The 57,671-nt window shown below is 63.7% G+C and carries 47 protein-coding genes, 2 tRNA genes and 1 riboswitch (2 of these 50 only partly in view); of the genes, 33 read left to right on the forward strand and 16 right to left on the reverse strand.

All coding sequences use genetic code 11. The annotated features are described in order from the left end of the window. A protein-coding gene (locus IB236_RS13410) for a caspase family protein (RefSeq protein ID WP_192421160.1) crosses the window boundary here: on the reverse strand, positions 1–1,086 show its 5' portion. 486 nt of this gene lie to the left of the window's left edge; the window shows 1,086 of its 1,572 coding nt (coding positions 1–1,086); the start codon lies at positions 1,084–1,086; the stop codon falls past the left edge of the window. 118 nt (positions 1,087–1,204) lie between these two features. On the opposite strand from IB236_RS13410, the gene aroC reads away from it, so the two are divergent. Together aroC and IB236_RS13420 are read left to right on the forward strand one after the other, a co-directional pair. Further along, the gene (gene aroC, locus IB236_RS13415; RefSeq protein ID WP_192421161.1) at positions 1,205–2,302 is read left to right on the forward strand and encodes a chorismate synthase; all 1,098 of its coding nucleotides are present in this window, start codon (positions 1,205–1,207) and stop codon (positions 2,300–2,302) included. Between the two features lie 36 nt (positions 2,303–2,338). Further along, entirely contained in the window at positions 2,339–4,144 is a 1,806-nt protein-coding gene (locus IB236_RS13420) for a bifunctional UDP-sugar hydrolase/5'-nucleotidase (protein ID WP_192421162.1), read from the forward strand. 47 nt (positions 4,145–4,191) lie between these two features. Here IB236_RS13420 and IB236_RS13425 read toward each other — a convergent pair whose 3' ends face one another. The 4 genes from IB236_RS13425 to IB236_RS13440 all read right to left on the reverse strand — a co-directional run bounded on the left by IB236_RS13425 (position 4,192) and on the right by IB236_RS13440 (position 8,202). Continuing rightward, positions 4,192–5,094 (reverse strand): DMT family transporter, encoded by a 903-nt coding sequence (locus IB236_RS13425; RefSeq protein WP_192421163.1) that lies wholly within the window; start codon positions 5,092–5,094, stop codon positions 4,192–4,194. 271 nt (positions 5,095–5,365) lie between these two features. Beyond that, positions 5,366–5,815 (reverse strand): transcriptional regulator NrdR, encoded by a 450-nt coding sequence (nrdR, locus tag IB236_RS13430; protein ID WP_015013541.1) that lies wholly within the window; start codon positions 5,813–5,815, stop codon positions 5,366–5,368. 23 nt (positions 5,816–5,838) lie between these two features. Next, positions 5,839–7,083 carry a serine hydroxymethyltransferase gene (gene glyA, locus IB236_RS13435; protein ID WP_056067170.1) on the reverse strand — a complete coding sequence of 415 codons (1,245 nt, stop codon included), beginning with the start codon at positions 7,081–7,083 and terminating at the stop codon, positions 5,839–5,841. Between the two features lie 35 nt (positions 7,084–7,118). Next, positions 7,119–7,272: riboswitch (ZMP/ZTP riboswitch) on the reverse strand. Between the two features lie 84 nt (positions 7,273–7,356). After that, on the reverse strand, positions 7,357–8,202 hold the full coding sequence (locus tag IB236_RS13440) for a lytic transglycosylase domain-containing protein (protein WP_056743637.1): 846 nt from the start codon (positions 8,200–8,202) through the stop codon (positions 7,357–7,359). 951 nt (positions 8,203–9,153) lie between these two features. Here IB236_RS13440 and IB236_RS13445 point away from each other — a divergent pair. Further along, positions 9,154–11,925: a DUF349 domain-containing protein gene (locus tag IB236_RS13445; RefSeq protein WP_192421164.1), complete on the forward strand. Its 2,772-nt coding sequence runs from the start codon at positions 9,154–9,156 to the stop codon at positions 11,923–11,925. A gap of 150 nt (positions 11,926–12,075) precedes the next feature. On the opposite strand, the gene IB236_RS13450 is transcribed toward IB236_RS13445, so the two are convergent. Next, a tRNA-Leu gene (locus IB236_RS13450) sits at positions 12,076–12,160 on the reverse strand. 186 nt (positions 12,161–12,346) lie between these two features. After that, a tRNA-Leu gene (locus IB236_RS13455) sits at positions 12,347–12,431 on the reverse strand. A gap of 19 nt (positions 12,432–12,450) precedes the next feature. Between IB236_RS13455 and rnr the strand changes: the two genes are divergently transcribed. After that, positions 12,451–14,784 carry a ribonuclease R gene (gene rnr, locus IB236_RS13460; RefSeq protein ID WP_146872327.1) on the forward strand — a complete coding sequence of 778 codons (2,334 nt, stop codon included), beginning with the start codon at positions 12,451–12,453 and terminating at the stop codon, positions 14,782–14,784. 93 nt (positions 14,785–14,877) lie between these two features. On the opposite strand, the gene IB236_RS13465 is transcribed toward rnr, so the two are convergent. Beyond that, positions 14,878–15,888 (reverse strand): alpha/beta fold hydrolase, encoded by a 1,011-nt coding sequence (locus tag IB236_RS13465; protein ID WP_192421165.1) that lies wholly within the window; start codon positions 15,886–15,888, stop codon positions 14,878–14,880. Between the two features lie 122 nt (positions 15,889–16,010). Here IB236_RS13465 and IB236_RS13470 point away from each other — a divergent pair, with 122 nt between their 5' ends. Beyond that, positions 16,011–16,751: an AraC family transcriptional regulator gene (locus tag IB236_RS13470; RefSeq protein WP_192421166.1), complete on the forward strand. Its 741-nt coding sequence runs from the start codon at positions 16,011–16,013 to the stop codon at positions 16,749–16,751. 3 nt (positions 16,752–16,754) lie between these two features. Here IB236_RS13470 and IB236_RS13475 read toward each other — a convergent pair whose 3' ends face one another. The 3 genes from IB236_RS13475 to IB236_RS13485 form a co-directional block, all read right to left on the reverse strand. Then, complete coding sequence (locus tag IB236_RS13475) at positions 16,755–18,284, reverse strand: NAD(P)H-hydrate dehydratase (protein ID WP_192421167.1); 1,530 nt, start codon at positions 18,282–18,284, stop codon at positions 16,755–16,757. Positions 18,285–18,384: 100 nt separating this feature from the next. Then, positions 18,385–19,617, reverse strand: coding sequence for an FAD-dependent oxidoreductase (locus tag IB236_RS13480; protein WP_056743629.1), 1,233 nt, complete (start codon positions 19,615–19,617; stop codon positions 18,385–18,387). Between the two features lie 52 nt (positions 19,618–19,669). Beyond that, on the reverse strand, positions 19,670–21,025 hold the full coding sequence (locus tag IB236_RS13485) for an amidase (RefSeq protein ID WP_192421168.1): 1,356 nt from the start codon (positions 21,023–21,025) through the stop codon (positions 19,670–19,672). 187 nt (positions 21,026–21,212) lie between these two features. On the opposite strand from IB236_RS13485, the gene rpsB reads away from it, so the two are divergent. The 20 genes from rpsB to IB236_RS13585 all read left to right on the forward strand — a co-directional run bounded on the left by rpsB (position 21,213) and on the right by IB236_RS13585 (position 42,128). Then, positions 21,213–21,965 carry a 30S ribosomal protein S2 gene (gene rpsB / locus IB236_RS13490; RefSeq protein WP_192421169.1) on the forward strand — a complete coding sequence of 251 codons (753 nt, stop codon included), beginning with the start codon at positions 21,213–21,215 and terminating at the stop codon, positions 21,963–21,965. A 106-nt stretch (positions 21,966–22,071) separates the two neighbouring features. Next, positions 22,072–22,998 (forward strand): translation elongation factor Ts, encoded by a 927-nt coding sequence (gene tsf, locus IB236_RS13495; RefSeq protein WP_192421170.1) that lies wholly within the window; start codon positions 22,072–22,074, stop codon positions 22,996–22,998. Positions 22,999–23,054: 56 nt separating this feature from the next. Then, positions 23,055–23,777: a UMP kinase gene (gene pyrH / locus IB236_RS13500; RefSeq protein WP_008906712.1), complete on the forward strand. Its 723-nt coding sequence runs from the start codon at positions 23,055–23,057 to the stop codon at positions 23,775–23,777. Between the two features lie 49 nt (positions 23,778–23,826). Beyond that, positions 23,827–24,387: a ribosome recycling factor gene (gene frr, locus IB236_RS13505; RefSeq protein WP_056067192.1), complete on the forward strand. Its 561-nt coding sequence runs from the start codon at positions 23,827–23,829 to the stop codon at positions 24,385–24,387. 23 nt (positions 24,388–24,410) lie between these two features. After that, positions 24,411–25,142 carry a polyprenyl diphosphate synthase gene (uppS, locus tag IB236_RS13510; RefSeq protein WP_056067194.1) on the forward strand — a complete coding sequence of 244 codons (732 nt, stop codon included), beginning with the start codon at positions 24,411–24,413 and terminating at the stop codon, positions 25,140–25,142. Between the two features lie 27 nt (positions 25,143–25,169). Next, complete coding sequence (locus tag IB236_RS13515) at positions 25,170–26,024, forward strand: phosphatidate cytidylyltransferase (protein WP_192421171.1); 855 nt, start codon at positions 25,170–25,172, stop codon at positions 26,022–26,024. Beyond that, positions 26,024–27,202 carry a 1-deoxy-D-xylulose-5-phosphate reductoisomerase gene (gene ispC / locus IB236_RS13520; protein WP_192421316.1) on the forward strand — a complete coding sequence of 393 codons (1,179 nt, stop codon included), beginning with the start codon at positions 26,024–26,026 and terminating at the stop codon, positions 27,200–27,202. Before IB236_RS13515 ends, ispC begins: the two co-directional genes overlap by 1 nt. 29 nt (positions 27,203–27,231) lie before the next feature. Next, positions 27,232–28,596, forward strand: coding sequence for an RIP metalloprotease RseP (gene rseP / locus IB236_RS13525; RefSeq protein WP_192421172.1), 1,365 nt, complete (start codon positions 27,232–27,234; stop codon positions 28,594–28,596). A gap of 45 nt (positions 28,597–28,641) precedes the next feature. Next, positions 28,642–30,939, forward strand: a complete 2,298-nt coding sequence (bamA, locus tag IB236_RS13530; protein ID WP_056067201.1) for an outer membrane protein assembly factor BamA — start codon at positions 28,642–28,644, stop codon at positions 30,937–30,939. Continuing rightward, positions 30,939–31,460: an OmpH family outer membrane protein gene (locus IB236_RS13535; protein ID WP_056067203.1), complete on the forward strand. Its 522-nt coding sequence runs from the start codon at positions 30,939–30,941 to the stop codon at positions 31,458–31,460. The genes bamA and IB236_RS13535 overlap by 1 nt, the downstream gene beginning before the upstream one ends. Before the next feature lie 24 nt (positions 31,461–31,484). After that, complete coding sequence (gene lpxD / locus IB236_RS13540) at positions 31,485–32,468, forward strand: UDP-3-O-(3-hydroxymyristoyl)glucosamine N-acyltransferase (protein ID WP_116749499.1); 984 nt, start codon at positions 31,485–31,487, stop codon at positions 32,466–32,468. A gap of 16 nt (positions 32,469–32,484) precedes the next feature. Continuing rightward, positions 32,485–32,925 carry a 3-hydroxyacyl-ACP dehydratase FabZ gene (gene fabZ / locus IB236_RS13545; protein WP_056067207.1) on the forward strand — a complete coding sequence of 147 codons (441 nt, stop codon included), beginning with the start codon at positions 32,485–32,487 and terminating at the stop codon, positions 32,923–32,925. 21 nt (positions 32,926–32,946) lie between these two features. After that, positions 32,947–33,735 carry an acyl-ACP--UDP-N-acetylglucosamine O-acyltransferase gene (gene lpxA / locus IB236_RS13550; RefSeq protein WP_192421173.1) on the forward strand — a complete coding sequence of 263 codons (789 nt, stop codon included), beginning with the start codon at positions 32,947–32,949 and terminating at the stop codon, positions 33,733–33,735. Between the two features lie 10 nt (positions 33,736–33,745). Then, complete coding sequence (lpxB, locus tag IB236_RS13555; RefSeq protein ID WP_192421174.1) at positions 33,746–34,909, forward strand: lipid-A-disaccharide synthase; 1,164 nt, start codon at positions 33,746–33,748, stop codon at positions 34,907–34,909. Next, on the forward strand, positions 34,875–35,507 hold the full coding sequence (gene rnhB, locus IB236_RS13560) for a ribonuclease HII (RefSeq protein WP_108498900.1): 633 nt from the start codon (positions 34,875–34,877) through the stop codon (positions 35,505–35,507). The genes lpxB and rnhB overlap by 35 nt, the downstream gene beginning before the upstream one ends. A gap of 20 nt (positions 35,508–35,527) precedes the next feature. Further along, complete coding sequence (locus IB236_RS13565; RefSeq protein WP_192421175.1) at positions 35,528–36,301, forward strand: RNA methyltransferase; 774 nt, start codon at positions 35,528–35,530, stop codon at positions 36,299–36,301. 265 nt (positions 36,302–36,566) lie between these two features. Next, positions 36,567–37,730 (forward strand): glutamine-hydrolyzing carbamoyl-phosphate synthase small subunit, encoded by a 1,164-nt coding sequence (gene carA / locus IB236_RS13570; RefSeq protein WP_192421176.1) that lies wholly within the window; start codon positions 36,567–36,569, stop codon positions 37,728–37,730. Next, positions 37,730–40,975, forward strand: a complete 3,246-nt coding sequence (carB, locus tag IB236_RS13575) for a carbamoyl-phosphate synthase large subunit (protein WP_116749504.1) — start codon at positions 37,730–37,732, stop codon at positions 40,973–40,975. Before carA ends, carB begins: the two co-directional genes overlap by 1 nt. Positions 40,976–41,176: 201 nt before the next feature. Further along, positions 41,177–41,653, forward strand: coding sequence for a transcription elongation factor GreA (gene greA / locus IB236_RS13580; protein ID WP_056067220.1), 477 nt, complete (start codon positions 41,177–41,179; stop codon positions 41,651–41,653). 28 nt (positions 41,654–41,681) lie between these two features. Beyond that, a complete protein-coding gene (locus IB236_RS13585) occupies positions 41,682–42,128 on the forward strand; it encodes a DUF4149 domain-containing protein (RefSeq protein WP_056743714.1) in 447 nt (148 codons plus the stop codon). A gap of 81 nt (positions 42,129–42,209) precedes the next feature. On the opposite strand, the gene IB236_RS13590 is transcribed toward IB236_RS13585, so the two are convergent. Both IB236_RS13590 and IB236_RS13595 read right to left on the reverse strand, forming a co-directional pair. Next, positions 42,210–42,941, reverse strand: a complete 732-nt coding sequence (locus tag IB236_RS13590) for a glycosyltransferase (protein WP_370539920.1) — start codon at positions 42,939–42,941, stop codon at positions 42,210–42,212. A gap of 44 nt (positions 42,942–42,985) precedes the next feature. Further along, positions 42,986–43,459, reverse strand: a complete 474-nt coding sequence (locus IB236_RS13595; RefSeq protein WP_056067223.1) for a YhbY family RNA-binding protein — start codon at positions 43,457–43,459, stop codon at positions 42,986–42,988. Positions 43,460–43,564: 105 nt separating this feature from the next. Here IB236_RS13595 and IB236_RS13600 point away from each other — a divergent pair, with 105 nt between their 5' ends. The 4 genes from IB236_RS13600 to glmM all read left to right on the forward strand — a co-directional run bounded on the left by IB236_RS13600 (position 43,565) and on the right by glmM (position 48,700). After that, positions 43,565–44,230: an RlmE family RNA methyltransferase gene (locus tag IB236_RS13600; RefSeq protein ID WP_056067225.1), complete on the forward strand. Its 666-nt coding sequence runs from the start codon at positions 43,565–43,567 to the stop codon at positions 44,228–44,230. Positions 44,231–44,401: 171 nt separating this feature from the next. Then, complete coding sequence (gene ftsH / locus IB236_RS13605) at positions 44,402–46,321, forward strand: ATP-dependent zinc metalloprotease FtsH (protein WP_056067227.1); 1,920 nt, start codon at positions 44,402–44,404, stop codon at positions 46,319–46,321. Between the two features lie 123 nt (positions 46,322–46,444). Then, positions 46,445–47,275: a dihydropteroate synthase gene (gene folP / locus IB236_RS13610; RefSeq protein ID WP_192421178.1), complete on the forward strand. Its 831-nt coding sequence runs from the start codon at positions 46,445–46,447 to the stop codon at positions 47,273–47,275. 90 nt (positions 47,276–47,365) lie between these two features. Next, complete coding sequence (gene glmM, locus IB236_RS13615; protein WP_192421179.1) at positions 47,366–48,700, forward strand: phosphoglucosamine mutase; 1,335 nt, start codon at positions 47,366–47,368, stop codon at positions 48,698–48,700. Positions 48,701–48,762: 62 nt separating this feature from the next. Here glmM and IB236_RS13620 read toward each other — a convergent pair whose 3' ends face one another. The 3 genes from IB236_RS13620 to IB236_RS13630 all read right to left on the reverse strand — a co-directional run bounded on the left by IB236_RS13620 (position 48,763) and on the right by IB236_RS13630 (position 54,333). Beyond that, a complete protein-coding gene (locus IB236_RS13620; protein ID WP_192421180.1) occupies positions 48,763–50,994 on the reverse strand; it encodes an EAL domain-containing protein in 2,232 nt (743 codons plus the stop codon). A gap of 189 nt (positions 50,995–51,183) precedes the next feature. Beyond that, positions 51,184–54,135, reverse strand: coding sequence for an EAL domain-containing protein (locus tag IB236_RS13625; protein ID WP_192421181.1), 2,952 nt, complete (start codon positions 54,133–54,135; stop codon positions 51,184–51,186). A 15-nt stretch (positions 54,136–54,150) separates the two neighbouring features. Continuing rightward, complete coding sequence (locus IB236_RS13630) at positions 54,151–54,333, reverse strand: hypothetical protein (protein WP_143227256.1); 183 nt, start codon at positions 54,331–54,333, stop codon at positions 54,151–54,153. Here IB236_RS13630 and IB236_RS13635 point away from each other — a divergent pair. From IB236_RS13635 to ppk1, 4 genes are all read left to right on the forward strand, one after another. Then, positions 54,332–55,171, forward strand: coding sequence for a GNAT family N-acetyltransferase (locus IB236_RS13635; RefSeq protein ID WP_225581146.1), 840 nt, complete (start codon positions 54,332–54,334; stop codon positions 55,169–55,171). The genes IB236_RS13630 and IB236_RS13635 overlap by 2 nt on opposite strands. Positions 55,172–55,174: 3 nt before the next feature. Next, positions 55,175–56,044 carry a UDP-2,3-diacylglucosamine diphosphatase gene (locus IB236_RS13640; protein ID WP_192421182.1) on the forward strand — a complete coding sequence of 290 codons (870 nt, stop codon included), beginning with the start codon at positions 55,175–55,177 and terminating at the stop codon, positions 56,042–56,044. Beyond that, complete coding sequence (locus IB236_RS13645) at positions 56,041–57,132, forward strand: glycosyltransferase family 1 protein (RefSeq protein ID WP_192421183.1); 1,092 nt, start codon at positions 56,041–56,043, stop codon at positions 57,130–57,132. Before IB236_RS13640 ends, IB236_RS13645 begins: the two co-directional genes overlap by 4 nt. Positions 57,133–57,306: 174 nt before the next feature. Further along, a protein-coding gene (ppk1, locus tag IB236_RS13650) for a polyphosphate kinase 1 (RefSeq protein WP_192421318.1) crosses the window boundary here: on the forward strand, positions 57,307–57,671 show its start. The gene runs 1,696 nt beyond the window's last position; the window shows 365 of its 2,061 coding nt (coding positions 1–365); the start codon lies at positions 57,307–57,309; its stop codon lies beyond the right edge, outside the window.

Raw genomic sequence — 57,671 nt, forward strand, 5'->3', positions numbered from 1 at the left:
CAGGTTGGTGAGATAGTCCCGGTAAACGTACTCGATCTCGTCGCCGACCTGCACATCTCGCTGCACAGAGTGGCGCCCCTGTACGGGAGTTGCCGTGACCAAAGGCTGGGATATCTGGTTGAGCCGGCTCTGAGCGGCTTCACTGATCGCGCCAGAGGGGTAGGCATGCAAAAATGCGTAGAAATCGTCCGGGTTGTGTGACTGCTTGATGCGGTCCCACTCCACTTTTTCGCGGAGAAATATCTGGTCGCGCTCTTCTGGCCGGGGCTTGGGCGGGGGCGCGACGGCAACCACCGAGCCTGCGCCCCGACCATCATTGAAGACAAAGTCTTCCTCCAGACTTGTGCTCTCCCATGGAATCTGGTTGCCACGGCTCTTTTGCCGTACCTGCAGGCGCACGCGTTTGAACACATCCTCGATGCGGGAGATGGGCTTGGCCATTTCCTGTAGCAGGTAACCTGTGTACAGGCCGTTCTCGCCTTCTCCATCGTCCGCGACATTGCCTGGCGCGGTGGCGTAGGCGAGAAACGTCCCTGGCACAGCATCGAGCTGCGCCAGCCCCTTGACGGACGCCGTACCTTCGAAGGGGTTGTTGCGGCAGGCATCGAGTACCAGGATATTGACGCGGTTGCCCGCCTGCTTGAAAGCGTTGATCACAGATTCCACATCGACCGCCTGTGCCACGACTTCAGTTTGGCTTCTAGGACGTGCGTCGACAGGCACCATGTAGTTGCGCCAGTCAATCTGGACTCCGTGCCCCGCGTAATACAGCATGCCCACGCCGCTCCTGCCGTGAAGCCGCTTGCGCGCATCTTCAATGGCCTCCGTCATCTGGCTGCGAGATCCATCGCGCAACTCAAGCACCTGGAAACCCAGCTTGCGCAGTTGTTCCGACATGGCCTTTGCATCATTGGCGGGATTCGACAGGGCTGCAGAACCAGAATAGGCCGAATTGCCTATCACCAAAGCAATGCGCACGTCCAGAGGTGCGTTGGCCTGCGCGGAGGCCGCCAGCGCCGTCAAGGCTAGCGACGCGCGTGCCAGAAGCCGTTTTGCGTACTGCGACGCTGCGAAGACTTGGATCAATGGTGGCCTCCCATCTTGCTCTCCGGTTCACTATATCGTTGGCTGGAGCATTCGCCAATTGGGAAAAGGGCTTGGCACTTCCGTCCTTGGTGCTGCGTGTCTGGAATAATCCCGCCCCATGAGCGGCAACACCATCGGTACCCTATTCGCAGTCACCAACTTTGGTGAATCCCACGGCCCGGCCATTGGCTGCGTGATTGACGGCTGCCCGCCCGGCATGCCGCTCACCGAGGCTGACATCCAGGCCGACTTGGACCGGCGCCGCCCTGGCACCAGCCGCCACGTCACGCAGCGCAACGAGCCCGACGCGGTGGAGATCCTCTCTGGCGTGTACGAGGGCAAGACCACCGGCACCCCCATCGCCCTGCTGATCCGCAACACCGACCAGCGCAGCAAGGACTACAGCAACATCGCCGAGAGCTTCCGCCCCGGCCATGCCGACTACACCTACTGGCACAAGTACGGCATCCGCGACCCGCGTGGTGGCGGCCGCTCGTCGGCCCGCCTGACGGCGCCCACGGTGGCCGCAGGCGCCGTGGCCAAGAAGTGGTTGGCACAGCAGTACGGTGCCCAGTTCCGCGCCTGCATGACGCAGCTGGGCGAGCTGCCCATCCCTTTCGAGAGTTGGGATTACGTACGCGCCAACCCCTTCTTTGCCCCCGTGGCCGACGTGCAGCAGTACGAGGACTACATGGACGCCCTGCGCAAGGCGGGTGACTCGTGCGGCGCCCGCATCCGTGTGCAGGCCACGGGCGTGCCGGTGGGCCTGGGCGAGCCGCTGTATGACAAGCTTGACGCCGACATCGCCCACGCCATGATGGGCCTGAACGCGGTGAAGGGCGTGGAGATTGGCGCGGGCTTTGCCAGCGTGGCCCACCGGGGCACCATGCACGGCGATTCGATGACGCCGCAGGGCTTTCGCACTAACAACGCCGGTGGCGTGCTGGGCGGCATCAGCACGGGGCAAGACCTGGAGGTGAGCATTGCGATCAAGCCCACCAGCTCCATCATCAGCCCGCGCGAGTCCATCGATATCCACGGCAAGAGCACCGAGGTGATCACCAAGGGCCGCCACGACCCCTGCGTGGGCATTCGCGCCGCGCCGATTGCCGAGGCGCTGCTGGCGCTGGTGGTGATGGAGCACGCGCTGCGCCACCGTGCCCAGTGCGGCGATGTGGTGCCGCCTGTGCCGCCGATCCAGGCCTCGTTTCTGTAAAACCAACTCCCACCGTCCCTGGGGCGGTGCCTCTGTATGAGCAACCGCTTGTTCCGGGCCTTTTACCGCAGGGCGCTGGCCGCCTTGGCGGTGCCGCTGTGGCTGGCTGGCTGTAGCGGCATTGCGTCCACCGCCCCTGCGGCGGGTAGCGCGCCGGCCCACATCGACATCACCCTCATCGGCTTCAACGACCTGCACGGCAACCTGGAGCCGCCCCACATGGCGCATCGGGTGCAGGGGCCCACAGGCCCGGTGCTGGCGCCTGCCGGGGGCATGGCGTATTTCGCCAGCGCCATGGCCGCCCTCAAGGCCCAGTCGCCGCACCATGCGGTGGTGTCGGCGGGTGACATGGTGGGTGCCTCGCCGCTGGTGTCGTCGCTGTTCCTGGACGAGCCCACCATTGAAGCCGTCAACCGCATGCAGATCGACTTCAACGCGGTCGGCAACCACGAGTTCGACCGGGGCTGGCGCGAGCTGCTGCGGCTGCAGAACGGTGGCTGCGAGAAGTTCACCTCGCGCGAGCCTTGCCGCATCAGCAAACCTTTTGAGGGCGCCCAATTTGGCCTGCTGGCGGCCAACACGGTGCGTGAAGACGGGCGCACCCTGCTGCCCGCCACGGGGATCAAGCGGTTTACCGAAGGCGGTGTCACCGTCACCATGGGGTTCATTGGCCTCACGCTGCAGGCCACACCGACCATGGTCAGCCCGTCCGGGGTCGCTGGGCTGCGTTTTGAGGACGAGGCGGCCACGGCCAACGCGCTGATCCCTCAGCTCAAGGCCCAAGGCGCCGATGTGATTGTGGTAGCCATCCATGAAGGCGGGGGCACCACGGCGGGCGTGCAGGAGACCAGCTGCGCAGGTCTGTCGGGCGACATCGTGCCCATCCTGGAGCGCCTGGACCCGGCCGTGGATGTGGTGGTCTCGGGCCACACGCACCAGGCCTATGTGTGCGACTACAGCCGCGTGAACCCGGCCAAGCCCTTTTTGCTGACCAGCGCAGGCCAGTACGGCACGCTGCTCACCGACATCCAGCTGCGCGTGGATACGCAGACCCGCCGTGTGGTGAGCAAGACGGCACGCAATGTGGTGGTGCAGGGCGAGGCCTTCACGGGCGCCCAGGGGCCGGTGCCGCTGACCACGGCCGTGCCGACGTTCCCTGCAGATCCCGGCGTGCAAAAGATCATCGACACCTACCGCGCTGCCGCCATTCCGCTGGCCCAGCGTCCAGTGGGGCAGGCCCAAGGGGCCATGCGCCGCCAGCCCAACGCGGCGCTGGAGAGCGTGCTGGGTAATCTGGTGGCGGACGCCCAGCTGCTGGCCACACGAGCGCCTGCGGATGGTGGTGCGCAGCTGTCCTTCATGAACCCGGGCGGCCTGCGCGCTGACCTGGTGCCGGATGAGCAAGGGCTGGTGCGTTACGGCCAGCTGTATGCGGTGCAGCCTTTTGGTAACCAGCTGGTGATCAAGACCTTCACGGGTGCGCAGATCCGCGCGGTGCTGGAGCAGCAGTTCGCCAGCGGTGGCAACACCGTGCAGCGGCCCCGGGTGCTGTCGGTGTCCAGCGGGTTCAGTTACCGCTACGACCTGAGCCAGCCCGCCGGGGCGCGCATCAGCCACATGGTGCTGAATGGTGCGCCGGTGACAGACCTGCAGTCCGTGCGTGTGGTGATGAGCAGCTTTCTGGACAGCGGTGGTGACAACTTCACGGTGCTGACGCAAGGCCAGGACCGGCGCGTGGGTGAGCTGGACCTGGATGCGCTGGAGGCGTACTTCCGGCTGCAGAGCCCGGTGGCACCACCCGCTACCCACCGCATCACCCGCGTTGCGCCTGCCGCGCGCTGAGGAGCACCAAAGGCGTTGGGTGCTTGCTGGGTGGGGGACTCCGCCGCTTAGTCGTCTGTGCGGCGCAGCGCGCCCAGCCATTGCAGCGGGTTGAAGCCGGTGACCAGCCCGGTCGCCACCAGCACCAGCGCACCGCCCCAGAGCATGCCCGGCCCCAGTGCCTCGCCCAGAAAGATATGGCCCCAGGCCACGCCGAACAGCGGGATCATGAAGGCCGAACTCATGGCGGCCACGGGCGAGACATGTTTGAGGACCCGCAGGTTGAGCCAGTAGGCGAGCCCCGAGGTCACGATGCCCATCACGGCCACGGCGGCCAGCGCCTCGGGAGTGAAACGTGCGGTGGGCAATGTCCAGGCCGCCCCGGGCAGCAGCAGCACCAGGGCAGCGGCGTGGATGCCGGCCGCGATCGACAGCGGTGACATGCGGGTGGTCGCCCGCTTCATCCAGGTGAGAGACAGGCCGTAGCACGCCGCAGCGGTCACGCACGCGCCTGCCGCAAGCAGTACCGCCGAGGTGGGCGCCACAGGCCCCAGCTGCACGATCAGCGCGACCCCTGCAAAGCCGCAGAGGCAGCCCGCCCATTTGCGCGTGCTCAGCGTGTCTTCCTTCATCCAGGCGGCGGCGATCACGCCAAACGGCACAGCCATGGTGTTGAGCAGAGAGCTGTAGCCCGCTGGCAGGTGCAGGGCCGCCCAGGCGTACAGCAGAAAAGGCGCTGCCACCGTCAGCGCACCCAGCCCCAGCAGCTCCCGCCAGTGGCGCCAGGGCCAGGGCTCACCCGCCCAGCGCATGATGCCGATCAGCGTGAGAGTGGCCAGCCCAATGCGCAGCGCGGCCATCACATTCGGACCCAGTACCGGGCTGGCGATGCGGATGAACAAAAAGGAAGCGCCCCACAGGGCGGACAGCAGCACCAGCTGCAGGAAGTGGCGGGTTTTCACCGCGCGCATTGTCAGGCACCTGCGCAGTGCTTGCCGGAGTGTTGGATGGCAGTTTTGATGCAAAAACTGCTTGAAGCGTTAGTCCATCATGCTGCGATAGCTATCAAATTAGTAGCAATTGCAGAGTAGCTTGCGCGACACGCGCAGGGCCATGGCAGAACCTGGGAGTGCGCAATGTGTGCCAACGGTGCCGCGCTCTGCATTGGCCAGACGAGGTAGCAGGGGCGGGGGCTGCGTAGGGGCGGTCATCCGCGTGACGGCCACCCTGGAGCGCGATTGGCTACTTGCGCACCTCATCCACCATGGCGCGAAAGTCGTCGATGTCTTCAAAGCTGCGGTACACGCTGGCAAAGCGGATGTAAGCCACCTTGTCGAGCTTCTTGAGCTCGCGCATCACCAGCTCGCCAATGCGGCTGGAGATCACTTCGCGCTGGCCCAGGTTGAGCAGCTTTTCTTCGATGCGCTCGATGGCGCTGTCGATCTGGTCGGTGCTGACCGGGCGCTTGCGCAACGCCAGGTTGAAAGAGCCCAGCAGCTTGCTGCGGTCGTATTCAATGCGCCGGCCGTCTTTTTTGACGATGGCCGGGAAGTTCACTTCCGGCCGCTCGTAGGTGGTAAAGCGCTTGTCGCACGCGCCGCACTGGCGGCGGCGGCGGATGAAGACCCCATCCTCAGACACCCGCGTTTCAACAACTTGCGTTTCGAGGTGGCTGCAGAAGGGGCACTTCATGGGCGCTGAGGACCGCTTGTTGCTTAACGGTAGACCGGGAAACGAGCGGTCAGGGCGTTGACCTTGGCACGCACGGCGGCGATGTTGGCTTCGTCGCGGGGGTTGTCCAGCACATCGGCAATCAGGTTGGCCGTGATGCGGGCTTCTTCTTCCTTGAAGCCACGCGTGGTCATGGCGGGGGTGCCAATGCGCACGCCGCTGGTCACCATCGGCTTTTCAGGGTCGTTAGGGATCGCGTTCTTGTTGATGGTCATGTGGGCGGCGCCCAGCACGGCCTCGGCTTCCTTGCCGGTAATGCCCTTGGCGCGCAGGTCCACCAGCATCACGTGGCTTTGCGTGCCGCCGGACACGATGCGCAGGCCGCGTGCGGTCAGCGTCTCCGCCACGACCTTGGCGTTCTTGGCCACTTGCTCCTGGTAGGCCTTGAACTCGGGCTGCAGCGCTTCCTTGAAGGCTACGGCCTTGGCAGCGATCACGTGCATCAGCGGGCCGCCTTGCAGGCCGGGGAAGATGGCGCTGTTGATGGCCTTCTCGTGCTGTGCCTTCATCAGGATGATGCCGCCACGGGGGCCGCGCAGGCTCTTGTGCGTAGTGGATGTGACCACGTCGGCGTGGGGCACGGGGTTGGGGTACACACCGGCGGCAATCAGGCCGGCATAGTGGGCCATGTCCACCATGAAGATCGCGCCCACGTCCTTGGCCACCTTGGCAAAACGTGCAAAGTCGATGTGCAGGCTGTAGGCCGAGGCACCGGCGATGATCAGCTTGGGCTTGGTCTCGTGCGCTTTTTTCTCCATCGCTTCGTAGTCGATGGCTTCGTTGGCATCCAGGCCATAGGACACCACGTTGAACCACTTGCCAGACATGTTCAGCGGCATGCCGTGCGTCAGGTGGCCGCCTTCGGCCAGACTCATGCCCATGATGGTGTCACCGGGCTTCAAGAAGGCAAGGAACACGGCCTCGTTGGCCGATGCGCCGCAGTGAGGCTGCACGTTGGCGGCTTCTGCGCCGAACAGCTGCTTGACCCGGTCGATGGCCAGTTGCTCTGCCACGTCCACATGCTCGCAGCCACCGTAGTAGCGCTTGCCTGGGTAGCCTTCTGCGTATTTGTTGGTCAGCTGGGTGCCCTGGGCCCACATCACGGCGGGGGAGGCGTAGTTCTCGCTGGCGATCAGCTCGATGTGGTGCTCTTGGCGCGCGTTCTCCGCCTGGATGGCGGCAAACAGCTCGGGGTCGGTTTGTTCGACAAGAATTTTGCGGTCGTACATGATTGGCAGTCCTATGAACTTGTGTCCCTTGAAACAAGGGCTGCCCAGGCGAACGGCTGAACGCATGGGGCAGGGCCCCTGCGGCACGCTTCCCAGTGGTTCACAAGAAGTAGGTTCTTGCTGGTTTCCACGTCAGCGGCAACATCCAGTGGCTGGATGCTGCGCCTATCGCCAGTCGCGTACCCCGTTAGTGTAGCCGACACGGCGCCAGTGCTGCACCGTCCGAACCGCTGGGCGCCAGGGTTGTTGCCTGGGTGCCGGGAGCCTGCAGGGTTACAGGCCAGGTGTCAGCAAAGCCACCTTGTCGCTGGCTGCTGCAGGGGCTGTGGTGCGGGGCACCGCTGCGGGGATGCTCTGCACGGGAGCCTGGGTAGACAAGGAGGGCGGAGGATTGAAAGGCACTGCGCGACCGCCGGCCACCTGGCGCAGGCGCAAATGTTCCGCCATCACCTTGGCGGCATAGCCTCCGTCGTCGGCCATGTTGCCTGCACCCACATAAAAGCGCAGGCCGCCTTCGAGCGAGCCAGCGCGAGCGATGCATTCCTGCAGCACCTTCACACCGACCCGCAGGTTGCTCACCGGGTCAAAGGCTGCAAAGTGACCGCCAAAGTTCTGGTACTTGTCAGTGTGCACGCGGGTCATCACCTGCATGAGCCCCTGTGCGCCCACGGCGCTTTCGGCAAACGGGTTGAAGCTCGACTCAATGGCCATGATGGCCAGGATCAGGGTGGGGTCGATCTTGGCGCGGGTGCCAATCTCGTAGGCCTCGGCCACCAGAGCGCTCAGGGGCTCAGGCGCCACGCGGTACTTTTTGCTGAGCCAGAAGGCCACGGCTGCCTGCTCCTTGGGCAGATCCTTGGGGTTCACCGCCGTAGCGCGCTCGCTGGCTTCCGGCTCGATGGGCATGCCCAGCATTTCAACCTGGCGGGCTTGCAGCCAGTTCATCAGTTGCTCTTCACCAGCCTGGCGCAGGTCGGGCCGTGCAGTGAGGGCAATGACGACAAAGGCAACGGCCAAGCCGATGAGGGCGAAGCTGTTGTGGGTGATTTCAAGAAAACCTTCGGTCACGTCGGCCGCGAAGGTTCGCACGCCGGAGACTATTTTTCCTGACGCTGTCATAGCTCTTCCTTTCTGAAGCGGGCCAGTGGAGCGGGGCAGTCGCGGGGGACTGTGCTTTGCTGGCAGATCGCCTGGATTGGTACGCCATCAAGTCCGGGCTGCACGTCTGTGGAGTGCTTGGCGCCCTGGGTTGACTTAGCCGGGTTCGGCAGCGATTGGGGTTTGTACTAGCCCTGTTTTTGGGGCTGGCGGATTCTAGAAGCTCACTAAATGCATAGTCAATACTAACAAAACTATTTTTAAGACATAAAAATTATGAAAAGCATGTGAAAAATCACAGTTTTTGTGGGGTCAGGGGCTGTTCAGCGCTGTGGGTGGGCCGGTGGTGGCTGACATCTCCATGTCAAATTCAATCGGGCTTTTCTCCGCCATTGAGAATCCGATTTGAGTTGGCCGAGTGAGTTTGATAAGGTGGAGGCGCCTGTAGATTTCAGGCATCGCCAGACGAAGCGAAGTCTCCCTCCGAGGGCATTCAGTGCCAAGGTGCAGCAGATGCCGCTTCCATGGCAACCCCTGGAGGCAATACCTTGCCTCCTCGCCATGCGGACCTTTCTCTCCGCATCGCGACCGATGGCAAAGACCGTTGTGTCAGCCGTCAAGCCCGGCGGGCAGGCCCTTCAGGCACTGCTCGTCGGGCTTTCTTATTGGTGCTTCGCCTTGTGGGTGGGCGGCGCTGTCTCATATATAGATAATGGGGGCTGTTCCCTAGAGTGGCGACCTTTCGCCCGGAGTGTCGCGCGGCGTTCTCGCAGAGGTCCATCAGCGGGGCGGCCTGCCTCGCAAAGCCTTGTGCCAGATCACCTGGCTGGTGTGGACGATGCTCCCCGCCATGGCTTGCTGGCCCAATCCGGTGAAAATAGCCCTTTTGTTGCCCTGGCGTGCGCATGGTGCGGTCGCTCGGGCACGGCCCCAGGCCCTGCGCCAGGGATGCCTTCGTAATCCATTGGATCCATGTTTCCATTTTTTTCCCGCAGCAAAATGTCCGACGCACCTGAAGTGAATCCGGCCCCGGCCAAAACCCACGAGCCGCACCCGCTCGATGCGCTGACCGGCGGCGCTTTTTCTGCCGCTACGTCGGGTGAGCGCGCTTCCCGCATCCGTGACTGGCTGGCCACGCAGCCAGCGCCTGAGCAGCTGCAGGAGGTGTTCAAGGAGTTGAGCGGACGTGACAAGGGCGCAGCCCGCGCCGTGCGCGAACGGCTGGACGAAATCCGCCGTGCCAAGGGGCAAGAGGCTATTGCGGCCGAATGGGCGGACAAGGCCCAGGCACTGCTGGCGGCCCCCAAGCTCAATATTGCAGATGCCCTGGCCTGGCAGCGGGATGCCGCCAAGGCGGGTGCGCCTCTGTCGCGCGAGCCGCTGTCGCAGCTCAAGGTGCAGCTGGCGGACCGTGTGAAGGTCATTGAAGACCTGCAGCACCGCGTGCAGGTGCAGCGCGAGGCCGCTGTGCTGCTGGCGCAGCGCATTGAAGTGCTTTCCACCAAACCCTGGCGTGATGCCCATACTGCGCTGGAGCTGCTGCGCGCCGATGTCGCGCGCTGGCAGGAGCAGGCCCAGGAGCTCACGGGCGATGCGAGCTGGGCGAGCGTCGAAGCGCGGTTCCCCCCTTTGCTGGATGCCTCTCGCACCCAGTTGCTGGTGGTGTGGGAGGCTTTTCAGCCCGCAGTCGCCCAGGCGGCTGCAGCGGCAGAAGATGTCTCCGCGCCCCTGCCTCCTGTGCCGGTGTGGGCGGACGAATTGCGCGCTGCCCGTGGCCTGCCCACGGAGGCCGCCGCCGCTGCGGCTGCTTCAGCAGCGGCCAGCAAGCCAGCCCGTGTCGCCAAACCCAAGGTGGCGCCAGAGGTGATCGAAAAGGCGCACCAACTGGTGCGCGATGCGCTGGCGACGCTCGAAAAAGAAACCGCTGAAGGCCATGGCAAGGCCAGCGCTGGCGCAGCGGCTGCGCTGCGCGCCGTGCTCAAGGTGCATGGCAAACACATTGACAATGCCCTGGAGCAGCAGGTGCACACGGCGCTGGTTGCTGCCGGTGAGCTGGAAGGCTGGCAACGCTGGAGTGCCGACCAGGTGCGTGAAGACCTGGTGGCCAAGGCCGAAGCGCTGCTCAACCGCCCCGAGGGCCAGGCCCTGGGTGGCCGCAAGATGCAGGAGACCCTGCGCAATCTGCGAGACCAGTGGAAGCAGGCAGACCAGGGTGGTGCGCCTAACCACGCCCTGTGGAAGAAGTTTGATGAAGCCTGCAACGCGGCGCACAAGGTGGTCGAGGCCTGGCTGGACAAGATCCGCACTGAAGCGGCCGAGCACAAGGCTCAGCGCCTGGCGCTGATCGAGGAGGTCAAGGCCTGGGCGCAAGAACACGCTGCGTCGGGCGACTGGAAGGCCATCAACCGCTCGCTGTATCAGTTCGGCGACCGCTGGCGCGAAGGCGGGCATGTGGGCGAGAAGATTTTTGCAGAGCTGCAGCCCCTGTGGAAACAGGCCATTGCCCTGGCCGCAGCACCCCTGGAGGCTGCACAGAAGGAAAGCCTGGCGCGTCGTCACGCGATGATCGACGAGGCCACGGCCTTGGGCGCGGCACCCGCTTTGCGCATCGACGCCGTCAAGGCGTTGCAACAGCGCTGGCAGGCTGAGGCACAGACCGTGCCACTGGACCGCAAGCACGAGCAAAAGCTGTGGGACGCATTCCGCAAGCCCATTGATGAAGCGTTCAACCGCAAGTCGGCGGATCGTGACCGTGCTGTCACCGAACTGAGTGCGCGGGACCGCGTCGTTCTGGACGCCTCCAAGGCCCTGGAGGCTGCCAACGCCACGGGTGATGCGCAGCAGATCCGTGCTGCCATGCAGGCGCTGGAGGCTGCATTGCGCGGCCAGGCCCAGGCGGCTGAAGCGGTCGCCACGGCCAACAAAGATGCCCAGTCGCATGCTGAAGCGCAGGCGAATGCTGCTCCAGCTGCTGCTGAAATTGGAGCGGAGGCCTCTGCCGAGGCTGCGGAAGGTGGTGACACCGCTGCAGCCGCGCCTGCGCCGACACCTGTAGCCCCCAAGCCTGTCGCAAGACCTGTCGTGGCGGTGCGTGGGGATGACCGCCCTGGCATGAAGAAAGACGCTCCGGTGGCCCCTGGCCGTGGTGCGCGACCGGGTGACCGCCGCGATGGTCGTCCTGGCGACCGTGACGGTGCCCGCGGCCCACGCAGTGATGGCCGCATGGGCGATCGCGCTGACCGGGGAGGCCGTTTTGGTGATCGTCCAGCCTTCGAGGACCGTGGCCCTCGCTTGGGGGACACGGCATTCCGTGCTCAGCGAGAGGCGATGGAGCACGCACAGCTGGCCCTGAAGAAGTTGGCTGCACAGGCCCACGGCGAAGCCTTGACCCAGCTGTTGACCGCATGGGAAAAGCGCGATGCTGCGCTGGTCCCCGGCACGCAAGATCTGGGTTCGGGTGTGACGGCATCGGTGCGCAGTGCCTGGACACAGGCATTGTCGGCTGCGCCCAAGGGCGATGCGGCAGAAGCGCTGCTGCGCCTTGAAATGGCGGCCGAGGCCCCAACGCCTGCCGAGCACATTGCTGCGCGGCGCATGTTGCAACTGCAGTTGCTGACGCGCCGCAACGACCCTGCGCCCACCCAGACCTGGGGTCAGGATGTGGCGCGCGTGCTGGCGAGCAATAGCGATGCGGCGAACGCACGCCGTTTGCAGAACGTGCTCAAGACGCTGCTGCGCAAGTAGTTGAAGGGCTGGGGCGCGCGCCGCGGCGCGTGTACCCTCAGGGCAGCAGACAGAACGAAAAACGAGACCGCTGGCGGTCTCGTTTTTTTCTTTGCTTTGATGGTTTGAAAACAAAAAAGCCGTTGCGGATGCAACGGCTTTTTATATGTTTGGTGCCCAGGAGAGGACTCGAACCTCCACGATGTTACTCGCTAGTACCTGAAACTAGTGCGTCTACCAATTCCGCCACCTGGGCTTTCAGATCAGCCTCGAATTATAGGACAAGAAATTCGGGCTTCTGAAGAGTTTTAAAAAAAATGTGCCATCGGCTCAAAAATCTTTGGCCGCAGCAGGGCATGCAAAACATCTCAGCAAATAAAAAAGCCGCTGGGTGTACAGCGGCTTCGATATTTTGAAAACCAACGCTGGTTCTCGTTAAACTTGGTGCCCAGGAGAGGACTCGAACCTCCACGATGTTACTCGCTAGTACCTGAAACTAGTGCGTCTACCAATTCCGCCACCTGGGCATTTCAGGAAAGACTAAGATTGTATAACAAAAAATCCACCCCCGGCACGCAGCCAGCCACACATTTGTCGCAAGAGATCGAAGGCAGCGTGCAAGGGCACCGTGATGGACACGGTTTCGTCATCCGCGACGATGGCGAAGGCGACATCTATATTCCCCCGAACGAAATGCGCGCAGTCCTGCACAAGGACCGTGTGCGCGTGCGCATCGTGCGCCAGGACCGCCGTGGCCGTCCCGAAGGCCGCGTTGTGGAAATCATCGAACGTCCACCCCAGCCCATCATCGGCCGGCTGCTGCAGGAAAGTGGTGTGTGGCTCGTGGCTCCCGAAGACAAGCGCTATGGCCAGGATGTACTGATCCCCAAGGGCGCCACGGGCGCCGCGAAGCCCGGGCAGGTCGTGGTGGTTGAGCTGACAGAACCTCCGGCCCTGTTCGGCCAGCCTGTGGGGCGTATCACCGAAGTGCTCGGCGAAGTGGACGACCCTGGCATGGAGATTGAGATCGCGGTGCGCAAGTACGGCGTGCCACACGAGTTCTCTGCCGAGTGTCTCGCCCAGGCCAAGGAGCTGCCCGACAAGGTGCGCGCGCAGGACAAGAAACGCCGCGTGGACCTGACCGACGTGCCATTGGTCACCATCGACGGCGAAGACGCGCGCGACTTCGACGATGCCGTGTACTGCGAGCCCGCCAAGGTCGGCCGCAGCAAGGGCTGGCGTCTGCTGGTGGCGATTGCCGACGTGAGCCACTATGTGGAAACGGGCAGCGCCATCGACATCGATGCCTACGACCGCGCCACCAGCGTGTACTTTCCGCGCCGCGTGATTCCCATGCTGCCCGAGAAGCTCAGCAACGGGCTCTGCTCGCTCAACCCCGAGGTGGAGCGCCTGTGCATGGTCTGCGACATGCTGGTCACCGCCAAGGGCGAGGTGCACGCCTACCAGTTCTACCCGGCTGTGATGTTCAGCCACGCGCGCTTCACGTACACCGAGGTCGCCGCCATCCTGGCCAATACGCGCGGCCCGGAAGCCAGCAAGCGCAAGGACCGCGTCAAGGACCTGCTCAACCTGCATGACGTATACCGCGCGCTGCTCATCGCGCGCCAGGCGCGCGGCGCCGTGGACTTCGAGACCACCGAGACGCAAATTGTGTGTGACGAAAACGGCCGCATCGAAAAGATCGTGCCGCGCACCCGCAACGACGCGCACAAGCTCATCGAGGAGGCCATGCTGGCCGCCAACGTGTGCAGCGCCGACTTCATTGCACAGGGTGGCCAGCCGGGCCTGTTCCGTGTGCACGAAGGCCCCACGCCCGAGAAGCAGGAGACCCTGCGCAACTACCTCAAGGCAATGGCCGTGGGCATGACGATTGGCGACGACCCCAAGCCGGGCGACTTCCAGGCGATTGCTACGGCGACCAAGGATCGGCCCGACGCACAACAGATCCACACCATGCTGCTGCGCTCCATGCAGCAGGCCATCTATACGCCCATCAACAGCGGCCACTTCGGCCTGGCGTTCGATGCCTACACCCATTTCACCAGCCCCATTCGTCGGTATCCCGACTTGCTGGTGCATCGGGTCATCAAGGCCATCCTGAGCAAGACGAAGTACGCGCTGCCGTCCTTGCCCACACCCGGCGAAGCCCATGCCAAGCTGGCCAAACGTCTGGCTGCGCGCGTGGCCGCACCTGGCACCAAGCCACGCAAGGATGTGAAACCGCCCAGCCGCGACACCCAGGCCTGGGAGGCAGCAGGCCTGCACTGCAGTGCCAACGAGCGCCGCGCCGACGAGGCCAGCCGCGATGTGGAAGCCTGGCTCAAGTGCAAGTACATGCGCGAGCACCTGGGCGAGGAATACAGTGGCGTGGTCAGTGCTGCGACGAGCTTCGGCATCTTCGTGACGCTGGACGCGATGTACGTCGAGGGGCTGGTGCACATCACCGAATTGGGCGGCGAATACTTCAAGTTCGACGAGGCGCGCCAGGAGCTGCGCGGCGAGCGCACCGGCATCCGCTACGCCATCGGCGCGCGGGTGCGGGTGCAGGTGAGCCGTGTGGATCTGGACGGGCGCAAGATCGACTTCCGCCTGGTGCGCGAAGGCGAGGAACTGCTCGGCCGCGCGCTCAAGGACAAGGGTGTGGGTACCGAGGGGGCTGGTGGTGGTGCCCGCAAGGCGGGTGGTCGGTCCGGCGGACGCAAGGCCGACAAGGCCGCAGGTCCATCTGCCACCGAGCAGGCCGGCCTGACCCGCGAGCGGGCCGCGCGTTCGCCGATCCAGTCGCTCAAAGCATCGGTCAAGAAGGCGGTGGCGGGTAAGTCCAGCAAAGGCAAAGCGCGCAAGCCACGCCGCGGCTGAGGTCGTCGAGCTGGTGGACCAAGGCCCTCCAGCTCGTCTCACCATTGCTATTTAATTGATAGCTGCTAGCGCATATAGAACATGCGCTTGCGGCTATTTTTTATTGAAGTGTGCATGATTGGCGGCTTGAGGGGCGCTCGATGGCTCCAGAAAGCGCGCATACCGTTGTGCCGTGTCGGCGGGGGCTTCCATCATGGGCAGGTGCCCGATGCCAGGCAGTGCGGCGATGTGTGCCTGCGGAAGCAGCTTCTGCACCGTCTGAAGGCCGCTTCGGTCGAACACGCGGTCGCTGTCGCCCCACAGGACCAGGGTGGGGTGCTGCTGCAGGCGGGCCAGGTGTTGTTCCAGCAGATAGCGGTCTTTCAGCTGCGCGTCCCACAGGCGGGTGTTGGATGCAGCGTTGCGCAGCGCGTCCTGCACGGAGGCATGCAGGATGGGGTAGGGCAGGAAGGGGCGCTTTTCAAACACCAACTCCATCATCGCTTTGAAGGCGGTGGCATTGTGGGCCACCAGCGGGCGTTGCCCGGCGTCGATGAGGCGGTCCATGGTGCTGGGCTGGGGCGAGCGTATGCCGTGGGGCGCGCCGATGAAGGCCACGCTGGCTACGCGCTCAGGGTACCGCAGGGCAAAGAGCGCTGCGATCGTGCCACCCATCGAGTTGCCAGCCAGATGCACTTGCGCCAAGCCGAGTGCGTCCAGAAACGCGGCGAGGCGCGTCACGTGGGCCGCATAGTCGTAGGCTTGGTCATCGCGCCGCGTGCTTTCGCCAAAGCCCGCGATATCTGGGGCAATCACCCGGTACTGGCCGGTGAGGGTGCGCGCAAAATCGACCCAATGGTCCTTCTCCGCAAAAATGCCGTGCAGCAGAACAATGGGCGTTCCAGCATCTGCTCCACTGCCGACGGCCAGCGCGGGGTTTGGGGGCGTGCCGTTGTCCAGGTAGTGGATGGTGTGCATCGCCGCGTTGGTGGTTTTTTCTTCCAGGCCCGACAGATGGCGATTGGCCCTGAGCAGTGGCTCTTTGAACAGTGAAGGGGCCCCGTAGTAGAGGCCGGCTGTGCCCAGTACCAGTGCCGTTGCAACAAAAATGGCGATGCGTTTCAAGAAGCGTTCTCCAGGGATATGGCTGCGTACACGTCAGGGGCCCTGCTTGCACACCGGCAGGCCCCCTGGCAGGAGATGCAAGGCTACGGAGATCTCGGTAAAAAAACTTGTAGGTTTGGGCTATGCCGACACGCAACACACTGACCCTGGGCACTGACCGCGCGCTCTACGTCGGAGAGATCCCGGCCACGGGCTGGCACTGCCATGCATCGCCGGTGCTGCTGATGGGGCTCTCGGGCCGGTTTGCGGTGCACTGGGGGCCAGGGCGTGTGGAGACCTGCCACAGCGCGTTGGTCGATGCCGGGGTGGAGCATCTGTTCGACCCTTGTGGTGAAGTGGTGGCGCTGGTGTACCTGGAGCCAGATTCGGCGCAGGCGCGCGGCCTGCGGGGGCTGTTCGGGCAGGAGGGGGGTGTGGTGGTGGACGTTGCAGTCCCGGTGGGCGCGCGCAGTGCCATAGAGGGTTATCTGCATCACTTCGACCTGCCCGCCTTGCTGCGGTGCCCGCTCGATAGCGAGGTGGCGCCGCTCGACCCACGCGTCGTCCGCAGCCTGCACGTGCTGCGCCATCCGCAGGCGGGGCGGGTGGCACGGGGTGACCTGGCCTCGGGCGTCCAGCTTTCAGCATCGCGTTTCAACCACCTGTTTCGCGCCGAGATGGGCGTGAGCTTGCGCACCTATCGGGTCTGGTCCCAGGTGCGGTTGGCGATGGCGGGGCTGGCGGTCAGCCCGCGCCTGACCGACGCGGCGCTACATGGCGAGTTTTCTGATTCGGCCCACTTCAGCCGCATGTTCCGGCAGACCTTTGGCATGACACCGTCGAGCGTGCTCAAGCCGCTCAAGAAGGTGACCTTGCTGGCCTGAGGCTCAGCTTCCGCCTACGCGCCGCGCCAGCGCGCTGGCCGTCAGCGCCTGGCGCGCTGGCCAATCATCAGCCGCCTGGCCATGCTGGTACACCGCTTCACTCGCCGCGCGCAAGGCGCTGGCACCGGCGGCCAGGTGGGCGCCCACCATGCCTGCCAGCACATCGCCCGTACCCGCCGTGGCCAGCCGCGCATTGCCCGTGGGGTTGATGGCCGGGACGCGGTCGGGTGCCGCGATCACGGTGCCCGAGCCTTTGAGCACGGCCACGCAGTTGAACTGGTTGGCCAGTTGCTGCGCGGCATCCAGCCGGTGGGCCTGGACCTCGGCCGTGGTCAGGCCCAGCAGGCGCGCAGCCTCCAGCGGGTGCGGTGTGAGCACCGTGGGTTGCCCGTGCTGTCCGCGTGCCACCACCAGCGCGTGCAGTGCGGCCTGGGTGGCGATGGTGTTGAGCGCGTCGGCATCCAGCACCAGTCGGGCCGCGCGGGTGATGACCTCGGGCAGCGCGCGTGCGATGGCCTGCCCGCCGCCACAGCCGCAGACCACGGTGAGCTGTTCGAGCGCGAGGGCGTCAAGGCGGCGGAACATCAACTCGGGCTGCTGCAGGTCCAGTTGCAGATGCCCATCGTCCAGCAGGGCCACCAGCACCCGGCCCGCGCCGCTGTGCAGGGCCGCCGAGGCCGCGAGCAGGGCGGCGCCCGCCATGCCCATGCCCCGCGCTGCCAGTCCTTCGCCACCCACCACGGCCACGTCGCCATAGCTGCCCTTGTGACTCGCATGGGAGCGGCGGGCGGGCAGGGCGGGGCCGGAGAGCCAGGCGTTGGGCGGCTCGTGCCCGGGTTCTACGCCCAGATCATCCAGCCAGACCTGGCCTGCTGCGTCCCGCCCGGCGGCGGTGAACAGGCCGGGCTTGAGGGTGAGCAGACTCAGCGTGTGGCGTGGCGGGGGCGCTTGGTGGTGCAGGTGGGGTGGGGTGTCGGGCGCCAGGCCTGCGGCAAACTGGCCGGTGTCCGCGTCCAGCCCGCTGGGCAGGTCCACGGCCAGCATGGGGGCCGGGCTGCGGTGCAGGGCTTGCAGGCAGGCTCTGAGCCTTGCGTCGGGCGCGCGTGCGGGGCTGTGGGGTGACGAAGAGACGCCAATGCCCAGTAGCGCATCAATGCACAGGTCGCTGGCCCCCAGATCGTCGGGGGCAGTGTCTGCCCAGGATACGCCCGCATCCCGTGCGCGCTGCCAGGAGGCCCTGGCATCCGCCGGGGCCGTATCGGGCTGGCCCAGCCAGGTCACGACCACTCTGCGGCCACTGCGCTGCAGGTGCATGGCAGCCTCCAGCCCGTCACCCCCGTTGTTGCCGGGGCCGCAGGCAATCCACACGGTGCGTGCGTGGGGTGCCAGCGCCTGGGCCAGTTGCGCGACGGCCAGGCCGGCGCGCTGCATGAGCGCGTGCGGAGGCAGGGCGGCTGCCGCCGCTTTTTCCAGGCGGCGTGTGGCGGCCGTGTTGAACAGGGGATAAGGCTGGTGGGCGGTGATGCGGTGCATGGGCTGCAGGGGGCAAGGGCTGCTGCCAGCGGCAGCGCGCCTGTCATTGTGCGCCGACGCCCCGTGCAGGCAAAGCGCAGGCGGGCCTGTGAACAGGCTCTTAGAACCGCCGCATGCCCAGCCCGTCCAGCGACACCTCAGGTTCCCGCTGCGCGATCAGGTCGGCCAGTGCCCGCGCGCTGCCGCAGGCCAGGGCCCAGCCGCCAGCGCCATGGCCGGTGTTGAGCCACAGGCCCGGCACGCCGCTGGCGCCCACCACCGGGGCACCGTCGGGCAGCATGGTGCGGGCACCGCGCCAGATCTGCAGGTTGGATGAGAGCTGCGCGCCCCCGGGGAACCAGTCGTTCAGCGTGCGGTACAGGCGCTGCAGTGTGGGGGTGTGGTGCTCGGCATCGGCCCCGGCCAGTTCAGCGCCACCGGCAATGCGCACGCGCTGGCCCAGGCGGGTGATGGAGATTTGCTGGCCCGCATCCACCACGCTGGCGCGGGGGGCGTGGGTGGATTCGCGCAGTGGGGCGCTCACGGAGTAGCCGTACACCGCCGCCATGGGCAGCCCCAGGCCCAGTGCGGGCAGCAGCGTGGCCGATGCCATGCCGGCGCACAGCACCACGGCATCAAAGCGGCGCAGGTCGGTTTCGCCCTGCAGCACCACGCCCGTGGGGCTGGTGCCGACGCGGTCTACGCGGGTGTTGAACACAAACTGCACCCCCGCACCCTGGATGCCCTGGCGCAGCAACTGTGCAAACAGACGGCAGTTGCCGGCGCGTGCATCGGGCAGGTGGATCGCGCCGGCCAGCGGGGCTTCGGGCGAGAGGCCGGGCTCGATCTGGCGCGCCACGTCGGCGTCGATCTCACGCAGGGCCACGCCGCTGTCGCGCAGCACTTGCAGCGCGGGTTGCAGGCGGGTGCGGTCTTCTTCGGTGCGCAGCAGCACCAGGCGGCCGTCGCTGGCTTCAAAGTCCAGCTCATGCTGGTTCGCAATGGCCTGCAGTCGAGCTTGGCTGTATTGCGCCAGGCGTTCGACCGCGGCGGCCGGGGCGCTGTGGCTGCGCGCCATGCTGCGCCAGCGCCGCAGCCAGGCCCAGTTGGCGCGGGTCAGGCCGCCAGCCAGCCGCAGGGTGGCCTGTGTCCCCATCAGTCGCAGCGGCTGGCCGAAGCCCGGCAGCGCCCAGGGGCTGAGCAGGTGGGGCGCCAGCAGCCCGGCGGTGGCAAAGCTGGCCTCTTCGGCGGCCGCACTGCGTTGTTCAAACACCGTGACTTCGTGGCCGTCGCTGGCCAGTTCGTACGCGGTGGTGACGCCGACAATGCCGGCGCCCACGATGGCAATCTTCATGAATTTGGGTGTTTTTGGCTTGTAGCGCTAGTGAATCATGCGCTGGTAGCTATTATTTTTGTAGTGTTTGCTCGATCTGCAGGCTGATGTTGAGCACCGTGTCATCCCTGAGCGCCCCGTGCCAGACCATCAGCCCGACCGGGAGTTCCCCTTGCACGTGGCAGGGGAGCGACAGCGCACAGCCGTCCAGCAGATTGACCACACTGGTGTTGCGCAGCAGCAGGTTGTTGACGCGGAAGAACTCGGCATCGCGGGCGGCGTCCCGGGCCTTGTCCACGCCATCTGCGTGGGCGACATCGGCCAGCAGTGGCGCCACGATGGGCACGGTGGGGGACAGCAGGGCGTCGTACGGCTCCATGTCGGCGATCATGCGTGCAATCCATTGCTGGCGCGCCTGCAGCAGGTCGATGTATTCCCAGGCCATCAGCGTGGCCCCTTTTTCGATGCGCATGCGCACCCGGGGGTCGTAGCGGCCGCCTGCGCGCTGCAGCAGCTCGCGGTGCCAGGCGTAGGCTTCTGGGGCGGCAAAGCCGTAGGCGGGCTGCTCCAGCACAGCGGGCAGGGCGATGGTGTCGATCTGCGCGCCCGCCTGGCGCAAGGCTTCCACACTGCGCTCAAAGGCGCGCGCCACGGGGGCGTCGAGCCCGTCCAGGAAGAGGGTGGACGGCACCGCCAGCCGATACTGGGACAGCGGCGCCAGGCTGCGCGTCACCCGCCGGGCGGCCAGCACCTCGTGCGCCACGATGGCGTCGCGCACGGTGCGCGTCATGGCGCAGGCGGTGTCCAGGGTGGTGGACAGCGGCACGGCGCCGGCGGTAGGCACCAGCCGGGCGGTGTTCTTGAAGCCCACGATGCCGTTGAGCGCTGCAGGAATGCGGATGGAGCCACCGGTGTCCGATCCCAGCCCGATGAACGCCGCGCCAGTGGCCACCGATACCCCGGCGCCGGACGAAGACCCGCCGGGCACGCGGGGCGCGCCGGGCAGGGCGCCAAAGCGGGCATCCCAGGCAGCAGGCGTGCCGTAGTGGGGGTTGACGCCGACGCCAGAGAACGCGAACTCCACCATGTTGGTGCGGCCGATCAGGCTGGCGCCCGCTGCGCGCAGGCGGGCCACGGCCGGGCAGTCCTCGGCTACTGCGGGAGCGTCTGCGAGCGCGGTAGAGCCCGCCGGGGTGGGTTGGCCGGCCACGTCAAACAAGTCCTTCACCGACACCGCCAGCCCGGCCAGGGGCAGCTGGGCCACACCCGGCTGCACCGCCGTGGTGCGTGCCTCGTCAAAGAGCGTGCGCACAAAGCTGTGGGTGTTGGATGCGGCCTGGGCGGCGTCGATGCAGCGCTCCAGCTCGGCGGGCGCGGTGGTGGCGCCGTCCCGCAGTTGCTCACGGATGGCGATCAGGTCAGGGAGCATGGGTGTGCTAGAATCTTTGGGTTTTGCTGGGAGCAGTAGCGCAGTGGTGCAAGGATTGCACAACCGGCGTGGCCGCTGCGGCAAGACCAATCGCAAAGCAGCCCTGTCAAGGTGTTGCAGTGTTCGTGAGGATCACGGCACTGCAAATATTGGGGCTGATTTTAGACCTAACCTTTGGAGTATTTTTATGTCCGTTACCATGCGCGAAATGCTGGAAGCCGGTGTCCACTTCGGTCACCAAACCCGCTTCTGGAACCCCAAGATGGCCCCCTACATCTTCGGCCATCGCAACAAGATTCACATCATCAACCTGGAAAAGTCGCTGCCACTGTTCCAGGAAGCCCAAAAGTTCGCCAAGCAACTGGCTGCCAACCGCGGCACGATCCTGATGGTCGGCACGAAGCGCCAAGCCCGTGAAATCCTGGCCACCGAAGCGCAACGCGCTGGTGTGCCTTTCGTGGACCAGCGCTGGCTGGGCGGCATGCTGACGAACTTCAAGACCGTGAAGACCTCGATCAAGCGCCTCAAGGACATGAAGGCTCAGCAAGAAGCTGGCCTCGAGAGCCTGAGCAAGAAAGAGCAACTGACGTTCTCCCGCGAAATCGAAAAGCTCGAAAAGGACATCGGCGGCATCCAGGACATGGCTGCTCTGCCCGACGCCATCTTCATCATCGACGTGGGTTTCCACAAGATCGCCGTGGCCGAAGCCAAGAAGCTGGGCATCCCGCTGATCGGTGTGGTTGATACCAACCACTCGCCCGAAGGCATCGACTACGTGATCCCTGGTAACGACGACTCGGCCAAGGCCGTGACGCTGTACGCCCGTGGCATCGCTGACGCGATCATCGAAGGCCGTGCCAACGCCGTGAATGAAGTCGTGAAGGCTGCAACCGCCGAGAGCACCGACGAATTCGTGGAAGTGCAAGAAGCCGCTGCCTGATAGCCCGGCTGCGCGATCCGTCGCGAACAAAAGCGGGGCCCCTGGTGAGCCCCCTTTTTTTTAGCCCGAATCTGAACTGACTGAACTGAATACTGAAGGAATAAAGATGGCTGCAATTACCGCAAGCATGGTGGCTGAACTGCGTGGCAAGACCGACGCCCCCATGATGGAATGCAAGAAGGCGCTGACCGAAGCCGACGGCGACATGGCCAAGGCGGAAGAGCTGTTGCGCGTTAAGCTGGGCACCAAGGCTGGCAAGGCCGCATCGCGCGTGACTGCTGAAGGCGTGGTCGCCAGCTACATCGACGGCACCACGGGTGCTCTGGTCGAAGTCAACAGCGAAACCGACTTCGTTTCCAAGAACGACAGCTTCATTGCCATGGCCAACGCCGCTGCCAAGCTGGTGGCACTGCACAACCCCGCCACGGTGGAAGCCCTGGGTGCAATGCCCTATGAGCAAGACAGCTTCGGCCCCACGCTGGAAGATGTGCGCAAGGGCTTGATCGGCAAGATCGGCGAAAACATGTCGTTCCGCCGCTTCAAGCGCTTCAGCGGCTCCAACCTGGCAGCCTACCTGCACGGCTCGCGCATCGGTGTGGTCGTCGAGTTCGACGGTGACGCCACCGCCGCCAAGGATGTTGCCATGCACGTGGCCGCCATGAAGCCCGTGGCCCTGACCAGCGCCGACGTGCCTGCCGACCTGATCGCCAAGGAGCGCTCGGTCGCCGAAGGCAAGGCTGACGAAGCCAACAAGGAACTCGTGGCTGCCGGCAAGCCTGCACAAAGCGCTGAAATCACGGCCAAGCGCATCGACGGCGCGGTGCAGAAGTACCTCAAGGAAGTCTCGCTGGCCGACCAGGTCTTCGTTAAGGCTGCCGACGGCAAGCAAACCGTGGCCCAGATGCTCAAGGCTGCCAACACCAACGTGAAGGGCTTCACCCTGTACGTGGTGGGCGAAGGCATCGAGAAGAAGGTGGACGACTTTGCTGCCGAAGTGGCTGCGCAGGTGGCTGCTGCCAAGGCTGCTGCCTGATCGTTCCCTGTAACCACCCCACCAAAGCCTCGTACCACTTACTGGAGAAATTTCCCATGTCCAACGCTGCACCAGCCCATAAGCGCATTTTGCTCAAGCTGTCTGGTGAGGCGCTGATGGGGGATGACGCCTTCGGTATCAACCGCGCCACCATCGTGCGCATGGTCGAGGAGATCGCCGAAGTGACCCGCCTGGGTGTCCAGGTGGCCGTGGTGATCGGTGGGGGCAATATTTTCCGTGGTGTCGCCGGGGGCTCGGTCGGGATGGACCGTGCCACCGCCGACTACATGGGCATGCTGGCCACCGTGATGAACGCCCTGGCCCTGGCCGACGCCATGGACAAGCAGGGCCTGGTGGCCCGTGTGATGTCCGCCATTGCCATTGAGCAGGTGGTCGAGCCCTATGTGCGCCCCAAGGCGCTGCAGTATCTTGAAGAGGGCAAGGTCGTGGTCTTCGCGGCCGGTACGGGCAACCCGTTTTTCACCACCGACACAGCAGCTGCCCTGCGTGGCGCGGAAATTGGCGCCGAACTGGTGCTCAAGGCTACCAAGGTGGACGGCGTTTATACTGCCGACCCCCAGAAGGATCCCACGGCGACGCGCTACACCAAGCTCAGCTTTGACGAGGCCATGTCCCGCAATCTGGGCATCATGGACGCGACTGCCTTCGCCCTGTGCCGTGACCAGAAGCTGCCCGTGAAGGTGTTCTCCATCATCAAACACGGCGCCTTGAAGCGCGTGGTGATGGGCGAAGACGAAGGTACGCTGGTTTACGCTTGATCACGATGGAAAGGCCTGCATTGCATGCAGGTCGGCCCGAGGAGAAAACATGACGATTGCCGACATCAAGAAGACTGCTGAAACCAAGATGGACCAGTCCATCACCGCGTTCAAGAACAACCTGCAGAAGATTCGCACCGGTCGTGCCAATCCGGCCCTGCTCGATACGGTGCAGGTCGAGTATTACGGCTCCCTGGTTCCACTGAGCCAGGTGGCCAACGTGGCGCTGATCGATTCGCGCACCATCAGCGTGCAGCCCTGGGAAAAGGGCATGGGCGCCAAGATTGAAAAGGCTATTCGCGAAAGCGACCTGGGCTTGAACCCGGCTTCCATGGGCGACCTGATCCGCGTGCCTATGCCCCCCATGAGCGAAGAGCGCCGCAAGGAAATGACGAAGCTCGCGCGCAACGAGGGCGAGAGCGCCAAGATCGCCGTGCGCAACCTGCGCCGCGATGCCAACGAATCCGTCAAAAAACTGGTCAAGGACAAGCTGGCGTCCGAAGACGACCAGAAGCGCGCCGAAACGGAAGTGCAAAAATTCACCGACAAGCACATCGCCGAGATCGACGCGCTGGTGGCCGCCAAAGAGCAGGAAATCATGGCGGTTTGAGCCCCCAGGGCTTGAACATTCCCATGTCTGTATCTCCGGTGGTGCCACACCACATTGCCATCGTCATGGATGGCAACGGCCGCTGGGCTACGCGTCGCTTTCTGCCGCGTCTGGCCGGCCACAAGCAAGGGGTTGACTCACTTCGCCGCTGCGCACGTGCTTGCGTGCAGCGCGGCGTCGGTGTGCTCACGGTGTTTGCGTTCTCTTCCGAAAACTGGAACCGCCCCGCCGACGAGGTCTCCGGCCTCATGGAGCTGCTGGCGATGGCGCTGGCGCGCGAGGTGCCCCAGCTCAAGAAAGACGGCGTGCGTCTTCATTTTGTGGGCGAACGTGGCAGCCTTTCGCCCAAGGTGCGAGACGGCCTGGGTCAGGCAGAAGCCGCCACGGCGGACAACACCCGCCTGGTGCTCAACGTCTGCTTCAACTACGGAGGCCGCTGGGACATCGCGCAGGCGGCTGCATCGCTGGCTGCCCGTGGCGAGCCCATCACCGAGGCCAGTCTGCACAATGCGATGGGATTGGCCCACGTGCCCGACCCCGACCTCGTGATCCGCACCGGGGGAGAAATGCGGATCAGCAACTTTTTGCTCTGGCAATCGGCATACTCCGAGTTCTTCTTCAGCGACCGACTGTGGCCCGATTTCGATGAGTCCGCCCTGGACGAGGCCATCGACGCCTTCAGCCGCCGCGAGCGCCGTTTTGGCAAAACCTCTGAACAGATTCTGTCCGCGCATCCTGATCCGATGCCGGGTTGAGAACCTGAACAGGTTCTGAAAGCCCCCATGCTTCAACAGCGCGTCATCACAGCCCTTGTTCTGCTGGCCATCTTGTTGCCCGCGCTTTTCTACGCCAACACCATACCGTTCACGCTGGTCGTGTTGGTTCTGATGGCTGCCGGGGCTTGGGAATGGGGTCGTCTGAGCGGCTTTGGCCAAGCAGGTTCCGTGGCGGTGGGTGTGGCCTGTGTGGCCTTGTGCGCCGGGTCGTGGGCGCTGGGCTGGGTCGATCGCCCGTTGACTGCCCTATGGGTGGTGGGCGGCGGGCTGTGGGTCCTGGCGGCTGCCTGGCTGCTCAAGGCCGGAGTGCCCGGCTGGCCCCGCATACCAGCCGGTGTGCGTCTCGTGGCTGGCGTGCTTGCCTTGTGGCTCGCATGGCTGGCCGTGGTGCAGGCCCGCAATGTGGGCATCAATTTTTTGCTGTCGGTGCTGCTGCTGGTGTGGGTGGCCGACATCTTTGCCTACTTTGCGGGGCGCGCATTCGGATTGCGGTTTACCAAGGGCAAGCTGGCGCCCTCGATCAGTCCCGGCAAGAGCTGGGAAGGTGTGTGGGGCGGCCTGGCAGGGGTGATGGTGATGGCTTTTGTTTGGGCGGCAGCGGATGCCCACTGGCAGGCGTCGGTGCCCAGTTTTTACAGCCGCATGGCGCAGCAGGGCTGGTGGTTGCTGGTGATTGCGGCGTTGTTCATGGTGGCCATGAGCGTGTCGGGTGACCTGGTGGAGTCGCTCATCAAGCGCAGCGCCGGAGTCAAGGACAGCAGTGGCCTTTTGCCCGGACACGGCGGCGTGCTTGACCGCGTGGATGCCTTGCTGCCCACACTGCCCCTGGTCATGATGCTCACGAGCCTGACGACCCCATGATGAAACAACGACTCACCGTTCTCGGCTCCACCGGCTCCATTGGGACCAGCACGCTGGATGTGGTGGCACGCCACCCGGAGCGCTTCGAGGTGTTTGCCCTCAGCGCTGCGACGCAAGTGGATCTGCTGCTGCAACAATGCGCGCAGTTTCGCCCTCGCTACGCGGTGATGGCCAGCGCATCCCATGCGGCGGAGCTGGCAGAAAAATTGCAGGCCAATAGCCTCCCGACAAAAGTGATACAAGCGCAAGATGCTCTTGAAATCATAGCGTCTCATGATGAGGTCGACGCCGTAATGGCGGCTATCGTGGGGGCTGCCGGTCTGGCTCCGTGTCTGGCTGCGGCGCGCGCGGGCAAACGATTGCTGTTGGCCAACAAGGAGGCCCTGGTGGTGGGTGGCGGGCTGTTCATGCAGACCGTGCGCGACGGCGGTGCCACACTGCTGCCCATCGACAGCGAACACTCTGCGATCTTCCAGTGCCTGCCAGAAGACCCTGCCACCTGGTCTGACCGGGTGGACAGCATCCTGCTCACAGCCTCGGGCGGTCCCTTCCGCCAGCGGGATCCGGCCACGTTGGCGCAGATCACCCCTGACCAGGCCTGTGCGCATCCCAACTTCTCGATGGGACGCAAGATTTCCGTGGATTCGGCCACGATGATGAACAAGGCCTTGGAGGTCATTGAGGCGCGTTGGCTGTTTGATCTGCACCCAGACCAGATCAAGGTGGTCATCCACCCGCAGCAGATCATCCACTCCATGGTGCAGTTCAAGGATGCTTCCATCCTGGCGCAGTTGGGGACGCCCGACATGCGCGTGCCGATTGCCTGCGGCCTGTCCTGGCCCGAGCGCATTACCAGCGGGGCCAGCAAGCTGGATTTCTCGACCCTGAGCGCCCTCGCGTTTGAAGACGCGGACGCCATTCGCTTCCCGGGCCTGCACCTGTCCTGGCAGGCGCTGAAGGCGGCTGAGGGGACCACTGCCGTGCTGAATGCGGCCAACGAGGTGGCGGTGAGCGCCTTTTTGTCGGGTCGGCTGCGTTTTGACCATATTCATGCGGTCAACCTTGCAACTTTGGATGCAGTTTCGCCCTCCAAGCCCGATTCGCTGGCTGCATTGATGGATCTGGATACCCAGGCCCGCCATGCGGCAGAACATGTGGCGGGCCGTCTGGCTGCCTGACTGCCGGCCCACTCAGGAACCATCCATCCATGCTGCTTACTATCGCTGCCTTCATCGTCGCCCTCGGTCTTTTGATCGCAGTGCACGAATACGGGCACTACCGCGTGGCGGTGGCCTGTGGGGTCAAGGTATTGCGGTTCTCTGTGGGTTTCGGCAAGCCGCTACTGCGCTGGCAGCCCCAGGGGTCTCCCACGGAGTTTGTGCTGGGAGCCTTCCCATTGGGGGGCTATGTGCGCATGCTGGACGAGCGCGAGGCACCCGTTGCCGCAGAGGAGCGGCATCTGGCCTTCAACACCCAGCCCCTGCGCTCGCGAGCAGCCATCGTTGCGGCTGGGCCCATCGCCAATTTGTTGTTGGCAGTGCTGCTGTATTCGGTGGTGAACTGGAACGGTGTCGAGGAGCCCCGGGCCATTCTGGCAAGCCCGGTCGCAGGGTCGGTCGCACACAGTGCCGGTTTGCGGGGCGGTGAACTGGTAGAGCGCGCCGCATTGGGGGCAGAAGACCTGGAGCCAGTTCGTTCGTTTGAAGACCTGCGGTGGCTGCTGACCCGTGGTGCGCTTGAGGGGCTGAACGTGCGTCTTGACGTCCAGTCCGCCCATGGTGCGGGCCATCGTGAGGTTGTGCTCGACATGTCCCGGATCGACAGCCGTGAGGCTGATGCCCAGCTGTTTCGCAAGGTCGGCATCCTGGGGCCTTGGACCCGCCCTGTGTTGGGCGAGGTCATGGCGCAAAGCGCGGCTGAGCGCTCTGGCCTGCGCCAAGGTGATGTGGTGCTCAAGGTGGGGCAGACCGATGTGGTGGACGGCCAGCAATTGCGCGAGTTGATCCGGCAGTCGGTGCGGGGCAACGAGGCATTGGCGCAGCCATGGCGCGTTGAGCGCGGTGGTCAGGTGATGACACTGGATGTGTTGCCCGAGGCTGTGACCGAACCAGCCAATACGGTGGGGCGCATTGGCGCCTATGTGGGAGCTGCACCAGAATTTGTCACGGTGGACTACGGGCTGGTCGATGGTCTGTGGGGTGGTGTGGTGAAGACCTGGGATGTGTCGCTGCTGACTCTGCGCATGATGGGCCGCATGGTGATCGGCGAGGCGTCGCTCAAGAACCTCAGTGGCCCCTTGACCATTGCCGACTACGCAGGCCGCTCAGCCAGCATGGGGCTGACGCAGTACCTCATCTTTCTGGCCCTGATCAGTGTGAGCCTGGGGGTGCTGAACCTGCTTCCGCTGCCAGTCTTGGACGGTGGGCACCTGATGTATTATCTTTGGGAGGGTGTCACGGGCAGGGGTGTGTCGGACGCATGGATGGAGCGATTGCAGCGTGGAGGCGTTGCTGTCCTGCTTGTCATGATGTCCATAGCTCTGTTCAACGATATCACCCGGCTCTTTGGCTAACACTTTTGCCGCGCTTGCCCTGCAACTGCGGCTCCCGCTTCATTCATGAAAAAACACATCAATCGCCTGGGCGTGCGTACCGCATCGGCCGTTGCAGCCATGATTTTTGCCGCCAATGCGGCATGGGCTCTGGAGCCATTCAAGGTGCAGGACATTCGCGTGGAGGGCTTGCAGCGTGTGGAGCCGGGTACCGTGTTTGCATCCATGCCCCTGCGGGTGGGTGACGACTACAACGACGAAAAAGGCGCCGCAGCAATTCGTGCGTTGTTCGGCCTGGGACTCTTCAAGGATGTGCGCCTGGAGGCCAGCGGCAACGTTCTGGTGGTGGTGGTCGAAGAGCGCCCCACTGTCGCCGACGTGGACTTTGCCGGTGCCCGTGAATTCGACAAAGATGCGCTCAAAAAAGCCATGCGCGAAGTGGGCCTGACGGAAGGGCGTCCTTATGACAAGGCGCTCACCGACCGCGCCGAACAAGAGCTCAAGCGCCAGTACATCAACAAGAGCCTGTATGGCGCCGAGGTGGTGACCACGGTCACGCCCATCGAGCGCAACCGCGTGAACCTGACCTTCACGATCACGGAAGGTGAGCCCGCACGCATCAAGGAAGTGCGCATCGTGGGCAACAAGGCGTTCAGTGAATCGACGCTCAAGGGCCTGTTCGACCAGGACACGGGGGGCTGGCTGAGCTGGTACACCAAGTCCGATCGCTACTCGCGCACCAAGCTCAACGCCGACCTTGAAACCCTGCGCTCGTATTACCTGCAGCGCGGCTACCTGGAGTTCCGTGTGGACTCGACGCAGGTCGCCATCTCGCCGGACAAGCAGGACATCTCCATCACTGTCAATGTGACGGAAGGCGAACGGTATGTGGTGTCGGGCGTGAAACTCGAAGGCAACTATCTGGACCGCGAGGACGAGTTCAAGTCGCTGGTGACCATTCGCCCCGGTGAGCCCTACAACGCGGACCAGGTGACTGAAACCACCAAGGCGTTTTCCGAGTACTTTGCCCGCTTTGGTTTTGCGTTTGCCCGCGTGGAGGCTGTGCCCGAAATTGATCGTGAGAACAATCGCGTCAATTTTGTGCTGCAAGCCGAACCAGCACGCCGCGCCTACGTGCGCCGTATCAACGTCAGTGGCAACAACCGCACGCGTGACGAAGTCATTCGCCGTGAGTTCCGCCAGTACGAAGCCTCCTGGTACGACGGCGACAAGATCCGCCTGTCCCGCGACCGCGTGGACCGTCTGGGCTTCTTCACGGAAGTGAACGTGGAAACCCAGGAAGTGCCCGGCTCGCCCGACCAGGTCGATCTGGTGATCAACGTGGCAGAAAAGCCCACCGGCTCGTTGCAACTGGGTGTGGGTTTTTCCAGCGCCGAAAAAGCGTCTCTCTCGTTCGGTATCAAGCAGGAAAACATCTTTGGCTCGGGCAACTACCTGGGCATCGACGTCAACACGAGCAAGTACCGGCGCACATTGGTGTTCAGCACCACCAACCCGTACTTCACGCCCGAAGGCATCTCGCGCACGCTCGATGTGTACTACCGCACCGACAAGCCCTATGAAGACCAGGGGGGCAATTACCAGCTGGTTACCACCGGGACTTCCGTGCGTTTTGGTGTGCCTTTCAGTGAGACTGATACGGTGTTCTTTGGCGGTGGGCTGGAGCAGACCCGCATCAAGCCCGGCACGAACATCCCGGCCACTTACCTGTTCTATGCAGACAAGTTCGGCTACAGCAGCACGTCAATTCCATTGACCGTAGGCTGGTCCCGCGACGACCGGGACAGCGCCTTGGCGCCCAACTCCGGCCGGTACCAGCGCCTCAATTCCGAATGGTCTGTGGCGGGCGATGCACGCTACGTGCGGGCCAACTATCAGTACCAGCAATACATCCCCCTCAACAAGCGCTTCACCATTGCGTTCAACGGCGAGGCCGGTTACGGCAAGGGCTTGAACGGCCGTCCGTTCCCGGTATTCAAGAACTTCTACTCGGGTGGTCTGGGCTCGGTGCGTGGTTTCGACCAGGGCACCTTGGGACCGCGTGATGTGACCGGGGCCTCGTTGGGTGGGCCCAAGAAGATCACGCTGAACACCGAGCTGATTGCTCCGTTCCCGGGTGCTGGCAATGACCGGACCCTGCGTGTGTTCACGTTCCTGGACGTGGGCAATGTGTACGGCGAGAACGACAAAGTTACCTTCAGTGACATGCGTGCCTCCGTGGGCCTGGGGCTGAGCTGGATTTCGCCGCTCGGTCCCTTGCGTTTGGCGTTTGCGCAGCCAGTGCGCAAGTTCGCCGGCGATAGAATCCAGAAACTGCAATTCCAGATTGGAACGTCTTTCTAATGAAATCCTTTTCTCGCCATCTCTCCGTGGCCTTGCTGCTCGGCACCGTTGCCATCGCAGCCCCTGCACAAGCGCAAGAGTTCAAAGCCGGTTTCGTCAACACCGATCGCATCTTCCGAGAAGCCACCACAGCCAAGGCTGCGCAGGCCAAGCTGGAGCAGGAGTTCTCCCGTCGCGAGAAAGAACTGGTGGATCTGGGCAACACCCTGAAGACTGCCAGCGACAAGTTTGAGCGTGAAGCACCCACCATGGCGGAGAGCCAGCGCACTGCGCGGCAGCGTCAACTGGTGGACCAGGACCGCGACTTCCAGCGCAAGCGCCGTGAATTTCAGGAAGACCTGAGCGCCCGCAAGAACGAAGAGCTGTCGCAAGTGCTGGAACGCGCCAACAAGGTGGTCAAGCAGGTGGCCGAGGCCGAAAAATACGACGTGATCCTGCAAGAGGCCGTCTACATCAATCCCAAGCACGACATCACCGACAAGGTGATCAAGGCCCTGAATGCCGCTGCTGCTGCCAAGTAAGCCGCTGCGCAAGACAGGTGGCGCGTGAGCAGCTTGCTTCTCGGGCACATTGTTGATGCGCTCGGTGGTTCGCTGGAAGGGGGCGCGCGGGAAACCGTCATCGCCCGCATTGCGCCACTGGAGGTCGCGGGCCCGGGAGACCTCAGTTTCCTGAGCAATCCCCGCTACCAACAGCAACTGGCCGCCTCCCGGGCGGCCTGTGTCATTGTGGCGCCTGCCATGCGCGACGCCGCATTGGCGCGGGGGGCCTGCATTGTGGCCGACAACCCCTACGTGTACTTCGCCCGCGCTACCCAGTTGTGGCGGCAGCGCAATACGCCCGCGCGGTCGTCCGGTGTGCACCCCAGCGCAGTGGTTGATCCCTCGGCGCAGGTCCACCCCTCGGCCACCATCGGTCCGCTGTGCGTGATTGAGCGGGGCGCCTCGGTGGGCGCAGATACCGTGCTCAAGTCGCGCGTCACCGTGGGCGAGGGCTGCAGCATCGGCGCGCGTTGCATCGTCCATGCGGGCGTGGTCATTGGCGCTGATGGTTTCGGTTTTGCGCCTGAGAACGGGCAGTGGGTCAAGATCGAGCAACTGGGTGCCGTGCGCATTGGAGATGACGTCGAGATTGGCGCCAACACCTGCATCGACCGGGGTGCGCTGCAGGACACGGTGATCGAAGACGGCGTGAAGCTCGACAACCTGATCCAGATCGGGCACAACGTGCGCATCGGCAAGCACTCGGCCATGGCTGGGTGTGTAGGCGTGGCGGGCAGTGCCACCATCGGGGCGCATTGCACGGTGGGCGGTGGTGCCATCGTGTTGGGGCACCTGGAGCTGGCTGACAACGTACACATCTCGGCCGCGACGGTGGTCACCCGCTCTCTCACACGGCCTGGTCAGTACACCGGCATGTTCCCCATCGACGACAATGCGCGCTGGGAAAAAAACGCTGCCACACTCAAACAATTGCACAGCCTGCGCGAGCGCATCAAGGCGCTGGAGCTGGCCCTCAAGGCAGCATGAACGGAAGAACAACTCGATGATGGATATTCACGCAATTCTCAAACAACTGCCCCACCGCTACCCGTTTTTGCTGGTGGACAAGGTGATCGAGTTAGAGAGCAACACCCGCATCAAGGCCATCAAGAACGTCACGTTCAACGAGCCCTATTTCATGGGGCATTTCCCTGGCCGTCCGGTGATGCCGGGTGTGTTGATCCTGGAAGCACTGGCCCAAGCTGCGGGCCTGCTGGCGTTCGATGCCATGGGCAAGGTGCCCGATGAGAACAACATTTACTACTTTGTCGGTATCGATGGCGCGCGGTTCAAGCGCCCTGTGGAGCCCGGCGACCAGTTGATCCTGACCATCACCATCGACCGCGTGCGCGGTGGCATCTGGAAGTTCAAGGGCGTTGCGAGCGTGGGCGAAGAGGTGGCCTGCGAGGCCGAACTCATGTGCACCATGCGCAACGTCGGTTGACCGGTTCAGGCCTGTTGGATCGTGAGCAATATCCACCCCACAGCCATTGTTGCGGACGGCGCCCGCCTGGACCCTACGGTCACGGTGGGGCCCTACACGGTCATTGGCGAGCATGTGTCCATCGGCGCGGGCACCACAGTTGGCGCGCACTGCGTGATCGATGGGCGCACCACGATTGGTGCTGACAACCGCATCTTCCAGTTCAACTCCATCGGTGCTATCCCGCAAGACAAGAAGTACGCAGGCGAGCCGACCGAGCTGGTCATCGGTGACCGCAACACCATCCGCGAGTTCTGCACGCTGAACCTGGGCGTGCCCCAGGCCGGCGGCATCACCACTGTGGGCCATGACAACTGGATCATGGCGTACACCCACGTCGCGCACGATTGCCATGTGGGCAACCACACCACGCTGGCGAACAACACCACGCTGGCAGGGCATGTGCACCTGGGCGACTGGGTGACGGTGGGCGGGCTCACAGGCATCCACCAGTTCGTCAAGATTGGTGCGCACGCCATGGTGGGCTTTGCCAGTGCGGTGTCGCAGGACGTGCCGCCTTTCATGCTGGTGGATGGCAATCCCTTGGCGGTGCGCGGCTACAACGTGGTGGGGCTGCGCCGCCGTGGCTTTTCGGCCGAGCGCATTGCCGCGGTCAAGCAGATGCACAAGCTGATTTATCGGCAGGGCCTGACGCTGGAGGCCGCGCGTGCCGCTATTGCAGAGTTGGCGCAGTCCGCACCGCAGGCCGGTGACGATGCGGCGATGATGGAGCGGTTCCTGGCCGACGCCACGCGCGGCATTGCGCGCTGAGGGCTTGGCGATGGCAGATTCCCCCCGCGTCGCCATGGTGGCGGGCGAGACGTCGGGCGACTTGCTGGCGGGCTTGCTCATCGATGGCATGCAGGCGCATTGGCCCGGGCTGCAATCCAGCGGCATTGGCGGGCCGCAGATGGCGCGCCGCGGTTTTACTGCCTGGTGGCCCAGCGACAAGCTGGCAGTGCACGGCTACAGCATGGAGGTTCTGCGCCGGTTGCGCGAGCTGCTGGGCATTCGCAAACAACTGCGCGAGCGTCTGCTTAAGGACCGCCCCGACGTGTTCATCGGCGTGGACGCTCCCGATTTCAACCTGGGCCTGGAGGCAGATTTACGCGCTGCCGGCATCAAGACCGTGCATTTCGTGTGCCCGTCCATCTGGGCCTGGCGTGCGGATCGCGTTGACAAGATCCGCCGCAGCGCGGACCATGTGCTGTGCATCTTCCCGTTTGAGCCAGAGCTGCTCGCGCAGCACGGCATTGCCGCCACCTACGTAGGTCACCCGCTGGCGGGCGTGATCCCCATGGTGCCGGACCGTGCAGCCGCGCGTGCGCAATTGGGCCTGAAGGATGAGGACGAAGTCCTGGCCATCCTGCCAGGGAGCCGCTCCTCCGAGATCCAGTACATTGCCCAGCCATTCTTTGAGGCTGCAGCGCTAATACTTAAAGCGCGACCAGCTATTAAATTGATAGTGCCTGCAGTGCCCGCACTGCGTGATCGCATCGAGCAGTTGGCGCGCGCGTGCGGTCTGGGCGATGCCTTGCAAATCACCACGGGCCAGTCGCACACGGTGCTCGCAGCGTGTGATGCCACGTTGATTGCCAGCGGCACCGCGACGCTGGAGGCCGCGCTCTTCAAGCGGCCCATGGTCATCGGCTACCACATGCACCCGCTCAGCTGGTGGCTCATGCGCCGCAAGCAGTTGCAACCCTGGGTGGGTCTGCCCAACATCCTGTGCCGCGAGTTTGTGGTGCCCGAGCTGATCCAGGACGCCGCCACGCCCCAGGCGCTTTGCGCAGCCACGCTGGACTGGCTGGATGCAAAGCGCCAAGATCCCCGAAAAATTGCAGCCCTGGAGCAGCGCTTTACGGCGCTGCACGAGAGCCTGCTGCGCAACACCCCCCAACTGGCTGCCGATGCGATCCAGAAAATCCTCGCTCCCGCTGCCTGAGCAGGCCTGCCTGCCCTGGCACCCGCCCGGCCTTGTGGCTGGCGTGGATGAGGCTGGCCGTGGCCCCCTGGCCGGGCCCGTGGTGGCAGCGGCTGTGATCCTGGACGACCTGCATCCGATTGCGGGCTTGGCCGACTCCAAGAAACTCACGGCCGCGCGGCGCGAGAAGCTCTACGACGAGATCCGCGCCAAGGCCCTGTGCTGCAGCATTGCCGAGGCCAGCGTGGAAGAGATTGACCAGCTCAACATCCTGCAGGCCACGCTGCTGGCCATGCGCCGTGCCGTCATGGGGCTGCGGCTCAAACCGGCCATGGTGCTGGTGGACGGCAACCGGCTGCCCGTGCTGGACGTTCCTGCGGAGGCCATCGTCAAGGGCGATGCGCTGGTGCCAGCCATCTCGGCGGCCTCCATCCTTGCCAAGGTGCACCGCGACCGCTGGTGCGCGCAGGTGCATGACGAGTTTCCGCAGTACGGCTTTGCCGGCCACAAGGGGTACGGTACGGCCGTGCACATGGCCGCCTTGCGCGAACACGGTGCCTGCATTTACCACCGGCGCTCGTTTGCGCCGGTGGCCCAGAACCTGCGTGCCGGATCCTGACCGCGCGCTGAAAATTTGCCATGACCTCCTCGTCCGTGACCGCCATCCATTCCCGCGATAACACCTTCGTCAAGGATTTGCGCCGTTTGGCCCAGGACACGACGGCGTACCGCAAGCAGGGCCGTGTCTGGCTTGAAGGCGATCATTTGTGCCGCGCTGCGCTCGCACGGGGGCTGCGGGCATCGGTGGCGGTGTTTTCGGAGTCTTTTTGGCCGCAAGCGCAGGTGAAATATGCTGGCGCAGCTACAAAATTCATAGTCCTTGCCGATGCACTGTTTGCGGACGTGAGCGGGCTGGAGTCGCCCGCCTCGATGGGCTTTATCCTGGACTTGCCCGCACCGGCTTCACTCCAGCCCAATGCGCCCACCGTGGTGCTGGACAGGGTGCAGGACGCGGGCAACGTGGGTTCCATCCTGCGCAGCGCCTCGGCGTTCGGGTTCCGCCAGGTGGCCGCCATCAAGGGAAGTGCCGCGCTGTGGTCGCCCAAGGTCTTGCGGGCTGGCATGGGGGCGCATTTCGCGCTGGACCTGATCGAGGGGCTGGCGCTGGATGATCTTGCCGCGCTGCAGGTGCCGCTGCTGGTCACCAGCTCGCATGCGGGCGACTTCCTGCACCGCGTCGCCTTGCCCTGGCCCTGCGCTTGGGTGATGGGCCACGAAGGGCAGGGCGTCAGCCCGGCTCTGGAAGATAGGGCTTCGTTGCGCATCCGCATCGCCCAGCCCGGTGGCGAGGAGTCGCTGAACGTGGCGGCGGCTGCGGCCATCTGCCTGCACGCGAGCGGAGCAGGGCGCTGAGCCTGCCCGTGCCGGCCGCGGTGCCATGGGCGCTCGGGGTGAGTCTTGGTCCTGCAGCTCATAGACGTTGGTATCAGGGTTATGCAAGGCGTGCATTGCGGAGGTGTCAGCGACGGAGGGTATAATCGGGAGCTTTTCTCGCAACAGCGTCGCCCGACCGCACCCAAAGCAACAACCCATCTGAGAGCAGCCATTGGCACCATCGCGCTTCGAGTGTGCGAGTGGTCTGCAGGCGCCGGGCGACCGTAACCATCCGGAGAACCCAGTGCTTTTGTCTCTCAAGGGAAACTTCCCGCCCGCCATCCTGGCGCTCGCAGACGGCACGGTCTTTATCGGTAACTCGATCGGTGCCACCGGCACCACGGTCGGTGAAGTGGTGTTTAACACCGCCATCACCGGCTACCAGGAAATCCTCACCGACCCCAGCTACTGCCAGCAGATCGTCACCCTGACGTATCCGCACATCGGCAATTACGGCGTCAATGCGGAAGACATCGAAGCCGACAAGGTCCATGCTGCAGGCCTGATCATCAAAGACCTGCCCCTTCTGGCCAGCAACTTCCGATCCACCGAAACGCTTTCGCAGTACCTCGTGCGCGAAAAGACGGTGGCCATTGCCAACATCGACACCCGCAAACTCACCCGCCTGCTGCGCGACAAGGGTGCGCAGAACGGCGCCGTCCTGGGCTTGGCGGCTGGTGAGGCTGTGACGCAGGCGCGCATAGACGAAGCCCTGGCGGCTGCCAAGGCCGCGCCCAGCATGAAGGGCCTGGACCTTGCCCAGGTGGTGACCACCCCATCGACCTATACCTGGGACCAGACCGAGTGGAAGCTGGGCGAAGGCTATGGCACACAGGCTGCCCCGCGCTTCCATGTGGTGGCATACGACTTCGGCGTCAAGAAGAACATCCTGCGCATGCTGGCCGAACGTGGCTGCAAGCTCACCGTGGTGCCCGCCAAGACGCCCGCGGCCGACGTGCTGGCCATGAAGCCGGATGGTGTGTTCCTGTCCAACGGCCCTGGTGACCCAGAGCCCTGCGACTACGCCATCGAAGCCACCCGCCAGATCGTTGATGCAGGCGTGCCCACTTTCGGCATCTGTCTGGGCCACCAGATCATGGCACTGGCCAGCGGCGCCAAGACCTTCAAGATGGACAACAGCCACCATGGTGCCAACCACCCGGTGAAGGACCTGGACAACGGCCGCGTGAGCATCACCAGCCAGAACCACGGCTTTGCCGTGGACATGGCCTCGCTGCCCGCCACGCTGCGCCCCACGCACATCAGCCTGTTCGACGGCACGCTGCAAGGGCTGGAGCGCACCGACAAGCCTGCGTTCTGCTTCCAGGGCCACCCCGAGGCATCGCCCGGCCCGCACGACATCGCCTACCTGTTTGACCGCTTCACCGCGCTGATGGAGAAGAAATAATGCCAAAGCGCACAGACCTCAAATCGATCCTCATCATTGGCGCCGGCCCGATCATCATCGGCCAGGCCTGCGAGTTCGACTACTCCGGCGTGCAGGCCTGCAAGGCCCTGCGTGAAGAAGGCTACAAGGTCATCCTGATCAACAGCAACCCTGCGACGATCATGACCGACCCGGCCACCGCCGACGTCACCTACATCGAGCCCATCACCTGGCAGACGGTCGAGAAGATCATTGCCAAGGAACGCCCCGACGCCATCCTGCCCACCATGGGCGGCCAGACTGCGCTGAACTGCGCGCTGGACCTGTGGCGCAACGGCGTGCTCGACAAGTACAAGGTCGAGTTGATCGGTGCCACACCCGAAGCCATCGACAAGGCCGAAGACCGCCTGAAGTTCAAGGACGCCATGACCAAGATCGGTCTGGGCTCCGCGCGCTCCGGCATTGCCCACAGCATGGACGAAGCCTGGGCCGTGCAAAAGACCGTGGGTTTCCCCACCGTGATCCGCCCCAGTTTCACGCTGGGCGGTACCGGCGGCGGCATTGCCTACAACCCCGAAGAGTTCGAGACCATCTGCAAGCGCGGCCTGGAAGCCTCGCCCACCAACGAGTTGCTGATTGAAGAGTCGCTGCTCGGCTGGAAGGAGTACGAGATGGAAGTGGTCCGCGACAAGGCGGACAACTGCATCATCATCTGCTCCATCGAGAACCTGGACCCCATGGGCGTGCACACAGGGGACTCGATCACGGTGGCCCCCGCGCAGACGCTGACCGACAAGGAATACCAGATCATGCGCAACGCGTCGCTTGCGGTGCTGCGCGAGATCGGCGTGGACACGGGCGGCTCCAACGTGCAGTTCTCGGTCAATCCGAAGGACGGCCGCATGATCGTCATCGAGATGAACCCGCGCGTGTCGCGTTCGTCAGCGCTGGCCTCCAAGGCCACGGGCTTCCCGATTGCCAAGGTCGCGGCCAAGCTGGCCGTGGGCTATACGCTCGATGAGCTCAAGAACGAAATCACCGGCGGCGCCACGCCTGCCTCGTTCGAGCCTTCGATCGACTACGTGGTCACCAAGATCCCACGTTTTGCGTTCGAGAAATTCCCGACGGCCGACAGCCGCCTGACCACCCAGATGAAGTCTGTGGGCGAGGTCATGGCCATGGGCCGCACCTTCCAGGAGTCCTTCCAGAAAGCCCTGCGCGGTCTGGAAGTGGGCGTGGACGGCATGAACGAAAAGACCCAGGACCGCGAAGTGCTCGAAAAGGAACTGGGCGAGCCCGGTCCCGAGCGCATCTGGTACGTGGGCGATGCGTTTGCCATGGGCCTGTCGGTGGACGAGGTGTACGACCTCACCAAGATCGACAAGTGGTTCCTGGTGCAGATCGAAGAGATCGTGAAGATCGAACTCGAACTCGACCAGCTCGCCGCCGACAAGGGCGATGCGGCATTGGCTACGCTGGATGCCGACACGCTGCGCACGCTCAAGAAGAAGGGCTTCTCCGACCGCCGCCTGGCCAAGCTGCTCAAGACCACCGAGAAATCGGTGCGCGAAGCACGCCGCGCGCTGAACGTTCGCCCCGTGTACAAGCGCGTGGACACCTGCGCTGCCGAGTTCGCCACCAACACGGCCTACATGTATTCGACCTACGAGGAAGAGTGCGAAGCTGCGCCGACGGACAAGAAGAAGATCATGGTGCTGGGCGGTGGCCCGAACCGCATCGGCCAGGGCATCGAGTTCGACTACTGCTGCGTGCATGCCGCACTCGCCATGCGCGAGGATGGCTACGAAACCATCATGGTCAACTGCAACCCTGAAACGGTTTCGACCGACTACGACACCTCCGACCGCCTGTACTTCGAGCCGCTGACGCTGGAAGACGTGCTCGAGATCGTGGACAAGGAAAAGCCACACGGTGTGATCGTGCAGTACGGCGGCCAGACGCCGCTCAAGCTGGCACTGGGCCTGGAAGCCGAAGGCGTGCCGATCATCGGCACCAGCCCCGACATGATCGACGCGGCCGAAGACCGCGAGCGTTTCCAGAAGCTGCTGGGCGACCTGGGCCTGCGCCAGCCGCCCAATGCCACGGCGCGTACCGAAGCCGAGGCTTTGGAAAAGGCCGCCACGCTGGGTTACCCCCTGGTGGTGCGTCCTAGCTACGTGCTGGGCGGCCGCGCGATGGAAATCGTGCACGAGCAGCGAGACCTGGAGCGCTACATGCGCGAGGCCGTCAAGGTGAGCAACGACTCGCCCGTGCTGCTCGACCGCTTCCTGAACGACGCCATCGAGTGCGATGTGGATTGCCTGCGCGACCCCGAAGGCAAGACCTTCATCGGTGGCGTGATGGAGCACATCGAACAAGCCGGCGTGCACTCGGGCGACTCGGCCTGCTCGCTGCCGCCGTACTACCTCAAGCAAGCCACGGTGGACGAGCTCAAGCGCCAGTCTGCTGCCATGGCCGAAGGCCTGAACGTGGTGGGCCTGATGAACGTGCAGTTCGCCATTCAGGAAGTGGATGGCAAGGACGTGATCTACGTGCTGGAGGTCAACCCCCGCGCCTCGCGCACGGTGCCGTTTGTCTCCAAGGCCACCGGCATCCAGCTGGCCAAGGTCGCAGCGCGCTGCATGGCGGGCCAGTCGCTGGCTTCGCAGGGCATCACCAAGGAAGTGACACCGCCTTACTTCAGCGTGAAGGAAGCCGTGTTCCCCTTCGTCAAGTTCCCGGGCGTGGACACCATTCTCGGCCCCGAGATGAAGTCCACAGGCGAGGTGATGGGCGTGGGCAAGACCTTTGGGGAAGCGTTCGTGAAGAGCCAGCTGGGCGCGGGCACCAAGCTGCCGACGTCGGGCAAGGTGTTCCTCACCGTGAAGAACAACGACAAGCCCCGTGCGGTGGACATTGCCCGCCAGCTGGTGGCGCTCGGCTTCGACCTGGTGGCGACCAAGGGCACCGCTGCGGCCATCGCCGAGGCGGGCGTCCCGGTGGTGGTGGTCAACAAGGTCACGGAAGGCCGTCCGCACATCGTGGACATGATCAAGAACAATGAGATTGTCATGGTCATCAACACGGTGGAAGAGCGCCGCAATGCGATTGCAGACTCTCGCGCGATCCGCACCTCGTCGCTGCTGGCCCGCGTGACCACCTTCACCACCATCTTTGGTGCCGAGGCGGCCGTCGAGGGCATGAAGTACCTCGACAAGCTCGACGTGTATTCCGTGCAGGAACTGCACGCTCAACTGGCGGCCTGACCGGGTTTTTGCGGTGGCTTTTGCCGCCGCAAACACGGCATAATTGCAGCCGAACTAACACCGCCGCGCGGCAACGTGCGGCGGTTTCCTTTTGTAGATGTGCCATGTGCACCCGCCCGTGTTTTGCGGGGCGCAGCGTGGCGAAAGATCGGTGGAAGTGCATTGCACTTTCACCGTTTTGACTTGTGGAGACTCAATCTCATGGCCACCATTCCAATTACCAAGCGCGGCGCCGAAATGCTCAAGGAAGAGCTGCACCGACTCAAGACCGTGGAGCGTCCCGCTGTGATCTCGGCCATTGCCGAAGCGCGTGCGCAGGGCGACCTGAGTGAAAACGCCGATTACGACGCAGCCAAGGACCGCCAGGGCTTTATCGAAGGCCGCATTCAGGAGATCGAGGGCAAGCTCTCGGTGGCCCAGGTCATCGACCCCAGTGCGGTCGATGGCGGCGGCAAGGTGGTGTTTGGTGCCACGGTCGAACTGGAGGACGAAGAGTCGGGCGACACGGTGAAATACCAGATCGTCGGGGAAGACGAGGCGGACCTCAAGCGAGGCCTGATCAATATTTCCAGCCCCATCGCGCGTGCCCTCATTGGCAAGGAGGAGGGCGACACCGCTGAGGTGCAGGCCCCCGGTGGCATCCGCCGCTATGAAGTGGTGGCGGTCAGCTACCAGTGATGGTGTGATGGCTGCCATGTGGCTGGGCATGCGCCCGCGACTTCCCGTTCTGGTGGCGGCCTTGTGGTGGGGCAGTCTCACCACCATCGGCTTTCTGGTGGTGCCGCTGTTGTTCGCCTATCTGCCATCCCCTTCCCTGGCGGGACAGATGGCGGCCCGGCTGTTTGCGGCGCAAACCTGGGTGGCTGTGGTGTGCTGTGTGGTGCTGCTGCTGCTGTCCAGACCTCGGCATGGGGTGACCCAATATCCGTGGGCACGCGCAGCCATGCTGTTCGTTCTGGGCGGCCTGCTGCTGGCGTTGCTCAACCAGTTTGGTGTGGCGCCCCGCATTGTGGCCCGGCAGGACTTGCGTCTGTGGCACAGCGTGGGGACAGTGATGTATGCGGTGCAATGGGGCTGCGCCTTGGCAGTGTTCTGGCAAACGCTTCGGCCAGGAGCGCACACGGCAGTGGAAGAGCGGTCCGCCAGCGATTGACGGTCAGGCAAGCGACTCGCTGACAGACCTGCTGCGGCGTGGACTTTTCTTTTGAGGACAAGCCGCGGCCCGCCCTCGCGCCTATTCGTGCCAGTGTTCCGCCACCCAGGTAGCTGGGCGGATGTAGCGGAAGCGGCGGTTGCGCCTCCCCGCCAGCGCATCCGGGGGATTGCATTCCCCGTGAAAAATCACGATGCGTGCGCCTTCGGGCACCAACGGAGCGCGCCAGTAATTGGTGGGCCACGGCGGTATCCCGTGGTACTTGAAACTGGGGCACCATGCAGCGGGCCAGTATTGCAGCTTGCCCTGCTTGTGCAAGAAGTCGGACAGGTAGGCCTGTTCGTTGCGAAATTGTGCGCGGATCTCCGCGAAGTGTTCGCGAAAATACGCCAGCACATCAGGATGGGCGCCAAGCTTGAAGCGGTAGACCGACGAGTTTCCCGTGATGCGCCATGGGCGTTTGTAGTCGTGAATGATCAGGAATTCGCCGGGCTGGGTGAAAAAATCATCCAGGCTGCCGGTGACGACCACATCCACGTCCAGAAACAGGGCGGTGCCCCGCAGTCCATGCAAGTCTGCGCTGAACGTGGCCAGCTTGGTCCAGCCCCGCTCGGGAATGCCGGGCGGTAGATCCAGTGCAGGAATGGGCAGGCATTGCACTTCGCTACGGATTCCGGTGCTGTCATCGGTGAGGCAGACAAAACGGAAGTCTCCGCTCAGATGCCGGCGCACCATGGCGTACAGCCGGTTGACGTATTCGGGGCCGTATTTCGTGCCCCATTTCATGCAGAGGATGTGGCGCGTCGGCGCCATGCCGGCAGGTGCTGCAATGGTTGCAGATGCTGCTTCAGCGGTCATCAGTCAGCCTGGCGCTTCTTGATGGATTTTTGCTTGGGCTTGGCGCGCTTGATTTGGCCGCCTGACGTGAGGCGCTGGTTGCCGAGCACACGCAACTGCTTGATCTCGGGGCGCTGACCACCCCGTTTGCTGTACTTCAGCACCTTGACATCGCGTGGGCCGGGCATCCGGTCTTCGTCGATGGTTCGCTCTTTGACAGGCTGGGGCCGCCACAGCACCAGCAGTTTGCCGATGTGCTGAATGGGTGCAGCGTTGAGTTCGGCGGTCAGCTCCTGGTACATCAGCTCGCGCGCCACGCGATCGTCGTTGAAAACACGCACCTTGATCAGGCCATGGGCGTTGAGGGCGGCGTCGATTTCCTTCTTCACGGCAGGGGTGAGGCCATCGCCGCCGATCAGGACCACGGGGTCCAAGTGGTGGGCATTGGCGCGTTGTTCCCGGCGCTCGGCAGGAGTCAGTTGAATTTGGGGCATACCCGTATTATGTCTGCGGCCCGTGGTGGGGTGACTCCACCTACCAAGTGCGGCAAGGCTTTCAAGTCACCAGCTACAGCGATTGTCGAGAGACAATACCGCCATATGAAAGTCAAAACCCAGAGTAAGAAGGTGAACAAGGCGTGGCTCAACGACCACGTGAACGACACCTATGTCAAATTGGCACAGAAGGAGGGTTACCGCGCCCGTGCCGCCTACAAGCTCAAGGAGATTGACGAGCAACTGGGCCTCATCAAGCCTGGTTATACGGTGGTCGACCTGGGCTCCACACCGGGGGCGTGGAGCCAGTATCTGCGCAGGCGTATGTCGCCCGCTGGCGCCGCAGCGGGGCAGCTCAACGGGGTGATCATTGCGCTGGACATTCTGCCCATGGACCCCATTGAAGGCGTTACCTACTTGAACGGAGACTTTCGCGAGCCTGAGGTGCTGGAGCGCCTGGAGCAGGCGCTCGACGGCCGGGTGGTGGACGTGGTGGTGTCTGACATGGCGCCCAACCTGTCGGGCATCGAGTCGGCCGATGCAGCACGGATTGCGCATTTGGTGGAGTTGGCTGTGGATTTTGCGTGCAACCATTTGAAACCGGAAGGCGCCCTGGTGGTCAAGCTGTTCCATGGCAGCGGATACAGCGATCTGGTCACCCTGTTCAAGCAGACCTTCAAGGTCGTCAAACCCTTGAAACCCAAGGCGTCGCGCGACAAGTCGTCAGAAACCTTCCTGGTGGGCATGGGGCTGAAAAAGCAGCCTGTCTAGACTTGCCTCAGGTCAAGAATCCGTGAACTTTGGCTGCAAAGCCCGTGCTGATTCCATGGGCGTGAGGGGGAATAGAGCTGGTCCCGTGGCTTGAAAGACCTAAAATGGGCCGCACATGCGTGCCATGACGGCAGTGTGTCCGTTTTCTGTTCCCTGCAACTGGAGCCCCGCTTGAACAATCAGTGGTTTTCAAAAATTGCCGTATGGCTGGTCATTGCCATGGTGCTGTTCACGGTGTTCAAGCAGTTTGACACTCGCAGCGGCGCCAGTGCAGGCCACGTTGGGTATTCCGAGTTTCTGGACGAAGTCCGCAATAACCGTATCAAGAGTGCCACCATTCCCGAAGGGCTGAGCGGTGGCGAGATTGTTGCGGTCACCACCGATGATCGCAAGATCCGCACAAACGCTTCGGTGCTGGACCGTGGTCTGGTGGGTGACCTGCTGAATCACAACGTCAAGTTCGACGTGAAGCCTCGTGAGGAAGGCTCCTTGCTCATGACCCTCCTTGTCAGCTGGGGGCCCATGTTGCTGTTGATTGGCGTGTGGGTGTACTTCATGCGCCAGATGCAAGGTGGCGGCAAGGGCGGCGCCTTCAGCTTTGGCAAGAGCAAGGCGCGCATGCTGGACGAGAACAACAACCAGGTCACATTCGCTGACGTGGCCGGTTGCGACGAGGCCAAGGAAGAAGTCAAGGAAGTGGTGGACTTCCTCAAAGACCCGCAAAAGTTCCAGAAGCTCGGCGGCCGTATTCCCCGTGGCCTGCTGCTGGTGGGACCTCCCGGCACTGGCAAGACCCTGCTGGCCAAGTCCATCGCTGGCGAAGCCAAGGTGCCGTTCTTCAGCATCTCCGGCTCCGATTTCGTGGAAATGTTCGTTGGCGTGGGCGCAGCGCGCGTGCGCGACATGTTCGACAACGCCAAGAAGAACGCTCCCTGCATCATCTTCATCGATGAAATCGACGCGGTGGGCCGCCAGCGTGGCGCTGGCCTGGGCGGTGGTAACGACGAGCGCGAGCAGACCCTGAACCAGATGCTGGTCGAGATGGACGGCTTTGAAACCAACCTGGGCGTCATCGTGGTGGCAGCCACCAACCGCCCTGACATTCTGGACGCCGCCCTGCTGCGTCCAGGCCGTTTTGACCGCCAGGTGTATGTGACGCTGCCCGACATCCGTGGCCGCGAGCAGATCCTGAACGTGCACATGCGCAAAATCCCGATTGGTCAGGATGTGGCGCCTGGCATCATCGCCCGTGGTACCCCCGGCATGAGTGGTGCCGACTTGGCCAACCTGTGTAATGAAGCCGCCCTGATGGCTGCCCGCCGCAATGCGCGCACCGTGGAGATGCAGGACTTCGAGAAGGCCAAGGACAAGATCCTCATGGGCCCCGAGCGCAAGAGCATGGTTATGCCCGAGGAAGAACGCCGCAACACGGCTTACCACGAGTCAGGCCATGCGCTGATCGGCAAGTTGCTGCCCAAGTGCGACCCCGTGCACAAGGTCACCATCATTCCCCGCGGCCGTGCTCTGGGCGTGACGATGAGCCTGCCCGCGCAGGACCGTTACAGCTATGACCGCGAATACATGCTCAACCAGATCAGCATGCTGTTCGGTGGCCGCATTGCCGAAGAAGTGTTCATGAACCAGATGACCACCGGCGCCAGCAACGACTTCGAGCGCGCGACCCACATCGCCCGCGACATGGTCACGCGCTACGGCATGACCGATGCCCTGGGGCCGATGGTTTACGCCGAGAACGAAGGCGAAGTGTTCCTGGGCCGCTCGGTCACCAAGACCACCACCATGAGCGAACAGACCATGGAAAAGGTGGACATGGAAGTGCGCCGCATCATCGACGAGCAGTACAACCTCGCCCGCCGCCTGATCGAAGAGAACAGTGACAAGATGCACGCCATGGCCAAGGCCTTGCTCGAATGGGAAACCATCGATACCGAACAGTTGGACGACATCATGGCGGGCAAGGAACCTCGTCCTCCCAAGGACTGGACGCCACGCACCCCTCCCTCTGGTGGTGATAACTCCAGTGGCGGCACTCCAGCTGTAGCCACGGACACCGCACCGACGGCGGCCTGACCAGGCTCGCGGTCCAGCCGTCTGAACGGGGCCTTGTGCCCCGTTTTTCATGGGGACCATCGTTTTTTCTTGCGGAATGCTTTGTCGAGCCGCTATTTCGAAATCTGCACGGGTGTGATCGGCATGATCTGGCAAACCTCTCGCTTCGCAATTGACTTGGTCCGTCCCCAGGTCATGGGCATCGTCAACGTCACTCCTGATTCTTTCTCCGATGGTGGGCGCCATGGCTCCACGGCTGCTGCGCTACGGCATTGCGAACAGCTGTTGAAAGAGGGCGCAGATATTTTGGATATCGGTGGTGAGTCCACCCGCCCAGGCAGCCCTGCTGTGCCGCTGAATGAGGAGCTGTCTCGCGTCGTTCCCTTGGTGCGTGAGGCTGTGGCGCTGGGTGTCCCGATTTCAGTGGACACCTACAAGCCGGAGGTCATGCGCGCTGTGCTGGATCTGGGGGCTGACATCGTCAACGACATCTGGGCCCTGCGGCAGCCAGGAGCTGTGGCAGCGGTGGCTGCGCACCCGCAGTGTGGTGTGTGCCTGATGCATATGCACCGCGACCCGCAGACCATGCAACAGGCGCCCATGGGGGGGGATGTGGTGCCTCAGGTGCTATCATTTTTGCAGCTGCAAGCGCATAATCTACTAGCGCTTGGGGTCGAAAAGGCTCGTATCCTGCTGGATGCGGGCATTGGTTTCGGCAAAACGGTGGAACAGAACTTTGCGTTGCTGGCACGACAGTCCGAGGTATTGGCCGCTGGCTACCCGCTGCTGGCGGGATGGTCACGCAAGTCATCGCTGGGCACGATCACCGGGCTGGAGGTGAGCCAACGCATGGTACCCAGTGTGGCCGCCGCCTTGCTCGCGGTAGAGCGGGGCGCGTCGGTAGTGCGTGTGCACGATGTACGCGAGACGGTGGCGGCACTGGCAGTGTGGTCTGCGATGCAGCGATCTGGCTGAGGGGCCAGTGATTCGAGAGCAGGTAGTGGGGCGCCAGGTCCTCGCCTTTGACAACAACATACTGAGATCCGTACGAGGAGACGCCAGAACATGACACGCCAATACTTTGGAACCGACGGCATCCGTGGCACTGTGGGGCAGCCGCCCATCACACCGGATTTCGTGCTGCGCCTTGCCCATGCCGTGGGTCGCGTGTTACGCCGCACGGAAGAGCGGCCCACAGTGTTGATCGGCAAGGACACCCGCATCTCTGGCTACATGCTTGAAAGCGCGCTGGAGTCTGGCTTCAACTCGGCAGGGGTGGATGTGGTGCTGCTGGGGCCGTTGCCCACGCCAGGCGTGGCTTACCTGACCCGCGCCCAGCGCGCCAGTCTGGGCGTGGTCATCAGCGCCAGCCATAACGCCTACCCTGACAACGGCATCAAGTTCTTCAGTGCGCAAGGCACCAAGCTGTCGGACGCCTGGGAGCTGGCGGTGGAAGCCGCACTGGCCGAACCACCCGTCTGGGTCGATTCGGCCAGCCTGGGCAAGGCCCGGCGCCTGGATGATGCGGCCGGGCGCTACATCGAGTTTTGCAAGAGCACGTTTCCCCAGGACCTGACGCTCAAGGGCCTGAAGATTGTGGTGGACGCTGCCCACGGAGCCGCGTACCAGGTGGCGCCCAAGGTATTCCACGAGCTGGGTGCGGAGGTGCTGTCGATTGGCTGCGCACCCGACGGCCTCAACATCAACCACGAGGTCGGTGCGACACACCCCGACGCATTGGTGCGCGCTGTGCGCGCAAACCATGCCGACTATGGCATTGCCCTGGATGGGGATGCAGACCGGCTGCAGATTGTGGACGCCACTGGGCGGCTGTACAACGGTGACGAGCTGCTGTACCTGATGGCGGCAGACCGCATGGGCCGTGACGAGCACGTGCCTGGCGTGGTGGGCACGCTGATGACCAACATGGCGGTAGAGGTGGCGCTACTGGCCAAGGGAGTGAAGTTTGTACGCGCCAAGGTCGGTGACCGGTACGTACTGGAAGAACTGGCGCGCCACCACTGGGTGTTGGGCGGGGAGGGGTCCGGGCATCTGCTGGCCCTGGACCGACACACCACCGGCGACGGTTTGGTCAGTGCCCTGCAGGTGCTGCAGGCTTGTGTGCGCAGTGGCCGCACGCTGGCGCAGCTGCTGGCAGGCATTACGCTCTACCCACAGGTCTTGCTCAACGTCCGACTGGCGCCAGGGCAGGACTGGAAGGCCAACCGTTTACTGGCAGAGGCCACGCAGGCGGTGGAGCAGCAGTTGGGCTCCTCGGGCCGAGTACTGATCCGCGCCAGTGGGACCGAGCCTCTGCTGCGTGTGATGGTGGAGGCGCGCGACGCGCAGTTGGCCAGCTCTTGCGCTCAGCGCCTGGCCGACGCAGCCCGCGCGGGTTGAGGTCTTGGTCTATCGGCGGAGTGGAGCAGCGTCCGTCGCGCTGGAAGGGGTCTTGAGGCCGCTCAGTGTGCTGGTGTGTGTTGCCGCATGAAGCGTTCCAGCTGCTCCGCGGGCAGTGGCGTGCTGAAGTGGTAGCCCTGCGCTTCGTCGCAACCTTGTTCGTGCAAAAAGGCCAGTTGCCCCTCGGTTTCCACACCTTCGGCGGTAGTACGCATGCCCAGCGCCTGCGCCATGCGGATGATGGCGCTGACGATGGCGCGGTCGTTGCTGTCGTTGCCCAGGTCGCGCACAAAGGATTGATCGATCTTGAGCTTGAAGATCTGGAACCGCTTGAGCTGGCTGAGTGACGAATAGCCCGTGCCGAAGTCGTCCATCGACATCCGCACTCCACGCGCATGCAACTGGTCCATAGTGGCCACCGCCGCATGGGGGTCGTCCACTGCCACCCCCTCTGTCAGCTCCAGTTCCAGCGAATCGGGGGGCAGGTCAAACTCCGCGAGCACCCGGCTCACCAGCTCTGGCAGCTGTGGCTGGCGAAATTGAATGGCCGATAGGTTCACTGCCATTGTGAGTTCGGGAAACCCGCAACTGCGCCATGCCTTGAGCTGGGCCAGCGCTGTGCGCAGCACCCACTCGCCGATCTGCAGAATCTGGCCGCTGTCTTCGGCGATGGGGATGAACTCTCCCGGAGAAATCGCACCCAGCTGGGGGTGTTGCCAGCGCAGCAGGGCTTCCACACTGCGCACAGTACCCGTGGCCAGGTTCATCTGTGGCTGGTAGTGCAGGTGGAACTGATCGCGCTCCAGCGCACGGCGCAATGCGTTTTCGAGCTGCAGGGCCCGTACCGACTGGGCCTGCATCTCGGGGGTAAAGAAGCGAAAGGTGTTGCGTCCGTCCAGCTTGGCGCGGTACATGGCCACGTCTGCCGACTGGGTCAAAGTATCGAAATCGTGTCCGTCCTGGGGGAACAGCGCAATGCCCATCGACGGGGCCATGGTCAGCTCGTGGTGATCGATCTGGTACGGCTGACGGGATGCCTCCTGCAACTTGCTGGCGACCCTGGCTGCACCCCGCGCGTCGGCGCCTGGCAGAAGCAGGATGAACTCATCCCCTCCCAGGCGCGACACCGTGTCCTTGTCGCGCACCACCGCACGCAGGCGCTTGGCAATTTCGACCAGCAGCACATCGCCCACCCGGTGGCCCAGAGAGTCGTTCACATGCTTGAAGTGATCCAGGTCCAGGAAGATGACGGCCAGCGGCGTCTGGTTCTCCTGCGCCACCCGAATGGCCTGCTGCGCACGTTCTGCCAGCAGGGCACGGTTGGGCAGACCGGTCAACGCATCGTAGTGGGCCAACCAGTAAATGCGCTCTTGGTCGGCCTTGCGGTCATTGATTTCACGGTGCAGGTTTTCCACTGTCTCGCGCAGCTCGCGCGTGCGGTCTTGCACCTGCCGCTCCAGCTCCTCATGGGCCTGGGCCAGCACCGCCTGCGCGCGTTTGCGGTCGGTGATGTCCATGGTGATCCAGATGGTCCCCTGGGCAGGGTCGGCGGGATCGATGCATTTGCTGCGCACTTCGCAAATCACAGGGGTGCCGTCCTTGCGGCATAGCTCCACCTCGCCCTCGTACGACTGTCCGGCCACCAGCGAGGGGTAGCAGCGGTCGCCCACTTCTTGCCAGGCAGCATCGCTGGCGTACCAGCGACGCGACGAGCTGCCCATGAGTTCGCCCGGCTCAAAGCCCAGCATCTGTTCAAAATGGTGGTTGCAGCGGGTCAGATGCCGGTCTCGCAGAAAGACGATGCCGACCATCGCGCTGTCAAACAGCAACTGCTTTTCCCGCACAGCGGCATTCAGCGCGGCGTGGGCACGCTTTTGCTCATCGATGTCGTCCACGATCCAGATCGAGCCTTCTCCGGTGTCGTGCGGATTGATCAGGCGCCCCGTGAGGCTGCCCCAGAACAGTGTGCCGTCCTGACGACGCAACTGGCGTTCAATCCGGAATGACTGCCCCTGGGCCAGCGCGGGATAAGCCGTGCGCCCGAGGTCCCGGAATGCATCCCGGTCTGGATAGAAGGCTTCGGTGTTGAGCCCTACCAAGTGGGCGGGGCTGGCATAGCCGAAAATTTCGGCATACCGCTGGTTGCAGCGCACCACGCTGCGCTGGCGCAGGAACACGATACCCACTCCCGCGCTGTCCAGGAGGGTTTGTTGTTCACGCAAGGTGCGTTGCAGGGGGGTGTCAGGGGGCACTCCGGCGCGCTGCGAGGGCGGAGTGCTGAACAGCGAATACATAAGACCAGAACAGGCGGCAGGGCCAGACGGCCTCAGAAAATTGTGCCAAAGTGTAGCAGCGGCAGCTTACAAGCCGTTTGAGGGTATGCCTCAGGTACAGCGCTGCAGGTTCTGCCGTACGGCTGATGCAAGTGCAGTCGCCAGGAGCTCTGGCGCGAGAGGGTGCAGAGACACTTTGCCCGGCTTTTTTTAGCGTCCCAAGTGTTCCCGCAGATAGGCCTCAAAGGCATCGGCCGCCAGAGGGCGGCTGAACAGGTAACCCTGGCCTTCGTCGCAGCCCTGGGCGCGCAGAAACTCCAGCTGGCCATCGGTCTCCACCCCCTCGGCGGTCGTCTGCATGCCCAAGGCCTGCGCCATGCGGATGATGGCGCTGACAATGGCCCGGTCATTGGCGTCGTCGTCCAGGTCGCGCACAAACGACTGGTCGATCTTGAGCTTGTAGATCTGGAAGCGCTTAAGGTAGCTCAACGATGAATATCCCGTGCCAAAGTCATCCATCGACAGCCGGACGCCCCGGTCGTGCAATTGGTCCATCATGGCCAGTGCAGCAGCGGGGTCGTCTACCGCAGCTCCCTCGGTCAGCTCCAGCTCCAGCCGACGCGCAGGCAGTCCGGCTTGTTGCAGGCAGCGTGTCACCATCTCGGGCAACTGGGGGTGACGGAACTGCACCGCCGACAGATTGACTGACACAGCCCGCAGTGGCAATTGAAGGTCCAGCCAGCGCTTGGCGTCATGCACGGCAGTGTTCAGCACCCACTCGCCAATTGCGACGATCATGCCGCTGCTTTCTGCCACAGGGATGAACTCCGCCGGGGACACCATGCCCAGCTCGGGGTGGCTCCAGCGCAGCAGCGCCTCGGCACCGACTACTTGGCGCGTGGTGAGTGACACCTGGGGTTGGTAGTGCAGCTCGAACTGGTTGCGTTCCAGTGCCCGGCGCAGTGCGTTTTCGATCTGTAAGGCTCGGGCGGTCCGTGCCTCCAGGTCGGCGGTGAAAAAGCCAAAGCGGTTGCGCCCGCTTTGCTTGGCACGGTACATGGCGGCATCAGCGCGCTGGTACAGGGTGTCGAATGAGTCTCCGTCCGCCGGATACATGGCAATGCCTACGGACAGGGTGGTGGTGAGTTCGTAAGGCTCCACCTGAAACGGCTGCGCCACGGCCATCAGCAAACGGTTGGCTACGTCGGCCGCCTGCAGGGCCGAGGCAGCGGGTAGCAGCAGCAAAAATTCATCCCCTCCCAGGCGCGATACGGTGTCCTGTGTGCCCAGCAGGGACTCCAGCCGTCGCGCTACTGCCACCAGCAGGATGTCGCCAATGCGGTGCCCCAGCGAGTCGTTGACGTTCTTGAAGTGGTCCAGGTCCAGGAACAGCAAGGCCAGCGTTCCGCCCCGCGCTTGCTCTTGTTCGATGTGGCGTTGGGCGCGCTCTGCCAGGAGCGCACGGTTGGGCAGGTCAGTGAGGGGGTCGAAATGCGCGAGGCGCTGGATGCGGTCCTGAGCCTCGCGTTGCAGGGTGATGTCGCGGAACAGCGTGATGGAGTGGGTGGTGCTGCCATTGCCATCGCGCACGCGGCTGACGGACAGCCACTGGGGGTAGGTCGATCCGTCCTTGCGGCGGCCCCAGGCTTCGCCTTCCCAGTGCCCTTCTTTGGTGAGATGGGTGTACACCAGGTCGGCATCGAAGTCTCGGGTGGACTCTGCCACTGTGAGCAGGCGCATCGACTGACCTACGGCCTCCGCTTCGGAGTAGCCGGTGATGCGGCTGAATGCCCGGTTGATGCGCACGATGGTCTGGGCCGCATCGGCAATCACGATGGCCTCGCCGCTCTGGTCAAACACCTGGGCCGTCAACTGCAGTTGTTCTTGCGACCGCTTGCGTTCTGAAATGTCGCGGGACAGCACGATGAACCTGGGTTTTCCTCCCGCTGATCCCGCCTTGCGGGCCGCAGAAAGTTCGAACCAGGTGGGCCCCAGGCCAGGCAGGTCCAACATGATCTGGCGTCCAGTGGACCATCCCTGGGATTGCGCTTCATTGAGCACATCCATCACCGTCAGTGCAGCCAGGGCAGGTAACACCTCGGTGACATTGCGGCCGATCAATTGCTCAGCAGGGCCCATGAGCAACTCGGCACGAGGGCTGTGCACGCTGCAATAGCGGCCGTCCTGGTCGATTTCAAACAACGGATCGGGAATTGCATCGATGGTGGCGCGCAGCTGCTGCTGTGTGGCCTGGATCTCGGAGGTCCGCTGGGCCACCTGTGTCGCCAGACCGCGCTCGTGCACCTTCAATTCGACCAGCAAGCGCGCCAGGTAGCCCATCAGCAACGCAAACAGCAAGCCCAAGGCACAGCGCAGAGCCAGCACATCTGGCGCGCCCCATCCCTTGGCGGGTGTCAGGCTGAGCGTCCACTGGCCATTGGGCAGGGTCAGGGACCGGCCAACAGCGTCACCGGTGGGCGGAGGGTCAGACGTCGCGATGGTCTGCTCCTGGTTGTTATCCGGGCGGACACGCCACAATCGATAGTGAAAACCCCGTTCCTTGAGCTGGGGCAACCGGGCGGTGGCCAGCACCTCGGGCAGACGGATGGTGACGTAAGTAAAACCCCAGAAGCTCCTGCGCCCCAGGTCATCTTCCAGGTACACCGGTTGGCGCCCCACGACGCCCAGGCCGCCCTGGACCAGCTCCATGGGCCCCGCCAGCGTCAACACGCCGGACTCGCGGGCACGCGCGGACTCCGCCCCTTGGCGGGGGTCGTTGAGCTGGTCAAAACCAATCGAATTTTCGTTGCCTGCACGGGGAACAACCTGTTGCACTACCCCTCCAGGGGACAGGCCCATGGCCGCGATGCCCGGGTAGAAAGGCAGCATCTGCACGCCGATTTCTTCGAACTGGGGAACGTTCCCGTGGCCCTGGCGCACCAGCGCCACCAGAGTGTTGTTGGCCGACAGTGCCAACTCGATGGCGCGCTGCAGGGCCTGGACATGATCGCCCGCCACATCGGCGGCTTGGGTGCGCTGCTGCGCACGTTCCTGGCGTTCCAGCGTCCAGATCAAAGCACCAGCGCAGGCGGCTGCCAGCACAAACACAGCCACAAAGGCTGCGATGGGGCTGCGTGTGGGGGGCAGGGCGGGGGACGGCACGGCGGAGTTCCTCAGTCAATTATGCAGGCCATCGGTGAGGGCCCGTGCCAATGGAAAGCGCGCATTGTCATGGCGTTGACACGCCGAAGACATGGGCATGTCATGCGCGGCTTTCACACTCCCGGCCAGGAAAGCGGATTCCCGCTCTGTTTGGAAATTCCAGCTGTGCCCGTTCTTACCGAAGGAGACGTTGTCCATGAACGACCTGCCCACTTTGATGCAGTTGTCCACATCGCCGGAGGCTACAGGTACCGGTATTGTTCAGCCTTCTGGTGTTGTGCCGGGCGCTGTGCATGCTATCCCGGTGCGTGGTGCTATCGAGGTGACTTGGGCCAGGCATCTGGATGAGGTCCGTGAGGCACAGCGCTTGCGGTTTGAGGTGTTCGCGGCAGAGATGGGCGCTCGATTGACGACCCCCATTCCTGGCCACGACGTGGACCTGTTTGACGACTATTGCGAGCACCTTCTGGTGCGCGACGCTCCGAGCCAGCAAGTCATTGGGACTTACCGGGTGCTGACGCCCGCGCAGGCCAAGCGGGTGGGCGGAACTTACAGCGATACCGAATTCGACTTGACGCGCTTGCGCACGCTGCGCCCGCGCATGGTGGAGCTGGGCCGCAGCTGTGTGCATCCCGACCACCGCCACGGCGGCGTGATCATGGCGCTGTGGAGCGCGCTGGCGGACTTCATGGTGCGCAACGAACTCGACACGATGATCGGCTGCGCCAGCATTCCCATGCTTCACAATGGCGTGGTCAGTGGCGATGCGGCGGCCAGCATCTGGCAGCAAGTGCGAAAGACCCATCTGGCACCCATCGAATACCACGTGCTGCCGCGCCTGCCGTTGCCCGTGGAGCATCTGGACGGATCCATTGCCGTGGACCCACCGGCCCTGATCAAAGGCTATCTGCGACTGGGCGCCCGTGTACTGGGTGCACCGGCGTGGGATCCGGATTTCAATACCGCCGACCTGCCCATGCTGATGCGGCTGGCCGACCTGCATCCCCGCTACCGCAAGCATTTTCTGGGGGCCTGACCGGTGCGTGCCGCGTTCGACGCCCTGGGCCCTTGGTTGAACGAGTCCCAGGTGCCGCAGGATGCAGAGCCCGACGCCCTTGCGGCGTTTGCCGGTCAACGCCGGTTCCGTGCGGTGTTCATTTCGGATTTGCACCTCGGCACGCCTGGGTGTCAGGCTGAAGCGCTTCTGGATTTTCTGAAGCACCATCCCAGCGACCATCTGTACCTGGTGGGAGACATCGTGGATGGGTGGCAGTTGCGCCGCCGTTGGTTCTGGCCACAGGCGCACAACGATGTGGTGCAAAAGCTGTTGCGCCGCGCGCGCAAGGGGTGTCGCGTGGTGTTTGTTCCTGGTAACCACGACGAATTTGCCCGAGCCTTTGTGGGGCATTCTTTTGGCGGTATCGAGGTGGTGTCCGATGCTGTGCATACCACTGCAGATGGGCGCCGCCTGTGGGTCACGCATGGTGACCACTTTGATGGTGTGATCCAGTGTGCCAAATGGCTCGCCTACGTGGGTGACAACCTCTATGAATTCACGCTCAAGCTGAACCGCCATCTCAACATCCTTCGGGCGCGGATGGGGCTTCCGTATTGGTCTTTGTCAGCTTACCTGAAAGGCAAGGTAAAAAAGGCGCTCAACTACGTCACCGATTTTGAAGTGGCGGTGGCCGCAGAGGCCCGTCGCCGCGGGCATGACGGAGTGGTCTGCGGACATATCCACCGCGCGGAGATGCGCGAGATTGGTGGCACCTTGTATTGCAACGATGGCGACTGGGTGGAGAGCCACACAGCACTCGTCGAGCACCTTGATGGTCGGCTGGAGCTGTTGCAATGGCCCGCTGTGCCTGCCGCCAATCTGTCCAGACAGACCACACAGGTGTCCGCATGAAGATTGCGCTGCTGACTGATGCATGGCTGCCACAGGTCAATGGCGTGGTGACCACTTTGGTCGAGTTGGTGCGAGAGCTGGAAGATGCCGGGCATGACGTGCAGGTCCTGCATCCTGGTCAGTTTTCTACCCGTCCTTGTCCCGGTTACGCTGGCATTGATCTGGCGGTGCGACCCTACAAGTTACTCACCCAGAAGTTGGACGCCCTGCAGCCCGATGCCATTCATCTGGCGACCGAGGGGCCTCTGGGCTGGGCGGGGCGTCGTTACTGTCTCAAGCGTGGCCTGGCGTTCACCACAGCCTTTCACACAAGGTTTCCCGAGATTCTTCAGGCAGCCTTGCGCATACCACTGGGTTGGGGTTATGCGCTTTTCAGGCATTTTCATCGCCCTTCGTCGGGGGTGATGGTTCCTACGCAGGGTGTCTTGCAAATGCTGCAGCAGCGGGGCTTTCGCCAACTGCGGTTATGGACGCACGGTGTGGACACCCAGGCGTTTCGCTTTCATGGTGAGGTCTGTCAGAGTCCGCTCACTGGCGTTCTGGCGCATCCTGTGGCGCTGTATGTGGGGCGCATTTCATATGAAAAGAACATCGATGCCTTTTTGCAGATGGACATGCCGGGCACGAAGGTGGTGTGTGGTGTTGGCCCGCTCGAGGCACGGCTGAAAGCCAAGTACCCGCAGGTACGCTGGCTTGGCATTCTGGACCGGGAGGCGCTGGCACAGGTCTACGCCTCGGCCGATGTCTTTGTGTTTCCGAGCCGCTCCGAAACCTTTGGGCTGGTCATGCTGGAGGCAATGGCTTGCGGCACGCCGGTCGCTGCCTTTCCTGAAGATGGTCCGCGGGAGGTCCTGGGTGCAGGGGGCGGCAGGGTGCCGATGGGCGGCGTGTTGCACGCGAGCCTTCTGGCGGCCACGCAGCAGGCCTTGTCCATACCCAGGTCCGAAGCACGAAGCCGGGCGCTGGAGTTCACCTGGGCACATGCGGCCAGGCTGTTTCAGCAGTACCTGGTGCCAGCCCGCTCCAGCTCGCGGGGAGTTTTCGTGTCTGTCACAAAGTCTGTCACGCAGTTGTCATCTGGGCGTTAAATACTGCAGCGATCCCGCAATTGCTGTACGCGCGTATCCATGCTGCCCCTGCCTCCTGTTGATTCCATCCCTTTGCAGCGCGAGCACCTCGATGCTGTCGGGGACTCCTCGCACGCCGTGTTACATGACAACGATTTTGCGGCTGTGGGGGCTGTCACGGGCGTTGCCCCCCACATGTTTCTGGACCGCGACCACAGCATCCTGGCATTTAACGAACGCGTGTTCGACTGGGCGGTTCGCACAGATGTCCCGCTGCTGGAGCGGCTGCGCTACCTGTGCATCGTGTCATCCAACCTCGACGAGTTTTTCGAAGTACGTGCTGCAGCGCACATCACGGCGGCCAAGAAGGGCGAGACCAAGGGGCTCTACACCGCAGCGTCGTTCGAGGCCCTGTCCGCTCAGGTACACGACCTGGTAGAGCGGCAATACGCGCTGTACAACGAAGCACTGGTTCCCGCATTTGCAAAGCATGGGATACGTATCGTGGCGCATGGTGACCGCTCCTCAGAGCAGAGGCGCTGGGTGCACGAGTATTTTGC

It is taken from the genome of Acidovorax sp. ACV02 (genome assembly GCF_014851475.1).
Taxonomy (GTDB): domain Bacteria; phylum Pseudomonadota; class Gammaproteobacteria; order Burkholderiales; family Burkholderiaceae_C; genus Acidovorax; species Acidovorax delafieldii.

Bases quoted from the DNA above. Each gene is read 5' to 3' on its own strand.
- aroC (WP_192421161.1), top strand. From the start codon at position 1,205: ATGAGCGGCAACACCATCGGTACCCTATTCGCAGTCACCAACTTTGGT.
- IB236_RS13420 (WP_192421162.1), top strand. From the start codon at position 2,339: ATGAGCAACCGCTTGTTCCGGGCCTTTTACCGCAGGGCGCTGGCCGCC.
- IB236_RS13425 (WP_192421163.1), bottom strand. From the start codon at position 5,094: ATGCGCGCGGTGAAAACCCGCCACTTCCTGCAGCTGGTGCTGCTGTCC.
- nrdR (WP_015013541.1), bottom strand. From the start codon at position 5,815: ATGAAGTGCCCCTTCTGCAGCCACCTCGAAACGCAAGTTGTTGAAACG.
- glyA (WP_056067170.1), bottom strand. From the start codon at position 7,083: ATGTACGACCGCAAAATTCTTGTCGAACAAACCGACCCCGAGCTGTTT.
- IB236_RS13440 (WP_056743637.1), bottom strand. From the start codon at position 8,202: ATGACAGCGTCAGGAAAAATAGTCTCCGGCGTGCGAACCTTCGCGGCC.
- IB236_RS13445 (WP_192421164.1), top strand. From the start codon at position 9,154: ATGTTTCCATTTTTTTCCCGCAGCAAAATGTCCGACGCACCTGAAGTG.
- IB236_RS13470 (WP_192421166.1), top strand. From the start codon at position 16,011: ATGCCGACACGCAACACACTGACCCTGGGCACTGACCGCGCGCTCTAC.
- IB236_RS13475 (WP_192421167.1), bottom strand. From the start codon at position 18,284: ATGCACCGCATCACCGCCCACCAGCCTTATCCCCTGTTCAACACGGCC.
- IB236_RS13480 (WP_056743629.1), bottom strand. From the start codon at position 19,617: ATGAAGATTGCCATCGTGGGCGCCGGCATTGTCGGCGTCACCACCGCG.
- IB236_RS13485 (WP_192421168.1), bottom strand. From the start codon at position 21,025: ATGCTCCCTGACCTGATCGCCATCCGTGAGCAACTGCGGGACGGCGCC.
- rpsB (WP_192421169.1), top strand. From the start codon at position 21,213: ATGTCCGTTACCATGCGCGAAATGCTGGAAGCCGGTGTCCACTTCGGT.
- tsf (WP_192421170.1), top strand. From the start codon at position 22,072: ATGGCTGCAATTACCGCAAGCATGGTGGCTGAACTGCGTGGCAAGACC.
- pyrH (WP_008906712.1), top strand. From the start codon at position 23,055: ATGTCCAACGCTGCACCAGCCCATAAGCGCATTTTGCTCAAGCTGTCT.
- frr (WP_056067192.1), top strand. From the start codon at position 23,827: ATGACGATTGCCGACATCAAGAAGACTGCTGAAACCAAGATGGACCAG.
- uppS (WP_056067194.1), top strand. From the start codon at position 24,411: ATGTCTGTATCTCCGGTGGTGCCACACCACATTGCCATCGTCATGGAT.
- IB236_RS13515 (WP_192421171.1), top strand. From the start codon at position 25,170: ATGCTTCAACAGCGCGTCATCACAGCCCTTGTTCTGCTGGCCATCTTG.
- ispC (WP_192421316.1), top strand. From the start codon at position 26,024: ATGAAACAACGACTCACCGTTCTCGGCTCCACCGGCTCCATTGGGACC.
- rseP (WP_192421172.1), top strand. From the start codon at position 27,232: ATGCTGCTTACTATCGCTGCCTTCATCGTCGCCCTCGGTCTTTTGATC.
- bamA (WP_056067201.1), top strand. From the start codon at position 28,642: ATGAAAAAACACATCAATCGCCTGGGCGTGCGTACCGCATCGGCCGTT.
- IB236_RS13535 (WP_056067203.1), top strand. From the start codon at position 30,939: ATGAAATCCTTTTCTCGCCATCTCTCCGTGGCCTTGCTGCTCGGCACC.
- fabZ (WP_056067207.1), top strand. From the start codon at position 32,485: ATGATGGATATTCACGCAATTCTCAAACAACTGCCCCACCGCTACCCG.
- lpxB (WP_192421174.1), top strand. From the start codon at position 33,746: ATGGCAGATTCCCCCCGCGTCGCCATGGTGGCGGGCGAGACGTCGGGC.
- rnhB (WP_108498900.1), top strand. From the start codon at position 34,875: ATGCGATCCAGAAAATCCTCGCTCCCGCTGCCTGAGCAGGCCTGCCTG.
- IB236_RS13565 (WP_192421175.1), top strand. From the start codon at position 35,528: ATGACCTCCTCGTCCGTGACCGCCATCCATTCCCGCGATAACACCTTC.
- carB (WP_116749504.1), top strand. From the start codon at position 37,730: ATGCCAAAGCGCACAGACCTCAAATCGATCCTCATCATTGGCGCCGGC.
- greA (WP_056067220.1), top strand. From the start codon at position 41,177: ATGGCCACCATTCCAATTACCAAGCGCGGCGCCGAAATGCTCAAGGAA.
- IB236_RS13585 (WP_056743714.1), top strand. From the start codon at position 41,682: ATGCGCCCGCGACTTCCCGTTCTGGTGGCGGCCTTGTGGTGGGGCAGT.
- IB236_RS13590 (WP_370539920.1), bottom strand. From the start codon at position 42,941: ATGGCGCCGACGCGCCACATCCTCTGCATGAAATGGGGCACGAAATAC.
- IB236_RS13595 (WP_056067223.1), bottom strand. From the start codon at position 43,459: ATGCCCCAAATTCAACTGACTCCTGCCGAGCGCCGGGAACAACGCGCC.
- IB236_RS13600 (WP_056067225.1), top strand. From the start codon at position 43,565: ATGAAAGTCAAAACCCAGAGTAAGAAGGTGAACAAGGCGTGGCTCAAC.
- folP (WP_192421178.1), top strand. From the start codon at position 46,445: ATGATCTGGCAAACCTCTCGCTTCGCAATTGACTTGGTCCGTCCCCAG.
- glmM (WP_192421179.1), top strand. From the start codon at position 47,366: ATGACACGCCAATACTTTGGAACCGACGGCATCCGTGGCACTGTGGGG.
- IB236_RS13620 (WP_192421180.1), bottom strand. From the start codon at position 50,994: ATGTATTCGCTGTTCAGCACTCCGCCCTCGCAGCGCGCCGGAGTGCCC.
- IB236_RS13635 (WP_225581146.1), top strand. From the start codon at position 54,332: ATGAACGACCTGCCCACTTTGATGCAGTTGTCCACATCGCCGGAGGCT.
- IB236_RS13630 (WP_143227256.1), bottom strand. From the start codon at position 54,333: ATGGACAACGTCTCCTTCGGTAAGAACGGGCACAGCTGGAATTTCCAA.
- IB236_RS13645 (WP_192421183.1), top strand. From the start codon at position 56,041: ATGAAGATTGCGCTGCTGACTGATGCATGGCTGCCACAGGTCAATGGC.